Origin of the sequence: Nocardia sp. NPDC051981 (assembly GCF_040680715.1) — a bacterium.
Lineage (GTDB): Bacteria > Actinomycetota > Actinomycetes > Mycobacteriales > Mycobacteriaceae > Nocardia.
Genome location: NZ_JBFAXK010000005.1, coordinates 338,706 through 392,757, shown reverse-complemented (window position 1 = coordinate 392,757; position 54,052 = coordinate 338,706). Strand labels below are relative to the sequence as shown.

The 54,052-nt window shown below is 67.4% G+C and carries 61 protein-coding genes and 4 pseudogenes (1 of these 65 running past the window's edge); 32 read left to right on the top strand and 33 right to left on the bottom strand.

Annotation, left to right across the window (positions count from 1 at the left end; all coding sequences use genetic code 11):
* Positions 1 to 348: 348 nt before the first annotated feature.
* From AB0L60_RS13265 to AB0L60_RS13240, 6 genes and pseudogenes are all read right to left on the bottom strand, one after another.
* Complete coding sequence (locus AB0L60_RS13265) at positions 349 to 792, bottom strand: SRPBCC domain-containing protein (RefSeq protein WP_364612002.1); 444 nt, start codon at positions 790 to 792, stop codon at positions 349 to 351.
* Between the two features lie 34 nt (positions 793 to 826).
* Positions 827 to 1,327 carry a pyridoxamine 5'-phosphate oxidase family protein gene (locus AB0L60_RS13260; RefSeq protein WP_364611999.1) on the bottom strand — a complete coding sequence of 167 codons (501 nt, stop codon included), beginning with the start codon at positions 1,325 to 1,327 and terminating at the stop codon, positions 827 to 829.
* Positions 1,324 to 1,659 carry a metalloregulator ArsR/SmtB family transcription factor gene (locus AB0L60_RS13255; RefSeq protein ID WP_364611996.1) on the bottom strand — a complete coding sequence of 112 codons (336 nt, stop codon included), beginning with the start codon at positions 1,657 to 1,659 and terminating at the stop codon, positions 1,324 to 1,326. The genes AB0L60_RS13260 and AB0L60_RS13255 overlap by 4 nt, the downstream gene beginning before the upstream one ends.
* Positions 1,660 to 2,603: 944 nt before the next feature.
* On the bottom strand, positions 2,604 to 2,834 hold the full coding sequence (locus AB0L60_RS13250) for a hypothetical protein (protein WP_364611993.1): 231 nt from the start codon (positions 2,832 to 2,834) through the stop codon (positions 2,604 to 2,606).
* Between the two features lie 220 nt (positions 2,835 to 3,054).
* Positions 3,055 to 3,501: a YrhB domain-containing protein gene (locus AB0L60_RS13245; protein WP_364612038.1), complete on the bottom strand. Its 447-nt coding sequence runs from the start codon at positions 3,499 to 3,501 to the stop codon at positions 3,055 to 3,057.
* Positions 3,426 to 3,805: pseudogene (locus tag AB0L60_RS13240) on the bottom strand (alpha/beta hydrolase fold domain-containing protein). Before AB0L60_RS13240 ends, AB0L60_RS13245 begins: the two are co-directional and overlap by 76 nt.
* A 16-nt stretch (positions 3,806 to 3,821) precedes the next feature.
* On the opposite strand from AB0L60_RS13240, the gene AB0L60_RS13235 reads away from it, so the two are divergent.
* From AB0L60_RS13235 to AB0L60_RS13220, 4 genes are all read left to right on the top strand, one after another.
* Positions 3,822 to 4,067 carry a MarR family winged helix-turn-helix transcriptional regulator gene (locus tag AB0L60_RS13235; RefSeq protein WP_364611990.1) on the top strand — a complete coding sequence of 82 codons (246 nt, stop codon included), beginning with the start codon at positions 3,822 to 3,824 and terminating at the stop codon, positions 4,065 to 4,067.
* A gap of 601 nt (positions 4,068 to 4,668) precedes the next feature.
* Positions 4,669 to 4,887: a ferredoxin gene (locus AB0L60_RS13230; RefSeq protein ID WP_364611987.1), complete on the top strand. Its 219-nt coding sequence runs from the start codon at positions 4,669 to 4,671 to the stop codon at positions 4,885 to 4,887.
* Complete coding sequence (locus AB0L60_RS13225) at positions 4,884 to 6,275, top strand: FAD-dependent oxidoreductase (protein ID WP_364611984.1); 1,392 nt, start codon at positions 4,884 to 4,886, stop codon at positions 6,273 to 6,275. The genes AB0L60_RS13230 and AB0L60_RS13225 overlap by 4 nt, the downstream gene beginning before the upstream one ends.
* A 14-nt stretch (positions 6,276 to 6,289) precedes the next feature.
* On the top strand, positions 6,290 to 7,561 hold the full coding sequence (locus AB0L60_RS13220) for a cytochrome P450 (protein ID WP_364611981.1): 1,272 nt from the start codon (positions 6,290 to 6,292) through the stop codon (positions 7,559 to 7,561).
* A gap of 261 nt (positions 7,562 to 7,822) precedes the next feature.
* Here AB0L60_RS13220 and AB0L60_RS13215 read toward each other — a convergent pair.
* A pseudogene (locus tag AB0L60_RS13215) lies at positions 7,823 to 8,461 on the bottom strand (alpha/beta hydrolase); the annotation flags it as partial.
* Positions 8,462 to 8,519: 58 nt separating this feature from the next.
* Entirely contained in the window at positions 8,520 to 9,008 is a 489-nt protein-coding gene (locus tag AB0L60_RS13210; RefSeq protein WP_364611978.1) for a DUF6223 family protein, read from the bottom strand.
* Between the two features lie 216 nt (positions 9,009 to 9,224).
* Between AB0L60_RS13210 and AB0L60_RS13205 the strand changes: the two genes are divergently transcribed.
* From AB0L60_RS13205 to AB0L60_RS13195, 3 genes are all read left to right on the top strand, one after another.
* Positions 9,225 to 10,340, top strand: a complete 1,116-nt coding sequence (locus AB0L60_RS13205; protein WP_364611975.1) for a histidine kinase — start codon at positions 9,225 to 9,227, stop codon at positions 10,338 to 10,340.
* Complete coding sequence (locus AB0L60_RS13200) at positions 10,337 to 10,999, top strand: response regulator transcription factor (RefSeq protein ID WP_364611972.1); 663 nt, start codon at positions 10,337 to 10,339, stop codon at positions 10,997 to 10,999. The genes AB0L60_RS13205 and AB0L60_RS13200 overlap by 4 nt, the downstream gene beginning before the upstream one ends.
* Before the next feature lie 238 nt (positions 11,000 to 11,237).
* Complete coding sequence (locus tag AB0L60_RS13195; protein WP_364611969.1) at positions 11,238 to 11,639, top strand: hypothetical protein; 402 nt, start codon at positions 11,238 to 11,240, stop codon at positions 11,637 to 11,639.
* Positions 11,640 to 12,014: 375 nt separating this feature from the next.
* Here AB0L60_RS13195 and AB0L60_RS13190 read toward each other — a convergent pair whose 3' ends face one another.
* Positions 12,015 to 12,917 carry a LysR family transcriptional regulator gene (locus tag AB0L60_RS13190; protein ID WP_354845576.1) on the bottom strand — a complete coding sequence of 301 codons (903 nt, stop codon included), beginning with the start codon at positions 12,915 to 12,917 and terminating at the stop codon, positions 12,015 to 12,017.
* A gap of 79 nt (positions 12,918 to 12,996) precedes the next feature.
* Between AB0L60_RS13190 and AB0L60_RS13185 the strand changes: the two genes are divergently transcribed.
* Both AB0L60_RS13185 and AB0L60_RS13180 read left to right on the top strand, forming a co-directional pair.
* On the top strand, positions 12,997 to 13,653 hold the full coding sequence (locus AB0L60_RS13185; RefSeq protein ID WP_364611965.1) for an SDR family oxidoreductase: 657 nt from the start codon (positions 12,997 to 12,999) through the stop codon (positions 13,651 to 13,653).
* Positions 13,650 to 14,207 carry an ester cyclase gene (locus AB0L60_RS13180; RefSeq protein WP_364611962.1) on the top strand — a complete coding sequence of 186 codons (558 nt, stop codon included), beginning with the start codon at positions 13,650 to 13,652 and terminating at the stop codon, positions 14,205 to 14,207. The genes AB0L60_RS13185 and AB0L60_RS13180 overlap by 4 nt, the downstream gene beginning before the upstream one ends.
* Before the next feature lie 291 nt (positions 14,208 to 14,498).
* Here AB0L60_RS13180 and AB0L60_RS13175 read toward each other — a convergent pair whose 3' ends face one another.
* The 4 genes from AB0L60_RS13175 to AB0L60_RS13160 form a co-directional block, all read right to left on the bottom strand.
* Positions 14,499 to 15,092, bottom strand: a complete 594-nt coding sequence (locus tag AB0L60_RS13175) for a hypothetical protein (protein ID WP_364611959.1) — start codon at positions 15,090 to 15,092, stop codon at positions 14,499 to 14,501.
* 206 nt (positions 15,093 to 15,298) lie between these two features.
* Positions 15,299 to 15,439 (bottom strand): hypothetical protein, encoded by a 141-nt coding sequence (locus AB0L60_RS13170; protein ID WP_364611956.1) that lies wholly within the window; start codon positions 15,437 to 15,439, stop codon positions 15,299 to 15,301.
* A 51-nt stretch (positions 15,440 to 15,490) separates the two neighbouring features.
* A complete protein-coding gene (locus tag AB0L60_RS13165; RefSeq protein ID WP_364611953.1) occupies positions 15,491 to 15,787 on the bottom strand; it encodes a hypothetical protein in 297 nt (98 codons plus the stop codon).
* Positions 15,788 to 16,226: 439 nt separating this feature from the next.
* Entirely contained in the window at positions 16,227 to 17,453 is a 1,227-nt protein-coding gene (locus AB0L60_RS13160) for an alginate lyase family protein (RefSeq protein WP_364611950.1), read from the bottom strand.
* Positions 17,454 to 17,693: 240 nt separating this feature from the next.
* On the opposite strand from AB0L60_RS13160, the gene AB0L60_RS13155 reads away from it, so the two are divergent.
* From AB0L60_RS13155 to AB0L60_RS13145, 3 genes are all read left to right on the top strand, one after another.
* Positions 17,694 to 18,536 carry an acyl-CoA thioesterase domain-containing protein gene (locus AB0L60_RS13155; RefSeq protein WP_364611947.1) on the top strand — a complete coding sequence of 281 codons (843 nt, stop codon included), beginning with the start codon at positions 17,694 to 17,696 and terminating at the stop codon, positions 18,534 to 18,536.
* Between the two features lie 83 nt (positions 18,537 to 18,619).
* On the top strand, positions 18,620 to 19,492 hold the full coding sequence (locus AB0L60_RS13150) for an AraC family transcriptional regulator (protein ID WP_364611944.1): 873 nt from the start codon (positions 18,620 to 18,622) through the stop codon (positions 19,490 to 19,492).
* 38 nt (positions 19,493 to 19,530) lie between these two features.
* Positions 19,531 to 20,640 carry a serine hydrolase domain-containing protein gene (locus AB0L60_RS13145; protein ID WP_364611941.1) on the top strand — a complete coding sequence of 370 codons (1,110 nt, stop codon included), beginning with the start codon at positions 19,531 to 19,533 and terminating at the stop codon, positions 20,638 to 20,640.
* Between the two features lie 306 nt (positions 20,641 to 20,946).
* Here the strand turns inward: AB0L60_RS13145 and AB0L60_RS13140 are convergent, their stop codons facing one another.
* The 4 genes and pseudogenes from AB0L60_RS13140 to AB0L60_RS13125 all read right to left on the bottom strand — a co-directional run.
* On the bottom strand, positions 20,947 to 21,093 hold the full coding sequence (locus AB0L60_RS13140; RefSeq protein WP_364611938.1) for a DUF1059 domain-containing protein: 147 nt from the start codon (positions 21,091 to 21,093) through the stop codon (positions 20,947 to 20,949).
* A 97-nt stretch (positions 21,094 to 21,190) separates the two neighbouring features.
* On the bottom strand, positions 21,191 to 22,435 hold the full coding sequence (locus tag AB0L60_RS13135) for a cytochrome P450 (RefSeq protein ID WP_364611935.1): 1,245 nt from the start codon (positions 22,433 to 22,435) through the stop codon (positions 21,191 to 21,193).
* Between the two features lie 44 nt (positions 22,436 to 22,479).
* Entirely contained in the window at positions 22,480 to 23,832 is a 1,353-nt protein-coding gene (locus tag AB0L60_RS13130) for a cytochrome P450 (protein ID WP_364611932.1), read from the bottom strand.
* A 159-nt stretch (positions 23,833 to 23,991) separates the two neighbouring features.
* Positions 23,992 to 24,423, bottom strand: a pseudogene (locus AB0L60_RS13125) (TetR/AcrR family transcriptional regulator); the annotation flags it as partial.
* Between the two features lie 47 nt (positions 24,424 to 24,470).
* Between AB0L60_RS13125 and AB0L60_RS13120 the strand changes: the two are divergent.
* On the top strand, positions 24,471 to 24,992 hold the full coding sequence (locus AB0L60_RS13120) for an alpha/beta hydrolase fold domain-containing protein (RefSeq protein WP_364611929.1): 522 nt from the start codon (positions 24,471 to 24,473) through the stop codon (positions 24,990 to 24,992).
* Between the two features lie 41 nt (positions 24,993 to 25,033).
* Here AB0L60_RS13120 and AB0L60_RS13115 read toward each other — a convergent pair whose 3' ends face one another.
* From AB0L60_RS13115 to AB0L60_RS13095, 5 genes are all read right to left on the bottom strand, one after another.
* A complete protein-coding gene (locus tag AB0L60_RS13115; protein ID WP_364611926.1) occupies positions 25,034 to 25,195 on the bottom strand; it encodes a hypothetical protein in 162 nt (53 codons plus the stop codon).
* A gap of 18 nt (positions 25,196 to 25,213) precedes the next feature.
* The gene (locus AB0L60_RS13110) at positions 25,214 to 25,609 is read right to left on the bottom strand and encodes a carboxymuconolactone decarboxylase family protein (protein ID WP_364611923.1); all 396 of its coding nucleotides are present in this window, start codon (positions 25,607 to 25,609) and stop codon (positions 25,214 to 25,216) included.
* A gap of 193 nt (positions 25,610 to 25,802) precedes the next feature.
* Positions 25,803 to 26,105: a hypothetical protein gene (locus AB0L60_RS13105; protein WP_364611920.1), complete on the bottom strand. Its 303-nt coding sequence runs from the start codon at positions 26,103 to 26,105 to the stop codon at positions 25,803 to 25,805.
* A 62-nt stretch (positions 26,106 to 26,167) separates the two neighbouring features.
* Positions 26,168 to 27,883, bottom strand: a complete 1,716-nt coding sequence (locus AB0L60_RS13100; RefSeq protein ID WP_364611917.1) for a GAF domain-containing protein — start codon at positions 27,881 to 27,883, stop codon at positions 26,168 to 26,170.
* Between the two features lie 114 nt (positions 27,884 to 27,997).
* The gene (locus AB0L60_RS13095; RefSeq protein WP_364611914.1) at positions 27,998 to 28,876 is read right to left on the bottom strand and encodes a DUF302 domain-containing protein; all 879 of its coding nucleotides are present in this window, start codon (positions 28,874 to 28,876) and stop codon (positions 27,998 to 28,000) included.
* A 216-nt stretch (positions 28,877 to 29,092) separates the two neighbouring features.
* Between AB0L60_RS13095 and AB0L60_RS13090 the strand changes: the two genes are divergently transcribed.
* The 3 genes from AB0L60_RS13090 (at position 29,093) to AB0L60_RS13080 (ending at position 30,883) form a co-directional block, all read left to right on the top strand.
* Positions 29,093 to 29,575, top strand: coding sequence for a pyridoxamine 5'-phosphate oxidase family protein (locus tag AB0L60_RS13090; protein WP_364612035.1), 483 nt, complete (start codon positions 29,093 to 29,095; stop codon positions 29,573 to 29,575).
* Between the two features lie 96 nt (positions 29,576 to 29,671).
* Complete coding sequence (locus tag AB0L60_RS13085) at positions 29,672 to 29,803, top strand: hypothetical protein (RefSeq protein WP_364611911.1); 132 nt, start codon at positions 29,672 to 29,674, stop codon at positions 29,801 to 29,803.
* 156 nt (positions 29,804 to 29,959) lie between these two features.
* Positions 29,960 to 30,883, top strand: a complete 924-nt coding sequence (locus AB0L60_RS13080; protein ID WP_364611908.1) for a universal stress protein — start codon at positions 29,960 to 29,962, stop codon at positions 30,881 to 30,883.
* An 89-nt stretch (positions 30,884 to 30,972) separates the two neighbouring features.
* On the opposite strand, the gene AB0L60_RS13075 is transcribed toward AB0L60_RS13080, so the two are convergent.
* The gene (locus tag AB0L60_RS13075) at positions 30,973 to 31,452 is read right to left on the bottom strand and encodes a nuclear transport factor 2 family protein (RefSeq protein ID WP_364611905.1); all 480 of its coding nucleotides are present in this window, start codon (positions 31,450 to 31,452) and stop codon (positions 30,973 to 30,975) included.
* A gap of 183 nt (positions 31,453 to 31,635) precedes the next feature.
* On the opposite strand from AB0L60_RS13075, the gene AB0L60_RS13070 reads away from it, so the two are divergent.
* From AB0L60_RS13070 to AB0L60_RS13060, 3 genes are all read left to right on the top strand, one after another.
* Positions 31,636 to 32,121: a hypothetical protein gene (locus tag AB0L60_RS13070; RefSeq protein ID WP_364611902.1), complete on the top strand. Its 486-nt coding sequence runs from the start codon at positions 31,636 to 31,638 to the stop codon at positions 32,119 to 32,121.
* Between the two features lie 94 nt (positions 32,122 to 32,215).
* Complete coding sequence (locus tag AB0L60_RS13065) at positions 32,216 to 32,494, top strand: metalloregulator ArsR/SmtB family transcription factor (protein WP_364612032.1); 279 nt, start codon at positions 32,216 to 32,218, stop codon at positions 32,492 to 32,494.
* 5 nt (positions 32,495 to 32,499) lie between these two features.
* On the top strand, positions 32,500 to 32,889 hold the full coding sequence (locus AB0L60_RS13060; RefSeq protein ID WP_364611899.1) for a VOC family protein: 390 nt from the start codon (positions 32,500 to 32,502) through the stop codon (positions 32,887 to 32,889).
* 9 nt (positions 32,890 to 32,898) lie between these two features.
* Here AB0L60_RS13060 and AB0L60_RS13055 read toward each other — a convergent pair whose 3' ends face one another.
* A complete protein-coding gene (locus AB0L60_RS13055; RefSeq protein ID WP_364611896.1) occupies positions 32,899 to 33,858 on the bottom strand; it encodes an acyl-ACP desaturase in 960 nt (319 codons plus the stop codon).
* A gap of 244 nt (positions 33,859 to 34,102) precedes the next feature.
* Between AB0L60_RS13055 and AB0L60_RS13050 the strand changes: the two genes are divergently transcribed.
* Both AB0L60_RS13050 and AB0L60_RS13045 read left to right on the top strand, forming a co-directional pair.
* On the top strand, positions 34,103 to 34,867 hold the full coding sequence (locus tag AB0L60_RS13050; protein ID WP_364611892.1) for a sigma 54 modulation/S30EA ribosomal C-terminal domain-containing protein: 765 nt from the start codon (positions 34,103 to 34,105) through the stop codon (positions 34,865 to 34,867).
* A 121-nt stretch (positions 34,868 to 34,988) separates the two neighbouring features.
* Positions 34,989 to 35,501, top strand: a complete 513-nt coding sequence (locus tag AB0L60_RS13045; protein ID WP_364611889.1) for a DUF2231 domain-containing protein — start codon at positions 34,989 to 34,991, stop codon at positions 35,499 to 35,501.
* 19 nt (positions 35,502 to 35,520) lie between these two features.
* Here the strand turns inward: AB0L60_RS13045 and AB0L60_RS13040 are convergent, their stop codons facing one another.
* A complete protein-coding gene (locus AB0L60_RS13040) occupies positions 35,521 to 35,826 on the bottom strand; it encodes a hypothetical protein (protein ID WP_364611886.1) in 306 nt (101 codons plus the stop codon).
* Between the two features lie 143 nt (positions 35,827 to 35,969).
* Here AB0L60_RS13040 and AB0L60_RS13035 point away from each other — a divergent pair.
* Positions 35,970 to 36,092, top strand: a pseudogene (locus AB0L60_RS13035) (DNA-binding response regulator); the annotation flags it as partial.
* 17 nt (positions 36,093 to 36,109) lie between these two features.
* Positions 36,110 to 36,292 carry a winged helix-turn-helix domain-containing protein gene (locus AB0L60_RS13030; RefSeq protein WP_364612029.1) on the top strand — a complete coding sequence of 61 codons (183 nt, stop codon included), beginning with the start codon at positions 36,110 to 36,112 and terminating at the stop codon, positions 36,290 to 36,292.
* Here the strand turns inward: AB0L60_RS13030 and AB0L60_RS13025 are convergent.
* Positions 36,262 to 37,290: a hypothetical protein gene (locus AB0L60_RS13025; RefSeq protein WP_364611882.1), complete on the bottom strand. Its 1,029-nt coding sequence runs from the start codon at positions 37,288 to 37,290 to the stop codon at positions 36,262 to 36,264. The genes AB0L60_RS13030 and AB0L60_RS13025 overlap by 31 nt on opposite strands.
* A gap of 1,042 nt (positions 37,291 to 38,332) precedes the next feature.
* On the opposite strand from AB0L60_RS13025, the gene AB0L60_RS13020 reads away from it, so the two are divergent.
* The 7 genes from AB0L60_RS13020 to AB0L60_RS12990 all read left to right on the top strand — a co-directional run bounded on the left by AB0L60_RS13020 (position 38,333) and on the right by AB0L60_RS12990 (position 44,169).
* The gene (locus AB0L60_RS13020; RefSeq protein ID WP_364611879.1) at positions 38,333 to 39,313 is read left to right on the top strand and encodes a helix-turn-helix domain-containing protein; all 981 of its coding nucleotides are present in this window, start codon (positions 38,333 to 38,335) and stop codon (positions 39,311 to 39,313) included.
* A 434-nt stretch (positions 39,314 to 39,747) separates the two neighbouring features.
* Positions 39,748 to 40,209 (top strand): 2-phosphosulfolactate phosphatase, encoded by a 462-nt coding sequence (locus AB0L60_RS13015; protein WP_364611876.1) that lies wholly within the window; start codon positions 39,748 to 39,750, stop codon positions 40,207 to 40,209.
* Positions 40,206 to 40,517 (top strand): 2-phosphosulfolactate phosphatase, encoded by a 312-nt coding sequence (locus AB0L60_RS13010; protein WP_364611873.1) that lies wholly within the window; start codon positions 40,206 to 40,208, stop codon positions 40,515 to 40,517. Before AB0L60_RS13015 ends, AB0L60_RS13010 begins: the two co-directional genes overlap by 4 nt.
* 208 nt (positions 40,518 to 40,725) lie before the next feature.
* Complete coding sequence (locus tag AB0L60_RS13005) at positions 40,726 to 40,941, top strand: hypothetical protein (protein ID WP_364611870.1); 216 nt, start codon at positions 40,726 to 40,728, stop codon at positions 40,939 to 40,941.
* A 260-nt stretch (positions 40,942 to 41,201) separates the two neighbouring features.
* Positions 41,202 to 41,861: an arsenate reductase ArsC gene (locus AB0L60_RS13000; protein WP_364611867.1), complete on the top strand. Its 660-nt coding sequence runs from the start codon at positions 41,202 to 41,204 to the stop codon at positions 41,859 to 41,861.
* Positions 41,862 to 41,909: 48 nt separating this feature from the next.
* Positions 41,910 to 42,869 (top strand): LysR family transcriptional regulator, encoded by a 960-nt coding sequence (locus tag AB0L60_RS12995; protein WP_364611864.1) that lies wholly within the window; start codon positions 41,910 to 41,912, stop codon positions 42,867 to 42,869.
* A gap of 181 nt (positions 42,870 to 43,050) precedes the next feature.
* Entirely contained in the window at positions 43,051 to 44,169 is a 1,119-nt protein-coding gene (locus AB0L60_RS12990) for a PLP-dependent cysteine synthase family protein (protein WP_364611861.1), read from the top strand.
* A gap of 27 nt (positions 44,170 to 44,196) precedes the next feature.
* On the opposite strand, the gene AB0L60_RS12985 is transcribed toward AB0L60_RS12990, so the two are convergent.
* Entirely contained in the window at positions 44,197 to 45,396 is a 1,200-nt protein-coding gene (locus AB0L60_RS12985; RefSeq protein ID WP_364611858.1) for an erythromycin esterase family protein, read from the bottom strand.
* Between the two features lie 112 nt (positions 45,397 to 45,508).
* Here AB0L60_RS12985 and AB0L60_RS12980 point away from each other — a divergent pair, with 112 nt between their 5' ends.
* On the top strand, positions 45,509 to 46,228 hold the full coding sequence (locus AB0L60_RS12980) for a MerR family transcriptional regulator (RefSeq protein ID WP_364612026.1): 720 nt from the start codon (positions 45,509 to 45,511) through the stop codon (positions 46,226 to 46,228).
* A gap of 399 nt (positions 46,229 to 46,627) precedes the next feature.
* Here AB0L60_RS12980 and AB0L60_RS12975 read toward each other — a convergent pair whose 3' ends face one another.
* Positions 46,628 to 47,029, bottom strand: a complete 402-nt coding sequence (locus AB0L60_RS12975; protein WP_364611855.1) for a nuclear transport factor 2 family protein — start codon at positions 47,027 to 47,029, stop codon at positions 46,628 to 46,630.
* A gap of 50 nt (positions 47,030 to 47,079) precedes the next feature.
* Positions 47,080 to 47,658, bottom strand: coding sequence for a TetR/AcrR family transcriptional regulator (locus AB0L60_RS12970; RefSeq protein WP_364611852.1), 579 nt, complete (start codon positions 47,656 to 47,658; stop codon positions 47,080 to 47,082).
* 42 nt (positions 47,659 to 47,700) lie between these two features.
* On the opposite strand from AB0L60_RS12970, the gene AB0L60_RS12965 reads away from it, so the two are divergent.
* A complete protein-coding gene (locus tag AB0L60_RS12965; protein ID WP_364611849.1) occupies positions 47,701 to 48,558 on the top strand; it encodes a phytanoyl-CoA dioxygenase family protein in 858 nt (285 codons plus the stop codon).
* Positions 48,559 to 48,561: 3 nt separating this feature from the next.
* Here the strand turns inward: AB0L60_RS12965 and AB0L60_RS12960 are convergent, their stop codons facing one another.
* The 4 genes from AB0L60_RS12960 to AB0L60_RS12945 all read right to left on the bottom strand — a co-directional run.
* Complete coding sequence (locus tag AB0L60_RS12960; protein ID WP_364611846.1) at positions 48,562 to 48,726, bottom strand: hypothetical protein; 165 nt, start codon at positions 48,724 to 48,726, stop codon at positions 48,562 to 48,564.
* Positions 48,727 to 48,936: 210 nt separating this feature from the next.
* On the bottom strand, positions 48,937 to 50,580 hold the full coding sequence (locus AB0L60_RS12955; RefSeq protein ID WP_364611843.1) for a DEAD/DEAH box helicase: 1,644 nt from the start codon (positions 50,578 to 50,580) through the stop codon (positions 48,937 to 48,939).
* A 127-nt stretch (positions 50,581 to 50,707) separates the two neighbouring features.
* Complete coding sequence (locus tag AB0L60_RS12950) at positions 50,708 to 52,063, bottom strand: M1 family metallopeptidase (protein WP_364611840.1); 1,356 nt, start codon at positions 52,061 to 52,063, stop codon at positions 50,708 to 50,710.
* Positions 52,063 to 54,052, bottom strand: the 3' portion of a protein-coding gene (locus AB0L60_RS12945; protein WP_364611837.1) for a Pls/PosA family non-ribosomal peptide synthetase. Its footprint extends 1,910 nt past the window's final position; the window shows 1,990 of its 3,900 coding nt (coding positions 1,911-3,900); its start codon lies off the right edge, out of view; the stop codon is at positions 52,063 to 52,065. The genes AB0L60_RS12950 and AB0L60_RS12945 overlap by 1 nt, the downstream gene beginning before the upstream one ends.

The window sequence follows — 54,052 nt, the reverse complement described above, 5'->3', positions numbered from 1 at the left end:
AAATCCAGTGACGCCCTGTGCTGCCCGAGCGGCGGCCCCAGCGTGGTGACCTTCACACTCTCGGGTGGCAAGGTAGTGGCGAAGGGGCAATTCCCGCCGACCAATTGAGTGTCAGGCCGATGCTCAGGGCAGGCGGACCGCGTCCGTGCGATGACGCCGGCGGGTTCACGTAGCCACTGGTGGCACTGTCCGGGCTCGAGGTCGGCAGGCATGAGAGCGAACAGTCGGCTACGCAGTTGTGGAGTCACATTGGCCAGATAGATGTCGGTGAGTGCGGTTCGCAGGTTCGACCAGATTTCGTTCTGCCGATTGCGATATCGGGTCCCGTCTCCCGGACCACAGCCGCTGTCAAAGGATATGCGCGAGGCGGTCCAAGCTTTGGCCCCAGCCGTAGGCCGCGCTGTCGTCCGAGGACAACGGGCCGGGAGCCAGCAGGTGGAAGTTCATGGCGGTCTTGCCATCTCCGGCATCGGCGAAGGTGACCGTGATGACGGAGTCCCGCTCGGGGCCGCCATCGCCAGTGGGGTCACCCCAGGTGAACACCAACCGTTCGGGTTCGACGATCTCCCGGAATCTTCCGACGTTGCGGTATTCGGTGCCGTCGGTGTCGGAGACCATGATCGATTCGTAGCGGCCGCCGGGGACTGGTTCGGCGACGATGCTGTCGCGGCGGGTGGTGAAGCCGTGGGGGCCGGCCCATTCGGCGATCTGGTCGGGTTCGATCCAGGCCCGGAAGACCAGGTCCCGGGGCGCGTCGAAGACACGGACAAGGGTGAATTCGCGGTTGCTCATGAGGCGTTGGTTCTCTTGGATTCTCGCGAGGGGTTCAGGCGGGCTGCTGACCGGTCATCCAGTCGGGTACGCCGCTGGGGAAGCGGGTACGGAAGTCCATCACCGCAGCCCAGGTGGGTCGCACGGCGATGCGCTCCATACGGGGCGCCATCCCGGCCACAAACTGCAGATACTCCTCCACCGCGGGGTCGCCGCCCTTGCGCATGGCCGCCGCGTATTCAGGTAGAAGGCCGTCGGATTCGGTGATCTCAGCACGGCCACGCAGCAGCAGCACCTGCGGCGGAGCGTCGTTGGTGTCGATGGTGAGGGCGACATCGGGCCGAGCGCGCAACGCACGGTTCTTCTGCGAGGGCGCGAATCCGGTCATCACCACCTCCTCGCCATTCCACCAGAAGTTGATCGGGACAACGCGTGGGGTGCCGTCGGCGGCGGTGAAGGCCAGCCGCGCAGGCAGATTCGCCACCAGCAGTTCGCGCGCGATAGTGGTATCCAGCAGCCGCAGGTCCCCCTGTGGCAGGTCCAGGTGTTCGGTCACGGTAGCTCCTTATGTTGAATGCGTTGCAGATGTTCGTCGAGGCGATCGAGGCGATCGCCCCAGAAGTTTCGGTAGCGCTCCAGCCAGTCGGTCGCCGCTGCTAGCGGGGCGGGCTCGAGTCGACAAGGACGCCACTGTGCGTCGCGGCTTCGGGTGATCAGCCCGGCGCGCTCGAGCACCTTCAGGTGTTTGGAGACGGCGGGCAAGCTCATCGCGAACGGTTCGGCCAGCTCGCCGACTGTCGCTTCCCCTTCCGCGAGCCGGGCGAGTATCGCCCGCCGGGTCGCATCGGACAGAGCGGCGAAGACGGAGTCGAGTTGATCCTCGGACATGACGTTTATTACACCATTCGGTTAATTAACCAAGTGGTTAAATGATGCGCTGCCCGAGGCGGGTTGTCAAGATCTGCAGTCAAGCGGCAGCGGCGCGGGCGCCGCTACCCGTGAACGCACGGAGGGATCACTCGTGCACAGTATGAGCCGGTCGATGATGTCGTCGGCAGCCCGGTCGCAGACTGCTTGCCATCTTCGGGATGACCCACGACCGAAATCAGCTGTCCTGAGCTCGATTCCAGCCAGGTCATAGTCCGCGAACTCGAATGCACGAGCGATCCGAGCAGCCGAAGCGAATGGGATCCCATCGCCCCCCGGCTTCTCGCAGCAACTGGCTTCAGGCCCGAAAAGTACTGCGGTCGAACCGGTTTGCCGCCAGCCGGCCAATCTCTATCCCGCGCAAATAGGTTCGGTCAGCTACTGCCGAACAAGCCGCCACCCAAAACTGCGCTACCCCAATCACCCCAATCACCACTGCCCCAATCACCACTACCCCAACCATCGACCAAGCCACCGGCACCCCAGTCGTCAGTGCCCCAACCGCCGCCGGCCCGCGGGTAAGCGTCCTGCACCACACTGGGCACAGGCATCGGCACAGCCACGGCAGGAACCGCCGCCGTCATTGGAACCAGCATCGCGGCTCCAACGAGGGCAGCCCTCGCGAGCGGCTGGCATGTGGCAGTTCGGCGCGTCTTGTTAGCCATCGTCATTACCTTCTTCCGGCGAGTTCGTCGCAGGGACCCGGCCCACCGATTGTCGAGTCCATTGACATTCCCCGACACGTCTGATGATAAGCCCGCACCGTGCTCCACCGACGTCTCTCGTCGCCGAATTTGCCCCTATGGTCTCGAGGGGCGGCCCTATAAGGAAACAGGGAGAAGAACAGTCAGTGGATGGTCAGACCCGCGCGGGATACGGCATGTCAGTGCGTTGGATTTCGTCGGCTATTCCGGTCCGCCCAGCACGATCGGCCTGTAGGCCAATGCCTTGTCCACGATCTGCTCAGGAGTCAGCGGAGGATCGGAGAAGTCCCAGAAAATGTGGTCGGAGATCTGCGGGTCCGCCACTGAATCTTGTAACTGAGTGAGCCATTCATTCAGCTGCTCGTCGCTACCTTCGGCGCTCGCGAGTCGCGCGACTAGTTCGATGAGTTGCTCACGATCGAGCTTGGCCATACCGACTCCTGCCTCCGTGGTGACTGCCCGTCCATGATCGCAGCGGATGCCGGAGGACCAGCACGCACGGTGCTCGGTCATCGGCAGTCGCGGATGTTCCGCGGGCCTCGGATCGGCACGGCCAGTTGATTTTTCCGATGCCCGGCGCCGGCCGGTTCGGTCAGCGTGGTATGCGGCAGAAGAGGTTGTGCCTGATGGGTCGGACGCTTTGTCTCCGGGCTCATCTTCCGCGGTCACTCGGTCGGATTACCAGGGCTATGTCTGCCCATCCGGACAGGTTCAATGGTGGTGCATCTACCCTGACTTCCAGCTCCTCGGTCCGGAACTCGATCCTCATCCCCTTGAGTTCGAGAAATGCATCAAGACAATCATTTTCGAACTTCTCAAGATCGTCGTACCTGCAACTATCTATCGCGAACGATGCACCCGCCAACGGCTCGCCGTCGATATGAAACACCAGCACATCGCGATGGATGATGCCTGCTTGCTTCCGCCGCCATCGCTTCATTTCCTCATCTGGTTCGGCACTCCCGAGGACGAATACTTCACTGCCGTTCTTGGGTATCACAATCGGGCCAACTACCAACGACTTCATCCAGTTACCAGTCGCCACGTAGTCCACGCTGTCCCAGGCGAAGGACCAGCAATCTCCAAGGTCATCGTAGATGGCATATCCGGCCGGATCGAGGAAGAAATCAACCCTGGTCCGATCGCGGCGAGCAGGGTGGCGAGAACAAGCCCGCCACCTGCGGATTCACCGGCGAAGGCGATGCGCTCGGGTGGTACTCCGCTGTCGAGCAGAGCGCCGTAGGCGGCGAGGGCGTCATCGGTGGCGGCGGGGTGGGGGTGTTCGGGAGCCAGTATTCCACCGCGATGGCGCGGGCGTGTGCGCGCCGCGCGATATCCGAGGCCAAACCCGCACCGCCGAAGGCGGATCCGGCGGCGTAGCCACCGCCGTGGAAATACAGCACGACATCGTCGGTCTCGATGCCCGCGATGTCGATCTGGAATCTGGCCGATGCGCGGCCTCGAGAGGAGTTGGGTATCTCGATCGGGGTGTACGACACGCTGCGCGTGATCGCGGCGACGGATCCGGCCCGGGTCCAGGATCTGGCTGACCGGCTGCTGGTCACCGTCGGCGGCATGAGCAAGGCAGTGGACCGGCTCGCGGCGCAGGTTTGTGTGCCCGTCGGGCCAATCCGGGTGATCGGCGCTCGTCGATCATCGAGTTGACTCCCACGGGGAAAGAGCTACTCGCGCAGGCGAACACGGTACTGGACCGCGCATTCGCCGACGCCGTCGGATCTGTGCTTTCTCCGGCTGAAGCGACCGAACTGCAGCGTAGCCTCGCGAAACTCCGTGGCGTGGCTGTTTCGACACCGCCTTCGGCACGGCGCTAACGGCTCACGGGGCTGTCGGTCTCGCCGTCGGCCGCACCACGCAGCCGGTTCGGTCAGCGCGGCATGCGGCACTTGCGGACGTTCCGTCGACGCCAACGGACCGAGATCATCTCGGCGCCGTTGATCTTCGAGTCGCCGGCGGTTGGCGGCTTTGAACCGCGCGGGAAGCGGTGCCAGAAGCGGACGTTTCGGCTGGTATGAGCGTGCACCGCTTGCGAATGACTGGATCGTCGACGTCAGGCCTACGAATCCTTTGTATCGGGTGCTACGAATCCTTTGTGAGGTGCCCGCCGGGTGCCGGTGCTTCGGGGCGTGATCGCTTTCCGAGAGTTCACGTCGGCCTTGCGGGCATGCGCGCGTTTCCGGCCCGCAGCGGTTTCGCGCGGGGGGGGGGTGACCACATCGGGACATGGTTCGGATGAGGAGCTGAAGGAATGCGCATCGTGGTTGATCTGAATCGGTGTCAGGGGTATGCGCAGTGCGTTCCGCTGGCACCGGATGTGCTCGAAATGCTGGGTGAGGAGGCGCTGGCGTATGACCCCAACCCTGATGACGCGCAGCGCCAGCGCGTGTTGCGGGCGGCGGCGGCGTGCCCGGTCCAGGCGATCGTGGTGGAGACCTTTACCCCGGACGGGCCGGAGCCTGTGGAATGAGCACCGCGTCGTTGGCCGCTGACCTGGTCAGGATGTTTCGGGCCGAGGGCCGGATCGTGATCGTGGGGGCGTCGCTGGCCGGGCTTCGTGCCGCGGAAGCTTTGCGGGACAAGGGCTTCTGTGGGCCTTTGACCCTCATCGGTGACGAGACGCACGAACCGTACGACCGCCCGCCGTTGTCCAAGCAGGTCCTCGAGGGCTGGGTTCGCGCCGATCACACCAAGCTTCCCCGCATGCGGGACATCGACGCACAGTGGCGTCTAGGTGTGGCCGCGACCGGTTTGGACCGGGTGAACAAACAGGTTTTGCTGGCCACCGGGGACACGGTGCCCTACGACCGGATGCTCATCGCCACCGGCGTTCGGGCACGGCCGTGGTTCAACCCGGCCGAGGGCGCCCTGCAGGGGGTGTTCACGGTGCGCACCTGCGATGACGCGGCCCGGCTGCAGGCGGCGCTGCGGGCAGGCCCGAAGCGGGTTCTCGTCGTCGGCTCGGGTTTTGTCGGCTCCGAGATGGCTTCGGTGTGCTGCGAGCTGGGGTTGCCGGTGACCGTCGCCGAGCGCGGCGGCGGGCCGCTGGTGGGACCGCTGGGCGGAGTGATCGGCGACATCGCCGCCCGGATGCAGCGCGGCGCCGGAGTCGACCTGCGCACCGGCGTGTCGGTGGAAGGCCTCGACGGCGATGCCGGCGGGCATGTGCGCCGGGCCCGGCTCTCGGATGGGACCACGCTCGATGTCGATGTGGTGGTGGCGTCGTTGGGATCGATCCGCAACGTCGAGTGGCTGCACGGTGCCGGGCTGGCCGCCGGTTTCTGGGGAGTGGGTTGCGATGCGGGCTGTCGCGCGTTCGACATCAACGGGGTGGTGACCGACAACATTTTCGTGGCCGGGGATGTCGCGCGTCAGCCACACGTGCTGTACGGGTATCAGTTCATTTCGATGGAGCACTGGGACAACGCGGTGTTCGGGGCGCAGGTCGCTGCGAACAACATGATCAACCTGGAGACCCAGCGGCGACCGCACTTGCCGCTGCCCTCGTTCTGGTCGGGCCAATTCGGGGTGAACATCAAGGGTGTGGGGGTGTGCTCGTTCGGTGATGAGATCGTGTTCACCCAGGGGTCTCCCGGGGACTATCGCTTCGCCGCGGCTTACGGCCACCGCGGCCGCATCGTCGGAGCGGTGACGTTCAATCATGGCAAGTGGCTGCCGTACTACGCGGCGATGATCGAGCGCTCGGCGCCGTTCCCGCCACCGCCGCCAGGCTATGACCAAGCGACTGACTCGGCACCGATGCCGGCGCGCTTCCCCGATCCACGAGTGCCGACCGAGATTCCCGATGTGGTGCTGACCGGTCACGATCCGACCTCGAGGGGCGCCGAGTTCCACTGACCAAGGGAGCCAGCATGACTGCAGCGAGCGCCTGGGCGGAGGCGATGAAATACGAACACCGCGCCGACCCGTACCCGTTCTTCGACCAACTCCGCCAGACCCCCGTGGCACGAGTTGCCGACGACCTGTACGTGGTGACCGGCTATCAGGAACTACTGACATTGGCGCACGACCCCCGGGTCAGCTCCGATATCAGCCGCAGCCCGCTGGGAGCCACCCTGACGTCGGGCGCCGGCTCAGAGCCCGGCGCCGAGGATATGCAGGCCTACGGTCGCCGGCCGAGCATCATCGTCTCCGATCCCCCCGAGCACGATCGGGCGCGCCGGCAGGTGATGCGCCACTTCATCTCACCGCATTCACCCGATGTCATCCCCGGCATGGAGCCCGACATCGTGCGGTTGTGCAACCAGCTGCTCGACGGTATCGAGGCCAGCGGCAGGACCAGGCTGGATGTGGTCGACGATTACGCCTACCCGGTGCCGGTGATGGTGATCTGCAAGATCCTCGGGGTCCCGCTCGCAGACGAACCCATGTTCCATGCCTGGATCCGCGACATGCTGACCGGCATGGATCTGGGCCCCGATGCGACCACCGAGCAGGGTAAGGCCCGCGCCGAGAAGTCCCGCGCAAGCCGTGACGCACTGATGCGCTATCTGGCCGGCTTGATCGAGCAACTCCAGCGCGAGCCCGGGCAGGGCTTGTTGTCCAAACTGATTCACGACCACGGCCCCGATGGTCCGATGCCAGCCGAACAGGTGTTGTCCAATGCGGTGCTGCTGCTGGTCGCCGGTCATGACTCGACGGTCAACACCATCACCAACTGTGTGATGACGCTGCTGCGCAACCCCGGTTCCTACGACCAGGTCCGCAGCCGACCGGAGCTGATCCCGCGCGCGATCGAAGAGGTCCAGCGGCTGCAGGCGGCGGTGCAGTTCTTCCCCAGCCGCAGCGCCACCGCCGATATCGACATCGCCGGCACCGTCATCCCGAAAGGGGCCGCGGTGCACCTGGTCTACGCCGCCGCCAACCGCGACCCGAGCCGCTTTGCCAACCCGGACCGCTTCGACGTCCACCGCCCCGACAACGAACATTTCGGCTGGGGCAGCGGCATCCACACCTGCCTGGGCGGCCCGCTCGCACGATTGGAAGTCAACCTGGCGCTGGAAACCTTCCTACGCCGCGTCTCCTCACCCCGCCTGGTCGTCGACCCGCCACCGTATCGGCGAAGCCAAATCTTCCGCGGCCCCCAACACCTGCTCATCGACTTCGACCACATCACCGACTGAGCAGCCAAATGACCGCATCACGTTCAGGCGATGCCATCGACGGCGTCCGAATGTTTGCATCAAAGCTTGCGGGTCGGCCGACACCAGATCAGCCCCGCTGAACCAGAACTGCGGATCTGACCAAAGGTACGCGACATTCGGCAGTGGCGGAACTTCCTGCGCCGCAGCCCCTCTCGTCACCAGCCGCCCCGAGTTGACCGGTTCGCTCAGCGCGGCATGCGGCAAAATAGTGCGTTCGGTCGGTAGCCCTGGCTGCCGACCTCAACTGGCAGCGTCAACAACTGGTTCTGTTGCTGTGCGGCGGATTTCGGCAGCCACTCTGCCGGGAGCCTCGAGCATCGGTACGTGCCCCACATCGGGCAGCATGACCATCCGACGGCTGGCTGAGGGCGTGACCAGTTGCGCACCGAAGCGAGAGGGCGGGACCACGCGGTCACGCGCGCTGAAGACGATTGTGGTCGGTGTGGTGATCTGGTCGAGCATCTCCAGCGCGGTGTCGGTCGGCCAGATTGCGTTGATCTCGCGCGCGGTGCAGTATCCAGTCGATTGCAGGGCAATCGCAGCCAGCTCGGGCGCGACGAGCCCTGGCCGGTGGCAGAGCACGCGCGTCGTGGTGGCTTTACCGATAGCGGCCAGTGTCGGATTCGCGAAACCGCGCGACAGCGGAGCGAGGTATGCGCTGAGCTGGAACTTCCGCCGGAGCCGGTCGGCGTGGCGGCTGCCGCGCTGCCACAGTCCCGCCGAAGCGATGGCAGTCACGCTGCGCGCGCGGCCACGCCTGGCGAGCTCGAGTGCCATCCACCCGCCCAGAGAATTTCCGGCGATGTGTGCTGTCTCCCAGCCGGTCTCGTTCATCAGTGCTTCGAGATGATCGGCTCCTGCGGCCACGGTCAGTGCCGGTCGCCGACGGGGCCTCCCCCGTGGAACGGCAGGGTCGGCATCGCCCTGTCATCGGCTATTACCGTGCGTTCGGCCGGCCGCGGCTCGGTCGGTCCGAAGCGACCCGTGAGCGGCATGTGAGCGCGTTACTGTTGACCGTACGGCTCGGCTTATATCCGCCGATTACGAGCCCGCCGAGAATCAGGCCGATTGTGCCCAGCCCCATGGCCGCCCAAGACGCGACGATCCCGTTGCCGGTGCCTGGACCGCCGGCGGCAGTGGCTGCGAGCAGGCTGCCCAGTGCAAGGCTGATCAGACCCGAGACCAGGGTCGCTGTTGCCCCGCGTCGGGGGTTCCCGGTGCGTTTGCGGGCGACGCGGGTCAGGGTCGAGCCACCGATGGCCACGCTGAAGAGACCCACCAGTGCGGTCAGGCTGGGGCCGATTCGGCCGGAGGTCATGCCGGTGACCGCGGCGGTCTGTTGGACCGCGGCCGCCGCGGGTGCGGCAAACGCGATGCCCGCGGCGAGGATGGTGGTGATGACGGTGGGCAGATGGCGGGCGGCCATGGGGTGCTCCTTTGTCGAACGACGACTGCCCCTTCATCTTGTGCGCCATGTGTGCGGCAGATCATCCTGTGGGCGTAGACAATTCGTGCTGCGGTCGCCGCCGTATCCGGGCTGCCGTGCATGCGGTACAGCCTGTGGAACTACCGCGTCCGCAGTAGTCGATGGATCCTGCGCAGGCAGGAGTTCTGGCTGCGAGATTCCGGCTAGGGTGCTGTGATGAGCAGGGCACGAATCTACTTCGGAGACTGGGGGATCGCCGCCGCGGTGACGGTCATTCTGTTGCTGGCCGGCGTGTCCGGGCAGCACGCGGTCACCGGGCTGGGTGTGTTGGGTTATGTGGTGCTGCTGTCGGGTGGCGTCGTGCTCGGTGTGGCTCGCAGTGCGCCGGTCGTCGTGCTCATCGTGTCCGGGTTGTGTGTATTGGGTTATCAGGCACTCGGTTTCGGGGTGCCTGCCGTCGCGTTCCTGGTTGCGGTGTATGTGGCGGTGCGCGCTGGGCATCGGCTGGTCACGGCCGCTGGCTCGGTGATCATGGTGGCTACGCTCCCGTTCGTGATGCTGGTCGCGCATCATGATTGGCCGGTGGGTGAGGCATTCGCCCGGGGCCGGGATGCGCTGCAACTGGCGTGGTTGATCGCGGCAGCTGCGGCCGGGGAGGCGCTGCGTCAGGCGGAGCGGCGCGCGGACGAGGCCGAACGCACGCGTGAGGAGGTCGCGCTGCGTCGCGCGGACGAGGAGCGGCTGCACATCGCGCGGGAGTTGCATGATTCGCTCACCCACCAGATTTCGGTGATCAAGGTGCAGTCCGAGGCTGCCGTGCACCTGGCCCAGAAGCGGGGTGAACCGGTGCCGCAGGCACTGCTGGCGATCCGGCAGGCCGGACGTGAAGCGGCCCGGGAACTACGGGCGACGCTGGAGGCGCTGCGCGAGGACGAGATCGGCGCGCGGCCAGGGCTCGAGCAGGTCCCGGAGCTGGTGGAACGGGCCCGCGCAACAGGATTGGACGCGTCACTGACGATCGACGGACCATGCCGGGAAGTCCCTGCGGCAGTGGACCGCACTATCTACCGGATCGTTCAGGAGTCGCTGACCAACATCGCCCGCCACGCCGCCGCCGCGACCGCCTCGATCCGTATCGACTACCGACCCGAAACCCTGGTCATCCGAGTCGATGACGACGGCAATGCCAGACCCGACAGCCCACCCACCGACGGTGTGGGGCTGCTCGGGATGCGCGAACGAGTCACCGCGCTCGGTGGCCGTCTGCGGGCGGCACCACGCAGCGAGGGCGGCTTCAGTGTGCGAGCTGAACTGCCTGTCGAGCCATCATGATCCGGGTCCTGCTGGTCGACGATCAGCCACTGATCCGCGGCGGTTTTCGTGTGCTGCTCGACCTCGAGGACGACATCGAGGTGGTCGCCGAGGCCGCCGACGGCAGCGAAGCCGTCGCGATGGCGAAGCAATGCCTGCCGGATATCGCGCTCATCGATATTCAAATGCCCGGCGTCGACGGCATCGAAGCGACCCGGCGCATCGCCGCGGACCCGGCCCTCGCGGGCGTACATGTCGTGATTCTGACCAACTACGGGCTCGACGAGTACGTCTTTCACGCGTTGCGGGCAGGTGCGGCCGGATTCCTCGTCAAAGACATTCTGCCGGAGGACTTCCTGCATTCGGTTCGCGTCGCCGCGCGCGGGGAGGCCCTGCTCGCACCCTCGATCACCCGCCGACTGATCAACCGATACGTCGCCACACCGCTGCACACCGACACCAGCACGAGGTTGAAAGAACTGACCACCCGCGAACGCGAAGCCGTTACCCTGGTCGCCCGCGGCCTGTCCAACGACGAGATCGCCGACCACATGGTCATCAGCCCACTGACCGCGAAAACCCACATCAACCGGGCCATGACCAAGCTCCACGCCCGCGACCGCGCCCAATTGGTCATCCTCGCTTACGAATCCGGTCTGATCACTGTGCACCGATCCTGACGGCCCTGCGAAACAACGCCGTGCCGGGGCGGCTCGCTGTCAGGTGCTGGACAGATGACTGAATCGCCCCGGCTTTGATGCAAGCACCAAACCCGGGGCGATCCACTCCCTACGGCGCGTTCGGTCAAGCATCTTGCCGTTGACAAGCCATATCCCACTGTGGAATATATTGGAAGCAGCTGGCGGCCCGGCGCCGCCCTCCTGATCGAAAGAGTGGCCTATGCCCACGCTTCCTTGGATGACAATCGGCACGCCCACCACGCCGGAGGCCCAATGCATGGCCTCGCGCCTCGAGGTCAAGTCGCTGCGCAGCGCCCCCGGCTTCCTGATCGCCTCACTGGCACTGTGGTGGCAGGCCCGCCGCTCGCCGGGAGTGCTCGGTGTGGCCCTGAAGGCAGAGATGTTGAAGGGCACATTCTGGACCTACTCGGCTTGGGACAATAAGGCAGCCATCTCCGCCTACGCGGGCGCCGAGCCGCATAAATCGACTGTCGAGCGCAAGCGAAAGGTCATGCGGGACGCGACCTTCGTGTTCTTCAACGCACCGGTGGATGAGTTGCCCCTGTCGTGGGGCGAGATCCGCCATCGGATCGCCAAGGAGCGCGACTCGGCGCAATCAGGCCACAAGCCCGCGCAGTGACCTGTTTCGACGTGCTCCAGTATCTCGCTCGTGCGCAGGCAGGCACCCCAGCTCCGACCGCGTAAGGTCGACCAGACACGGACCCGCACATCGGCAATAGCGTGCACTGCTGGCGGCCGTATGGCGCTTTGCCCGTTGATCTTCCGATGCCCCGCGCTGGCCGGTTCGGTCAGCGCGGTATGCGGCATGTGCGGACGTTGCCCGGACCGATTCATACGGGCGTTGTCCACGCGGATGCCCTCCTTGGCGGGTCGATCTGCCTATGAGGCAGGGCAACCCCGGGCACAGTCCCGACCGAACCCCGACATCGGCCGGCGGCTCGCGGCATGGATGCCCGACGAGTTCGCGGGGGATGTGCGGAATGGTGTCCGGGGGTCAGGTGAGTTTTGTTCTGACTGAAGGGTTCATGGGTACTCCGCGCTCGACGATGTCGGAAACGAAGTGGCGGAGCAGTGGGTCGGCGGGGGTGCCGATGAGGCAGATGAGATCGCGGGACACGATGGGGTGCAGGTGTTTCAGGGTGGCCGGTAGGCCGGGGCCGAGCGCTGTGGCGGGGACCAGTGCGATCCCGAGTCCGGCCGCAGCGAGTTGCGCTGCGGTGGTTGCCTGCCGGGTGCGCATGACGGGGCTGAGTGTGACGCCGTGACCGGCGGCTTGGGCGTCGAGCCAGCCGGCAAGGCCGTTATCGGGGTGGTAGTGCACCAGTGGTTGATCGTGTAGGTCCTCGAAACTCAGCCGATCACGCTGGGACAAGGGGTGATCGGCGGGGAGGACGGCCACGATCTCCTCGGTGCCGATGAGTTCGGACGCGCCGGTCCAGCGGGTCGGTCGGGGACCGAGGGCCAGGTCGGCCGTTCCGGATTCGATGTGGTGGACGAGGTCGTCGGCGCTCGTGGCTTCGGTGAGCACCATCTGCACGCCGGGCTTGCGGCGGAACCAGGTACGAAGCACCGGCGCCAGGAGACTCGCGGTCAGGCTTTCCGCGCACGCCAGCCGCAACTGGCCGCCTTCGCCTCTGGCCACGGCTCGACCGCCATCGACGACGCGGGCAGCCGCAGTCAACGCTGCACGGGCGTCGGCCTCGACGGCGCGGCCGATGACGGTGGCGCGCACCCCGCGCGGCAGTCGTTCGAGGACCGGTGCGCCGATCTCGCGTTCGAGCGCCGCGAGTTGATGCGACAGTGCCGGTTGAGACATGTGCAGCACCGCGGCGGCGTCGGTGATCGACCCGGCGTCCAGGACGGCGATCAGGCATTCCAGGGCCCGCAGCGTTGGCATTCGAGAATCCTATGGCATTGATCGAAAACATTCAGTTCGCGAAGGGATTATTCGTTTCCGACGGGATGCTGAACCGGGCATGACAACACTGCAAGACAAAACAATGATCGTCGTCGGCGCCGGATCGGGCATCGGTCGCCGCATCGCCGACGACGCGAGAGCCCAAGGCGCTCGAGTTATTTCGGTAGCACGCCCCGAGATCGACCTGGCCGATGAGGGGACCGTGCGCGCCTTGGCCGAGCGCGTCGGCGAGCTGGACTATCTGGTGTCGCTGGCCGCCGACCACGCCAACGGCGCGATCACCGAATTGGACCACGACGCCGTGCGCCGCGCCTTCGACGCCAAGGTGATCGGACCGATCCTGCTCGCCAAGCACTTCGCTCCTCGATTCCGAACGGGTGGTGCGATCCTGCTGTTCTCCGGCGTCGCGGCCTGGCGGCCGACACCGGGTCGGGCGGTGATGGCCACCACCAACGCCGCTGCCGCCGCTCTGGCCGAGGCCCTCGCGGTCGAGCTGGCGCCGGTGCGCGTCAACGCGATCTCACCTGGCATTGTCGACTCGGGTGTATGGGATGGTCCCGGCAAGGAGGCGTTCTTCCAGACCGTCGCCGATCGCAATCCGGCACGCCGGGTCGGGACACCGGCCGACATCTCCTCCGCGGCACTGCTGGCGCTGACCAACCCGTTCCTCACCGGCGCCACCCTGCATGTCGACGGCGGCGGGAGACTGGCGTGAAGATCGCTCTTTTCGTTTGTGCCACACTGCTTCTCGCTGCCTGCTCGACACAGGCGCCGCGCCCGGTCGACCCCGTCGACCGTTCCGGCGACCTGGTCGTACCGCGGGCGGTGCACATCGATGACGGACTCGGCGCCGATCAGGCCGCACAGGAAATCCACGTGGCGCAGGTGCTCTACACGTTCTGGAATACCGGGAACGTCGACTACCTGGTCCGGGCGATTGCACCGTCATTCCGGGACAACACCCTGCCGCCCGGCCGACCGCAGGGACCGACCGGCCCCGCAGTGGCATCGAATGCCTTCCGCACCGCTGTCCCCGACCTCACATGCGAGCTGTCCGATCTGTACGTCACCGGGGACACGCTCACCGCGCGGCTGGTCTTCCGCGGCCACTTCACGGGCGTCTTCAACGGTGCTCGAGGTTCTGGCCAGCCTGTCGAATTCAACGCCATCGACTTGCAACATCTCGGCGGCGACCACACCCTGATCACCGAGGACTGGCACATCGAGGACAACCTCACCTTCCTGCATCAGATCGGGCAAGCGCCATAACCCTCCTGCGATGCTTCGACGTTCACATGTCAAGAATCGAGCTCGACAGTCCGGACGGGTCGCGATCAGAAGGCGCGCAACTCGGCAATCGCGGACGTTCCGCCGGCCTCGGATCGGCTCGGCCCGTTGATCTTCCGATGTCCCGCGCTGGCCGGTTCGGTCAGCGCGGGACATCGGCAGTTGAAGTGCGTTCGGGTGGCAGGCGCACGGCGGCCTGTACCGCGAAAATGGTCTCGGTACCGAGTTCGATAGTCACCACGCTGCGCTCAGCTGATTGTCGGAAGCCTCGGTTCAGAACTTGCCGGTGTGGTGTTCGATTCGGTGCCCGAGTCGGCCGGCGAATTCGATGATGAAGTCCTCGGTGAGGGGCGGCCACCCCCAGAAGTCGAAGGCGAGGTTGCCCAGAGCGAAGTTGTCTGCCCATTGCCAGGTGGTGATGGGGCTCGGTGTGGTGCAGGAGGGGCAGATCGCCGCGCCGGTGCCTGTTTGTTTCCAAGCGTTGATGGCGTCCGAGAACGGCTGCCATACAGTGGGATCGGCTTCCCATTGTTGCGGGTAGTCGATGATCACGGTGGTGTCCTGGCAGTGTGGGCATACCGAGGAGGCCGGTTCGATGCCGCCCTGTCCGGCGTAATGGTCGTGGCGTCCGACGATGACGGCAACGGGGCCGGGGATCCAGTCGGCGCCCCATTCCTGGGTGATCTGCGGCCAGTCGGGGCCTGGCACATAGCCTTCGTCGACCTGGAGGCTGTACATCGCGGCGCGCGAAGTCTCCCGAAGCAGCCATCGCCGCGACACCATCCAGTCCACCATGTGCTCGGCCAACGTGCTCGCGTCCGCCGAGGTCACATCGAGGTCGACGATTCGTTCGAAATAGTCACCCACACCCGCATCCTGTCACCAGGGACCGACACCCATACCCGAGCCAGTCGGCGGTGGAGGCACACTGGTCGGTCCATGAGTGCCTGCGACACCATGAACGCCGCCAGCATCGACAAGGCCCGCGCCGCCGGGTGGCCCGAGCGCGGCCATCTACCAGGTACGGGGTGCAGACCAGGATGGCCGGCGACACGCCCGAATTGGTAGATGTTTCAGCCCACCTGCGGTGCCGTGAGATGGACACGGATGCGGTCGAGCAGTTCACCGGTTCCGAGCGGTTTAAGCAGGTAGTCACACGCACCCGCCACGTAGGCGTCACCGATGGCGTCGGGATTGCCATCAAGGGACGACACTCGGCGCGTGAGATCTTCGGAGGCTGCGGACGACCCTTCGGATTGGCTGTTTCAGCCGGTGGCGAATGGGAATTCGACGAACTCGACCGGACCGAACTCGTCGGAGGCTTGCTCGCGCGCCCCGGCGACACTGTGGTGGCAGGTGTCGGTGATGACGTTCCACTCCCCGTCGCAATAGAACAAGTACACCTCGGGGCTCGCGTCGTACTGCGCTATCGCCAGTCCTGCGAAGTCATTGACGACGAGACCGTCCACCTCGTGCCTCGTGCGCCCAGATGGTGTCGCACCGCGGATGTCTGCTGTGCCCAGCACTCGTGCGCCATCGAGGAATCTCGGTACGTCCGTCACGAACCGAATTGTGCACCCCGCCGACCGCTCGCGCTTGTCGCACTCGTGTCGAAGACGTGCACTGAAATCAGTAGTGGATGTTCTGCACCGCACCAGGTTCCGGCCGCCGGCGCCTCGCGCTGGCCGGTTCAGCCAGCGCGCTATGCGGCAGATGGGTGCGTTGTAGGTCATCGCCGCGCACTATGTGCTCGTTTCAGCGGGATGCTGAGCGACGACCGTCGTCGTGACGCTGCGCCGCCACGAGCAGCCGCTCGAGGGCGGTCACCGTATCCCGCTTGCCGAGATGCCGGAAAGTGACTCGCAGCCAACGCACTTCGGTACGGGTCGTCTTCATCGACTCTCGCGAAACCAGATCCACCATGTGCGGTGGGGAGATCCAGGTCGGCCACCGTCAATTGCGGCCGTTGCCCCTCGAGAAGGCGGGTTCAGGAGCCGAATTTCAGCCCGGATTGTCGGCGTGGGTGAGGGTTTCCCACATGGAGAACATGTCCAGCCCGGCTGGGCGTTGCTTGTCGGTGAGGCGCTCGGTGTCGGGGAGGTCCAGGTGCATTCGGTTGTGCAGGGCGTTGTAGGCGACTTCGGTGACGGGGCCGAGTTCGCGTTGCAACTGGCCTCCGCAGAGCCAGGTCGGCATCGGTTGGCCGAGTTGGTATTTCGAATGTAGTTCGAGGGCCGCACGGAGGCGGTCGGCTACTTGGGGGTAGAGGTCGTGTTGTTGGATGCGGCTGGTTTCGGCGATGTGGGCGATCGCTGACAGGCCGTATCCGGTGTGCGCGAAGTCGCGGCAGGTTTCCTGTGCGACGCCGTCGACGAGCGTCGATTGGCCCCACCAGTATTTGGTGATCTGATCCGGGGTGGAGGCGTGGGTGCGGACCGAGATCCGCGGTTGTGGACCGTCCGAGGTGAGGTAGATATAGGCGGGGACGCGATCGAGGTACATCGTGGCCGCTGTGTCGTAGGCGTGGCGATCTTCGAGGAAGACGCCGATGTCCTGGGTGGCCTCGATCATCGACAATTCCCAATTGCCGTTCGACGTGGAGCCGGTGATTACCTTGGGCAGGTATACCTTTCGCAGCAGGTCCTGGAATCGAGCCAGATCCGGCCAGCTGCCGGCATAGGTGTAGCGGACGATCTCGGCCGCGCGGGTCCATACCGAGGCCGCCCATCCACTCTGTAGCGGGGCGTTGCTGCCGGTGTGATCGGTGAGCGTCGCCGACCACGCATCCATGACCTGAATCGACTTCCGCGCATAGCGCTCGTCACCGGTCAGATACCAGGCCAGCGCACTGGTGTAGGCGGCGTCGGCGTCGCGCCGCTCATCACTGCACCCGTTGTCGGGGTGGTCGTAGGGTCCGCAATCAACTACTGCCCGCGGCTTCGCCACGTACCCGAGGCCCGCGTACTGGCTCGCCATCATCGCGTCGAAGGCCGCCTTCCACGGCTGCGCCTGCGCCCGCAGCTGCTGCCGCACGAAATCCAGCTGCCCCCGCGAGTCCATCACTCCCGGATGCACGAATCCCGCGGCGTCGGCGACGACGCTCGGCGTCGGCGCCGGATGTGATGTCCCCGAGGGCGATCCGCATCCGATGAGCGAGCCGGCGATCACAACGAGCGTCAGCGCCAGCCGGAGGGTCCGGACCTGACGATTGACCCGAGACGACCTCACCTCATCCCCAATCAGGGTAGTGTTCAACACAATTCGGCCGTTCGGGTCCCGGTGGGCACGCCTGGATCGACCACGAAGACAGTACACCCGGTCGCCTTCGGCCCATGGTGAATGACTGAGCCCGGCCCCCTACCCCGCGGGTGACCCTCGGTCGGGATCGCCACCGGCTCGGATACTTCACCATGCCGCTCATCGGGAATCGCCGATCGCGCGCTTTCGGGCGTGTGCAAATATTTCGCAATGGCTGGTGGAACGCATATGTGGCCGGTGGTCGACCTGGCCGATCTGCTCGATGTCCTCGATCTGACCGAGGTCGGGGCGGGTCGGTTCCGCGCTCGCAATGTCACCTCGACGCTGCCGACGACGCTCGGGAGCCAGACGCTCGCGCAGGCCGTGGTTGCCGCGGAGCGGACGGTGCCGCACATGGCCGTGCAGTCGCTGCACGGTGTCTTTCCGCGCGGTGGGTATGCCGACCGGGACGTCGATGTGGCGGTCGAGGTGGTGCAGTCGGGGCGGGCGCTGGCGACGGTCCAGGTGTCGTTCTCCCAGGAGGGACGCGAGCACGCGCGGGTGCTGACGATGCTCAGCGCGGAGGAGCCGGACTTCCTCAGCCACGGTGCGCACCTGCCTGCGGGGGTGCCAGGGCCGGAGGAGTGCGACGAGCTGCCGTGTGCGCTGTTGCCCTGGGAGGTACGCACACTCGGCGGAGCGGACGCGCTCGCGGCCGAACTGTCGGGACCGCCGGCCCTGGATGTGTGGATGCGCTGTGACAAGGCGCCGGAGCTGCCCGGCCTCGGTCGCGCATTGCTGGCCCACGGCAGCGAAGGCTTCCTGGGCCCGGTCGCGTTACGCCCGTACCCGGAATCCGAGATCGCGCGCCGCGGCGGCCGCGGCGCGTCCGCGATGCTCACCCAGACTGTCACCTTCCATCGGCCGTTCACGATGCATGACTGGCTGCTACTGCACTGCGAGAGCCCGTTCGCCGGTGGCAGCCGGATGTACGGCCGCATCCAGATCTTCACCCAGGCCGGTGATCTGGTGGCATCGGTCTCCGCCCAGGGCTTGATGCGCCGGGCCGGCTGACCGGCCGCGTCGAGCCTCCCGCCCTGACCGGGACCCAGCCTGTGTCATCGAGGTGAGGCCGTCGGGTTTGTAGCCTGGACGGGGTGGATGCTGTGGACTTCGGTGACGAGCCCGGTGCGGGGTGGGATTTCGCGGGTCCGGACGATGCCGGATGGCCGGGCACCGCGATGATCGGTTATCGCGATATCGGCAGGGCCGGACTGGACCTCCGGGTTGCCGGGACGACGGCGGTCACCGTGGTGATCGGCTTCGGTGCCGGCGCGGTGCTGGTCGACGATGTCGCCGGCCGGCGAACCCTCGACGGGTTCGCCGCAGGGCTTGCCCTCTCGGCCATGCGCGTACGCAGCGAACGAGCCGCGTGTATCGAGATTCGCCTGTCGCCGATACAGGCGTACTCCCTGTTGGGTGTTCCCCCAATCGATCTGGGCTGCGGCGCTGTCGCGCTGGAGGATCTCTGGGGACCGCGGATTCGGGTACTGCGCGAGCAGCTCGCCTCGGCCCCGGCGTGGGGCGAGCGTTTCGCCCTGACGAAGTCGTTTCTGGCACAGCGCGACACCCCGAATCGGTCACCGGACCCGGAGGTGCTGGAGGCCTGGTTTCGAATCGAGTCCGCGCACGGCCGATTGCGGATCGGCGAACTCGCCCGATCGCTCGGCTGGAGTCATAAGCGGCTGGGGTCGCGGTTCGAGTCCCAGATCGGACTCACTCCCAAGCGGGCGGCGATGCTGGCCCGATTCCGCTATGCCGTCGACAAACTGGTGGCGGGCCGGCCCGCCGCCGACGTTGCGGCGGAGTGCGGGTACACCGATCAGCCTCACCTGTGCCGGGATGTATCGATCTTCGCGAACGACACCCCGGGGGCTCTCACCGCACACTATCTGCCCGCCATCGCCCGGCACCGGTACCGGGCCTGGGGAGAATTCTTCCAATACCGCGCCGGGTGGCCCGGCCGATAGTGGTGGTCACCGACATCGACAACGAGAGGACACGTGTCGTGACCACCACCCTCGATTCCACGCTGCTGCAGGCCGCCCTGGATGCCGTCCACCGTGCGGGCATGCCGGGAATCTTCGCGGAAGTCCGCGCCGGTGACCAGATCTGGTGTGGCGCAGCGGGAGTCGCCGACGTCGCAACCGGCCGACCCGTCGCCAGCGACATGCGCCACCGAGTCGGCAGCATCACCAAGACGTTCACCGCCGCCGCCGTACTACGGCAGGTCGACAACGGTGCGATCGAGCTCGACGCACCGATCGGCCGCTATCTGCCCCGCCTGGTTCCCGGAGATCGGGGTACAACGATCACGGTACGGATGTTGCTCAACCACACCAGCGGCCTCGCCGACTACCTGCCCCATGCCTACCCGTCGCTCGCGGCCTTTCCGGACCTGGCGAGGACGACGCCGGACAGCCTGGACGACAACCGATTCACCCGCTTCCACCCGACCGAGCTGATCGAGATGGGTGTCTCGGCGCCCGCCACCGGGGCCCCGGGCAGCACCCCCGGCATCTACTCGAACACCAATTACCTTCTGCTGTGCGAACTTCTGGAGTCGGTCACCGGCGCCTCGGCCGAGAAGTGCATCACCGGCGACATCATCGAGCGCGCCGGGCTGCGCGAGACCGAACTCCCGGCCGGACCGCAGATCGACGGTCCCCACTCCCTGCACTACGAGTCGTGGTTCGGCATGATCGAACCGCCGCGTGACTACAGCGTTTTCGACATGTCGTGGGTCGGACCGGCGGCGTCACTGATCTCCACCGTCACGGACCTGAACCGCTTCTTCGGCCTCCTGCTGGCCGGCGAAATCATCAGCCGCCCAGCCCTGGCGGAGATGCAGCGCACCGTTCCGGTCATCTCGTTCGAGGGAAAAACCCTCGACTACGGTCTCGGCCTGCAAACGCTGCCGGCCCCCGGCCCCGCCACCTTCTGGGGCCACGACGGCTCCGTCTGGGGCGGCGGCGCAATCTCGATGACCAGCGTCGACGGCACGCGCCAACTCTCCGCCGCCGTGAACCTCCAGCGCTGGAACCGTCCCGCCATCGCGCCGCAGCCCCATCCCATCGACGCTGCCCTGCAAGCCTTTATCCACCAGGCGCTCGCGTAGCAGCGTGTCCCGCGGCGACAGCATCGCAGAACGCCGCCATCTGCAGCAGCCTGTCCCTCGCCGACGAGTATCTGACCGCGCCGCAACAGAATTCGGATGTCCTGGCGCGGCTACTGACCACACTGGGCACCCTCGAGATGATCGTCCAGAACAACAAGGTGCAGGTGGCTCAGGCGCTGCGGGATCTGGCGGAGGGGAGCCCGGCTCATTCGGAGCCGGGCCGACCTCTCTGCAGGATCTCGGCGAAGGCGAGTGACACCCGGTCACGATCCCAGGCCCTGAAGACCTGCTTCCCCGAATGCGCGATCAGTAGGCGAGGAAGAGGATCTCGTCGCGGGAATAGTTGTGATCGGGGTGCCGCTCGGCAAGGTGGGCCTGGGTCTTCTCGACCAGGTCGTCCTCGTTCTCGCCGCGAATGTATTCGCCGCAGGGGCAGCTCAGTCGGGTCTTCATCATCTACTCCCAATGTGATTGCGGGGGACGGCTTCTCGTCCGATCCGCGCCGATCGAGTATGCACCGGGCGATCTCCCCGGTGATACGGCGGCCCGGCTACTCGTACCGGACCTGCCAGTGCTTGATGCCGTTGATCCACCCCGACCGCAGCCGCTGAGGCTCGGCGACCTCGGACAGGTCCGGCATCGCGTCGGCGATGGCATTGAACATGAGATCGATCTCCAGCCGGGCGAGGTTCGCGCCGACGCAGTAGTGCGCGCCGGTGCCGCCGAAGGCCAGATGCGGATTGGGGTCGCGGAGAATGTCGAACCGGAACGGGTCGTCGAAGGCGTCCTCGTCGAAATTGGCGGAGCTGTAGAACAATCCGAGTCGCTGGCCCCGCCGGATCGGCTGCCCGGCCAGTTCGGTGTCGGCGGTGGCGGTGCGCTGGAACGCGGTCACCGGCGTCGCCCAGCGCACGATCTCGTCGGGTGCGGTGCGTGGGCGCTGCCGCCGGTAGAGCTCCCATTGCTCGGGGTGGTCGATGAACGCCTTCATCCCGTGGGTGATGGCATTGCGGGTGGTCTCGTTGCCCGCCACCGCCAGAAGAATGACGAAGAAACCGAATTCGTCCGAGCCCAGGGCTTCGCCGTCGAGATCGGCGTGCACGAGCCGGCCGACGATATCGTCGAGCGGATCGGCGCGACGCTGCTCGGCCATGGTCCAGGCGTAGCCGAGGATCTCCATCGACGCCGCGGTCGACGAGGTCGTGCTGGTGTTGTCTCCGTATTCCGGGTCGTCGTAGTTGAGCATCTGATTGGACCAGTCGAACAGTTTGCGCCGATCCTCCTGTGGCACGCCCAGCAATTCGGCGATCGCCTGCAACGGCAGCTCGCACGCCACCTGCTCGACGAAGTCGCCGCCGCCGGTCTCCCGCGCCGCGCGCACGATCGCGGCCGCACGATCGGCCAGCGCGCCGCGCAATCCCTCGATCGCGCGCGGGCTGAAGCCCTTCGAGATGATGCGCCGGATCTTGGTGTGCTTGGGCGGATCCATGTTCAGCAACAGCGCGCCGGTGAGCTCGATCTGCTCGGGCGTGATCTCGCCGGGCAAGCGGATCACCGCGCCCTTGGACCGGGCCGAGAACAGCTCCGCGTTGCGCGAGATCTCCTTGATGTCCTCGTGTTTGGTGACCACCCAGTAGCCGCCGTCGCGGAATCCGCCGGACTGGGCATCGGTCTGCGGGTTCCACCACACCGGGGCGGTGCGGCGCAGCCGGGCGAATTCTGCGACGGGGTTTCGGGTCTCCCAGAGCGCCGGATCGGTGAAATCGAATCCGGGGGGAATGGACGGCGCGGACACAGCTGCCTCCTGACGGGCCGACATCATTGTGGACCGGGACGGACTCACCGATGGCGGCGCCGGTAGCGGACGCGGCACGGCTGCTGCAACTGCACCACCATCTTGGAGTGGTCGTTGCGATAGGTCTCCGACGGCTGGGCCAGCTCGAATTCCCAGTCCCGCAACAGGATCGAGAAGATCGCCTTGAGCTGCATGAGCGCGAACGGCGCGCCCACACAGCGGTGGCGGCCCGCACCGAAGGGGATCCAGGTCCAGCGATTGACCAGATCCTCCTGCCGCGGATCCAGATAGCGGCCCGGGTCGAAGGTGTCGGGGTCCGGGAAGTCCTCCGGGATCCGGTTGGAGATGGCGGGCGTGGCGGCCACCATGTCGCCCGCCTCGATCCGATGCCCACACACCTCGAACCGGGCACGGGCGATACGCATGAGGATGATCAGCGGCGGGTGCAGGCGCAGCGCCTCCTTGAGCGCGGCCTCCAGATTCGGAATCTGGCGCAGCGCATGGTGACTGACCTCCGCGCCGTCGGCGTACAGCTCGTCGAGCTCGATGACCACCGTGGCCAGCGTGTCCGGGTGGCGCAGCAGTTCGATGATGGTCCAGGCCGCCGTGCCGGAGGTGGTGTGGTGCCCGGCGAACATCATGGAGATGAAGATGCCGGTGATCTCGCTGGCCGAGAAACGCGGCACGCCGTGCTCGTCCTTCACCGAGATCAGGACGTCGAGCATGTCGCGATCGTCCTTACCGGTCGGCGGATTCGCCTCGCGCTGATCCATGATCGCCTGCACCAGCTCGACCAGTGCGGCGCGGGCCTCGTCGCGGCGGCGGAAGCTCTCGATCGGCGCGTAGGGATCGACGTAGGCCAGCGCGTCGGTGCCCTGCTCGAGTTCGTGGTAGAGATGCGCGAACCGGGAGTCCAGCTGCTCGCGGAACTTGGGGCCGATCAGGCAGGCCGAGGATGTGTAGATGGTCAGCTCGGCGAAGAATTCGAGCAGATCGATCTCGCCCTCGTCGGTCCAGCGGGCGAGCATGCGATCCACCTCGCGGGCAATGGTGGCCGCGTGCCCGCGCATGTGGTCGGCGCGCAGCGCCTGGTTGTGCAGCATCTCCTTGCGGCGTTCGGGCGGCGCGTCGAAGACCACGCCCTCGCCGAAGATCGGCTTCATGAACGGGTAGGCCGCACCCTGATCGAGGTCCTCGTCGCTGGCGCGGAAGAAGAACTCGTTGGCCTCGGCGCCCGACAGCAGGATCACATCGCGTCCCGCGAGTTCGAAGGCTCCGACATCGCCGCATTCGGCGCGCACCCGCCGCATCAGCGCGATGGGATCGGTGCGGAACTCCTCCAGGTGTCCGTGCTCATCCGCGCCCCCGGACACTCGCTGCGGCTTGACCAGCGTCATTGGAAATCCCTTCACGAACAATCTTGTCCAGACACGTGATGGACATGTGTCTGGACGGTACTATGGTCGGTGGCGTGCGACAAGGTCCGCGGCCGGTTTCGGACGTTGAATCGGATCGCCGGCCGCATGCTGTGCAGGCCTGTGTTCGGTGTCCGTCGATCACTCGGCCGCGGGATCCGCCAGCAGTCGGCGCGCGGACCGTTCCAGCAGGCCGGCGACCTGCTCGTAGGAGAGCAGGCCCATCCCGGCCTGGAGCAGCGCGCCCGCGTAGACCAGCTCTAGCATCGAAACCCGTTCTGGGTCATCGGATCCCAATGCCTCGGCGAGCCGGCCGCGAATCTCCAGGCCGATGCGCACCCGCAGATGCCGGACATCGGGATCGTCGCCCCGCAGTGTGTTGCTGACCGCTCCGGCGAGAGCCGGGTCATTGGCCACGAGCAGGGATACCTGGCGCAAGACGGCGACCACCCGGGTGGCCGGGTCCCCGGTGCCGGTGTCCAGTTTCGGGGCCGCGACCAGTCGCCGCCAGAACACCTCCGAGATCAGGTGCTCCTTGGACGAGAAGTACGTGTAGGCGGTGGCGGTGCCGACGGGTCGAGGAGTTCGGAATCGATCGCGGCGACGGAACGCGGCTGCGCGTGGTCGTCTATTCGCCGTCGGCACCCACCACCGCCGTGGCCGGACTGCTCTGGCTGCACGGGGGCGGATACTTCCTCGGGCGACCGGAACAGGACATGCGGATCTACCGGCGATTGGCCGAGCGGACCGGATGCGTGGTGGTCGCGCCCGACTATCGGCTCAGCGTCGCCCACCTGTATCCCGCGGCCCTCGACGACTGCTACACCGCCTTGATCTGGATGCGCGACAATGTGATTCGACTCGGCATCCGCGAGGCTCAGCTAGCGGTCGCGGGGGAGAGCGCGGGCGGGGGACTGACCGCCGCGCTCACCCTGCTGGCGCGGGACCGGGGCGAGGTGAACATCGCCTTCCAGATGCCGATCTATCCCATGCTCGACGACCGGCAGTCCACCGAATTGTCGCCCGAGGTCGCCGTAGGGGACGTGCACCGGATGACGTACTTCGGTGATCGCCTGACGTTCCGCGGCGGGTGTGATGGACGCCTGCTGCGAGCATCTCGGCGGTCGAAGCTTCAAATTTGAAGCATTTGGAAGTGGCTTTACTACAAGGTTGAAGTAACTGATCAACGGGCGAGGATTCGCCGGATCCAGCTGTCGCGGGCGGCATCCTGATGACCCGGGCACCACTGGTCGGCCGGTACGGCCGCGCGGACCTGGGTGACGTGGGCGCCGCAGCCGGACCAGGTGGTCTTGCCGCAGGTCCGGCATCGGGCGGGATGACACATGTCTGTTTTCTCCGTGGGTCAGGCGGGGGATTCGCCGGATTCGATGGCGTCGGCGAATTCGCAGAACGCCTCGTAGGCGCGGGCGCCGTGGATAGTGGCGGGGCCGCCGTGCATGAGGAAGGTGACGCCGATGGCCTCGGCGGCCTCCTGCCTGGTCGCACCGGCGCGTGCCGCGGCCTGACCGTGCGAAGCGATGCAGCCGTCGCAGCCCTCGACCACCCCGATGGCCAGCGCGATCAGCTCCTTGGTCTTGCGATCCAGCGCGCCCGGCGCGAACGCCGCCTTGCTGAGCTCGCCGAAACCCTTGTACACCTCGGGAATTGCCCGCCGCAGCTCCCGGTGCAGCGGGGACAGCTCGTTCAGGACGGCCTTGCCGTGCGGCGAGGCGTGGGCGACGTCGGTCGGTGCGGACATGGCTACTCCTTCGGTTGCTTCGGCGAAGCGCGGCATCGTCCGATCGGCCGCGTCGCGGATACCCCATAGGGTATGAAACCAAGGTAGCATACCCCCAGGGGTATGTGCGGCGACGTGCCTCACATCTGCTGTCCCGAACGAGGTGCCCTGAGTTGCCCGGCTCGGGACCGGTTCCGAAGCCGGGCGCTGACAGTCAGTTCAACCCGAGGACCACAGCGTTGCCGTCGTGATCACCGGTGGAGGCGGTGTTGTAGGTGTTACCCAGCGGCACCGTTACGCCGTCGAGACGCTCGTCCCCGTCACCGGCGGCGTCCCCGTCGAACTCTGGGATGTTCCGGTGGGCAGATCGGACGAGCCGGTCGGCAGCGCGGCGGCTCCCGGCGCCATCACGACAAACGCCGCCGCAGCCACCGCCAACGAGATCGACCGAACCCGAATGGCAGAGCGAGACAACATATGCACCTTTCACCGACGATCCACAGGTCTTAGCAGACAAAGGCCGACCACAGGACCGTTACGCCCGAGGAAGCCTCGGGCCGACGGATTCCGAGGCGGCGGTCAGTCGAGCGGGGCCGACCAGCGGAGGCGGGTGCCGGTGTCGTCGGGGTTGGGGAGGATGGTGAAGGTGCCGCCCAGTTCCTGGGCTCTGCGGGCGAGGTTGGAAAGGCCGCTGGGGGTGATGTTGTCGGGGATGCCGATGCCGTCGTCGGAGACGGTGATGGTGAGATCGTCGGCCACGTCGAGGGTGACGGCGAGGGAGTGGGCGTTGGCATGGCGGACGGCGTTGGAAACCGCTTCTCGGACAACGGCTTCGGAGTGGTCGGCCAGGACAGGGGCCACGACGGAGAGGGGGCCGGAGGTCCGCAGGGAGGTGCGCAGGTCGATGTCGGCGGTGTGCTGGGCGATGACCTGTTCGAGGCGTTGACGCAGGCCCGGGGATTGGCCGTTGGCGCCGTGCAGGTCGAAGATCGAGGTGCGGATCTCCTGCACCACGTCCTGGAGGTCGTTGACCACATCCGACAGGCGCTGCCGGATTTCGGGGGCTCGGGTGCGGGCGATGGTGCCCTGCAGGCTCAGGCCCGCGGCGAACAGGCGCTGGATCACGTGGTCGTGCAGGTCGCGCGCGATGCGGTCGCGGTCGCTGAGGATGTCGAGTTCGCGCACCCGCTGCTGGGCCTCGGCCAGCTGGATGGCCAGCGCCGCCTGCTCGGTGAAGGCCGTTGCCAATTCCAGGGTTTCGGCCGAGAACGGGGGAGCGGAGATCGGCCGGACGATGACCAGCACGCCGAAGGTGGCGCCCTGGGCGTGCAGTGGGAGGATCAGCGTCGGGCCGGGGTCTGCGATCGGCTTGCCCAGATCGATATCTCCCGCGTCGTCGAAGCTCAGCGGCGTGCCCTCGGTGATCGCCCGTCCGATCGCGGTGCCGGTGGTCCGGACGACCTGGCTGCTGGGCTCGGTGCCGGGCCCGGCCCAGCGCGCGATCCGTAACTCCCGCGTCTCCTCCGCCGGTATATCCGGATCATGCTCGATCGCCAGGAACGCGCGTTCGGCCTGGGTCAGCGTGCGGACATGCTCGACCACGTGCGCGAGCACCTCGTCGGCGGCGGTTCCGGCGAGGAACGCGGTGGCGGTGTCGCGGGTGGCCTCGATCCACGCCTGCCGGGCGCGGGCCGATTCATACAGCCGCGCATTGTCGATGGCGATGCCGGCCGCCGCAGCCAGCGCCTGGACGATCACCTCGTCGTCCTCGTTGAACGGCAGCCCGTTCTTCTTCTCGGTCAGATACAGGTTGCCGAAAATCTCGTCCCGGATCCGCACCGGCACCCCGAGGAAGGTGTGCATGGGCGGGTGGTTGGTCGGAAACCCTACCGACGCATGATGACTGGCGATGTCGTCGAGCCGGATCAGCTCGGGCTGATGGAACAGCACCCCCAGCACACCGCGCCCGGCCGGGAGGTCGCCGATGGCATCAGCGGTGTCGTCATCGATGCCCTCGTGCACGAACTGGGTGAGGTTCGCATCCACGCCGCGCACGCCGAGTGCGCCGTAGCGGGCGTCGACCAGGCTGATGGCGGTGCGCACGATGGTGCGCAGTGTATGGTCCAGATCCAGCCCGGCGGTCACCGACAGCATGGCCTCGACGAGTCCGTCCATCCGGTCGCGCGCGTCGATGATCTGATCGACCCGATCCTTGACCTCGGTCAGCAGTTCACGCAGTCGCAACTGCGACAACGTGCTTCGCACCGAGTGCTCGGCATCGGAGAGGGAAGTCATCTGAAGGCATCCTGGGGCTGTCGAGGGCGAATCCGAGCTATCGCTCGCCCACAGTGTATTGGCGCTGCGCCGGACACCGCCTCCGGAGCCGCAGGCTCCGGCACCCGGATCAACTCACCCGGCCACCGCGGCCGGGTGGTGCAGCGCGGCCAGCGCCGCACCGAGCAGCCGGTGTGCTTCGGCGGCAATATCGTTGAGCGCGGGTTGTGCGAGCGTGCGTACCTGAACTTCGGGATCGGCCGCCTCGATCAGCACTCCGGTCTCGTCCTCGCGCAGCACGATCCGACTGGGCAGCAGCAGACCGGCCCGCTGGTCGACCTCCAGCGCTCGCGCGGCCAGCCGCGGATGGCACACCTCGAGAATCAGATGGTCCCCGATGTGCTCACCTGCCTTCTCCCGCAGTATCGCCTGCATGTCGATCTCGGCGACGACGCCGAACCCCTGCCGGTGCAATGCTTCTCGGGTCCGCGTCGCGGCGTCGGTGAGGTTGCCGTCGAGATGCACGGCGATCGCGGGTGCGGGTGCGACCGGGAGCCGGATTTCGGTGATCAACTGCCGCGGATCGCTGACCTCGTCGGGACCGACCAGATATGCCTCGGTCGGCGGCCCGATCGGTGTGCACCCCGCCTCCCGCACCCACTCGCCCAGCGCGCGATAGGCGGCGTCCAATCCGCCGTAGCCGCCGCGGTGGCAGGTGCGTGCGACCAGTGTCGGCGGCAGCACCATCAGTTGCGCCCCGGACGCGGGCCCGAGATTGGGCGCGGGCTCGATGGGCAATCCGAAATCGACCTTGATGGAATCCCCGGCAGGCGACTCGTGATGAAACGTAATGGTGGGTGCGCCGGAAGCCGTCAGACCGGCACGGCTGGCCACCTCCGCCATGCGCTCGACGCCCGCGACAATGGCGTCGCTGAGTCGATCGGGCGGAATCTCGAGGGGAATCTGCACCACGGTCTGTGGCGCCGTCTCGCACAGACCGATTCGATAGTTCATCACGTGCCTCCTGTTCGACGGGTGTCTCTTCAGACTCCGACGCGGGGCCGGGTCCGCCACAGAGGCGAATGTCAACGCGCCCGAGGCAGAAACGCAGTGCCGCTCGAGGACAGGACGGTCATCGAGGACCTTAGGCCCTGCCGGGCAGGAGAATTCAATGGTCCCATGGAGATCGAATACCCATCGAATCGATGAACCATGACGGGAGACGACGGCATGAACCGTTTCCGGGGCGAGGAGGCCGCGCGGAGCATGGCCGAGGAGGCCGCGCGCAGCGTGGTGGACCTTTCCCGGGACGAGTCGATGCGCCTGCTGGCCAGTGTCCCGTTCGGCCGGGTGGTGTTCACCCGAGACGCGTTGCCGGCCGTCCGGCCCGTGAATCACATCGTCGACGGAGAGACCGTCATCGTGCGGACCAGGCTGACGTCGCGACTGACCTCGACCGTGCGGGCCGATTCCGCTGTGGTGGTCGCCTACGAGGCCGACGATATCGATCGGGTGACACGATTGGGCTGGTCGGTCGTGGTGATCGGTCTCGCGCGGACCATCACCGCCCCGGAACTGGTGGCCCGCTACGATGCGCTGGTACGGCCGTGGGTGGACGGGGTCATGGACACCATCGTGGCCATCGAGCCGACACTGGTGACCGGTATCCGGTTGGTCGAGCGGGAATCGATCGGGGCCGAGCCGCTCCGGTGAGCGACGCTACGGCTACCATCCACGCTGCCGCGTCTCGGATGGTGTGCCGATCCGACGACGCCGTCCGACCCGACCGATCCCGAGAGGACCACCATCATGTGTCAACCGACCCCTTGCGACTGCGGCAAGATCACCTGGGCCGGCTGCGGCGAGCACATCGACCAGGTCAAGGTCAGCGTCCCCGTCGAGCAGTGGTGCGACGGCGAGCACGAGACCGCGGGCAAGTAGCCGCCGATCGCCTCCCGCGACCATCGGCCCACGGCCGGGCGGTCTTTGGGCCCCTGGTCCCATGACCATCGGCCGCAGTGCCGGCACCCCGGTGATTCATACCGTGAGGGTGGGCGGCGATCCGCCGCCCGGTAACCGCACCGCCGGGAGATGGCAATGGCTGAGCAGGAATACGACGATCCGCACCGACTGGTCTCCGCAGGAGTGGTCGTCGGCGTGGACGGGTCGTCGGGATCGGACATCGCGCTGCAGTGGGCAGCCGATCTGGCGGCGCGCCGGGGACGCACGCTGCAGGTCGTCCACGGGCTGGACCTGGTGGGCACCAGTGCCGTGATGGGCCCGTACGCGGTGGTGACACCTGAGGTGATCGACGCTGCACAGGCCAAGGGCCGGGACGTGGTTCGGCATGCGGTCGAGACGGCGCGGGCCGCTCACCCCGATCTGCAGGTGACGGCGCACCTGTTCAACGACTCCGCCGCGGGATTGCTGATCGACTTCAGCGCCCGCGCCTATGCTGTGGTGCTCGGCGCCACCGGGACCACCGGAACCTTCGCGCATCTGGGCTCGACGCTGCTGTCGGTCACCTCGCACGCGGCGGGCACTGTGTTCGTGGTGCGCCCGGATCACCAGGCGGACAACATCGTTCGTGATTCCGGTCCGGTGGTGGTCGGTATCGATTGCGGCCCGGTCAGCGAGCCCGCCATCGCCGCCGCGTTCGCCGAGGCGTCGGAGCGGGGCGCGGACCTGGTGGCGGTGCACGTCTGGAGTGACTGGAGCGCGGGGGTGTTCGCCGGCGATCATCCGACCCCGGTGCTCGACGACGTCGAAGCCGTCGAGGAGTCGGTCCTGGCCGAGCGGCTCGCCGGGTGGCAGGAGAAGTACCCCGACGTGACCGTGATCCGCCGCGTCCACTTCTCCGCTCCGGCGGCGCACCTGCAGGATTGGTCCAAGCACGCGCAGCTGGTCGTGGTCGGCAATCGCGGCCGCGGGGGATTCCTGGGCCTGCTGCTCGGGTCGACCGCGCACTCGCTGGTGCAGCACGCCCACTGCCCGGTGATGGTCGTCCACGCGGCCGACTGACGCCCGCACCGCCCGATCACCCTCGGCCCGGCCCGCACCCTCGTGAAACCCGTTCGGCCACCGTCATTCCGCGGTACCGATCCCCGCCGTCAGCGGGTTTCGATCATGTTCCCGAAGTGTCCCGTACGCCAGATGATGCGGTTCCGTACTTCGGTCATACGCCACCCATCGGGGGTGCGGGCCAGATCCGCGGTAACGACGCCGCCTGCCGTGAACGACCGTTCGAGCATGCTCGACTCGACGGGCATGCCCTTCCACAGATGTATCGCAACAAGATTGGCCCGCACGTCGGCCGTGTCGCCGTCGATCGCGACATCATGACCGCTGAGCAGATGCTGAGTGGCGTCGAAGCGAGCGAAGCTCACCGCATGACTGCCCGCGATACTCGCAGGACCTGCCACCGCCGCCCCGTTCGGCCGCACGATTCGCCCATCGCTGGCAAAGATCTGCTCGAAACATGTTACGTCGAAGCACATCTCGTCCAGAGAGCGAAAATAGCTGTTGAATACCTTGGTGATCCGCGCAGCGTCGACCCAGTACCCAACTTCGTCCTGATCGATTTTCGGCACAAGCTCCTCCTTCTGGCAGTCGCCCCCGACGCTAGATCCTGACCCGACGTCAGTTTCAAGTCCGCACCGACGCATCCAAGTCCGCAGCAACTGTGTGAGCCGTCTGTGCCGACCGTGAGAATTTGGCCTGAAACGCTGCGGCGCACTGCGTTTCGGCGAGGCAGGTTTGTAGCGTCGGCGACTTTGAAGCGTCTCGTGATTGCCATGGTGACCGTTGTGACGGCCCTCGGGGTGGCCGCCTGTGGTAGTGGCGATAAGAATGTGTCCAAGCCTGCCAAGCCGTCCACGTCGAAAACTGCTCCGGTGCAGTCGAATTATCCGCCTGTGCTGACCGCGGCCGATCTCGATGCGGAATTGCAGAAACTGGTGAACCCCGATATTCCCAACGATCAGAAGCTGGACATGTTGCAAGGGGTTGCCGCCGATCCCGGCCTGCCGCAACGTTTTGTCGATTTCTACAAGCAGAGCAACGCCACCATCACCGTCACCGGCGTCAACGATCTTGGCAACGGCACGCTGACCGCTGACGCCGAGGCCTCGATCAGCGGTGGTCAGCCGCAGCGGGCGGTCGTTCCGCTCGTCGCCGAGGACGGCAAGTGGAAGGTGCAGAAGGAGTGGCTGTGCAACATGCTGTCGCTGGGTAATCAGACCTCGCCGGCGTGTGGTTGATCCGGGCGCGTTCGGCTTTCTTGCTGGTCGGGCCGAATCGCGGGTCGGCGGGGAGTTCTTGACAGGCAAGTGGTCACTTGCCTATGGTCGGGTGGTGGGCGATATTTTCAAGGCCCTCGCCGATCCCACGCGGCGGATCATTCTCGATGAATTGGCCGAGCGGGATGGGCAGACGCTGTTCGAGATTTGTGCCCGGCTCAGTGGGCGGCATCAAGTGAGTTTGACGCGGCAGGCCGTGTCGCAGCATTTGGCCGTGCTGGAGGAGGCCGGGCTGGTCGAGACGCGGAAGCAGGGCAGATACAAGTTCCACCACCTCGATACGACTCCGCTGGCCGCCATTCAGGAACGGTGGCCGGTGCACAGGAAAGGGTAAGGGCCGTGCGGATTTACATCACCAGCGTGTTCGTGGACGACCAGCAGAAGGCGCTCGACTTCTACACCGGGGTACTGGGCTTCACCAAGAAGCATGATGTGCCGCTGGGCCCGGGGGCCCGCTGGCTGACCGTGGTGTCACCGGAGGACCCGGAGGGCGCGGAATTGCTGCTCGAACCGGATGGGCATCCGGCGGTCAAGCCGTACAAGGACGCGCTCGTCGATGACGGCATTCCGGCAGCCTCGTTCCAGGTGCCGGATGTGCAGGCCGAATTCGAGCGGCTGAGCGGTCTCGGGGTGACGTTCACGCAGCAGCCGCTGGCGGCGGGACCCGTCACCACCGCCGTATTCGACGACACCTGCGGGAATCTGATCCAGATCGTCACCCCGGCCTGACCCGTCCGCTCAGACGCGGGCGCGCTCACGGGCGAGGGAGCGGTCGCGCTGCTCCTCGAAACGTGGAATCTGCACCTGGTGGAGATTGTCGAGGTAGCGCGCCAGCCGCTCCCGCGCCTGTTCGCCCTGGGGCCCGAAGTCGGTGCGGCCGAAGATATTCCAGTGCCGCAGCACCGGCATCAGCACGTCCTCGTAGTGCTGGCGCAGATCGTAGATCCCGTGCTTGGCCATGAGGACGCCGTGGCGGCGGAAGTTGGGCATTCCGGTGCCGGGCATGCGGAAGTTCTCGACGATCAGGTCGATGGCCGCCATGGCCTGGTCGGGCACGAGGTCCAGGGCCGCGCCGCACAGGGTGCGGTAGAAGATCATGTGCAGGTTCTCGTCCAGGGCCAGCCGCTGCATGATGCGGTCGGCGACCGGGTCCGCGCAGACCTCGGCGGTATTGCGGTGGCTGATCCGGGTGGCCAGCTCCTGGAAGCTGACATAGGCCACCGAGTAGAGGAATCCGGCATGCGCGGCCGCGGTGCCGGGATCGACGGGCGCGGCGAAACCATTGGTCATATGGGTCATCCGGTCGTTCTCCAGCGCGACCGGATCGACGCCGCGGGTGACCACCAGATAGTCGCGCAGGACCACGCTGTGCCGGTTCTCCTCCGCGGTCCAGCGGCCCACCCACGTACCCCACGCCCCGTCGCGGGAGAAGTTCTCGGCGATCTCGCGGTGATAGGAGGGCAGATTGTCCTCGGTGAGCAGATTGGTGATGAGCGCGGCCTTCGCCACCTCGGAGAGCCTGGATTGGTCCGGATCCCAATCGATTCCACCGAGCTGCGCGAAATTTCGACCGTCGTCCCAGGGCACGTAATCGTGCGGATGCCAATCCTTGAACACCGACAGATGCCGGTCCAGCGCCTGCCCGGCGACCGGCTCCAGTTCCACGAGAATCTCCCGCTGCGTCAGCTCACGCGCCACGAGTACTGTCCGCCTTCCTGTCCGATGAGTGGGGGCCGTACGGCCACCGCCCACCGTTCCGCGCCGCGCCCGGCGGCGACAGAGCCGAAGGTCCTCACCGGACCGGGACTTGGATCGTGAAATCGGTGAAAGGTGCGGCTCGCCACCTGATCCCGGGACCTTCGGCCCTGTTTGCGCCGCCGTGACCGGTGCTGACATGGACGCGTCGACATCAAGGTCGATCACCACCAGGAGGTCGTGCAGCGTGTACGCGGACGAGGTCGCCACCATGCCGGAATCGTTCGTCGAGGTGATCGTGGACGGCACGGCCTCCACACAGGAGATGGACCGGGCTCGCGCAGAGCTCACGGAGGTACTGCGCCGCCATGGCCTGGCCGGCAGCGCCCGCCTGCGGCTCACCCACGACGCCCGCATCGACGGCACGTCCGTCGCGCAGGTCAACCTGTGCGTCGCCGGGACTCCGGTGCGCTGCCAGATCGACGGCCCCGGCACGCTCGTCCTCCGCGTCGTCGCAGAACGCCTCGACCGCTCGCTCAATCGCCAACTGGCGCAAGCACCCCCGCGCTGGGCGCCCGACCCGGAGCGCGCGTCACTGGTCACCGTCGGCGAGGAGCGCCCCATCGTCCGCCGCAAGCACTGCGTGCCACACCGGTGCGACCCGGCGGCCGCCGTTGCGACCATGGACGCCCTGGACTACGACGCCCACCTCTTCACCGACCTCGACACCGGCGAGGACGCCATCGTGTATTGGGCCGGGCCCCTGGGCGTCCGGATGGCGCGCCAGCGCCGGGCATGCCCGCCTCGCGATTTCGAGCATCTCCCGCTGACCATGAACCCCCACCCGACCCGCGTCCTCACCGAGTCGGCCGCCGCCCTCCGCCTGTGCGGCTACGGCCTGCCCTTCCTCTTCTTCACCGACGCCGAGGACGGCCGCGGCCGCCTGCTCTATCGCCGCTACGACGGCGACCTCGGCCTGGTGGTCGCGACGTCGGCTCTCCCGGTCTCGTAGCGGCGGCCCGCACCGGGTCGGGCCATCGATCACAGCGTCCTCTCAGCGACGTTCCGCTAAAACCTCGAGCACAGCCTCGTAGGCTCACCGCCGACGTCACGACAGGAGAGTGCGGATCATCATGGGACCCACCACCATCAATGGGCTGCCGGCCCACGTTCTGTTCGTTCACGCTGTGGTCGTGCTGGTGCCGGTGACCGCGCTACTCGTCGCGGCCGCGGTGCTGTGGCCCTCGGCGCGGCGCCGGATCGGCGTGCTGTTGCCGGTGGTCGCCTTCCTCACCCTGGTGTTCGTGCCGCTGACCACCCACTCCGGTGAATGGCTCGAACACCGCACGCCACGAGATCCGCTGTTGCGCGCGCACACTCACCTCGGTGACGATCTGCTCGTCTGGTCGGCGGCGACGTTCGTGTTCGCCGCCGTGTGGTGGGCGATGCACAGTGAGCGCGCGCGGGACCTCCTGCGGCGTCGGGTGCCGCGGATCGACGCGGTCTCCGGTCGCCGGGCGATCGCGGCCATGGTCGCGGTGGCTGCCCTCGCCGTGTCCGTCGGATCCATCGTGCAGGTCTACCGCATCGGGGACAGCGGAGCGAAGGCCGCCTGGCACGATCGAACCGTCTCCCAAGCCAGGTGATTTCCGATGGCCCGGCATGTCAGGGGGCGACGCGGCCGAAGAGGACGGACTCCATAAGGCGGATCACCCACTGGCGCGGGTAGATTCGCTCGTCGCCGAAGACGCGGCCGTAGTCGACGACCAGCCCGAGGGCGGCGTGCACGAGGGTCTGCCCTTCGGCGCGACCGAGCTCGGGGCGGACCCGGGCCAGCAGGGTCGCCCATTCGGCGACGACGAGGCGTTGCACGACCCGCAGTGTCGCGCGTTCATCGTCGGGGACGTGGCCGAATTCGGCGAAGTAGACGAAGATCAGCTCCCGTTCGTCGAGCGCTCCGGCCACGTACATGTCGACGAGTTTGGCCAGAGCTTCTGCCGGACAGGAGGATTCGGCCAGGGTCGGGCCGATGAGGCCGAATTCAGCTGCATGCGATCCTGCGCCGGACCCGGTCCGGCGACGAGGACGGACCCGGCCGGCTGCGCTTCGCGGACGTGGAACTCGACGCCGGCACCCATCTGGTGTTCCGCGCCGGTGAACAGATCTGGCTGTCCGCCACCGAATTCAAGCTGCTGCACTACCTGACGCTCAATGCGGGCAAGGTGGTGAGCAAGCGCCAGATCCTCGATCGCGTGTGGCAGGCCGAGGCGGGCCGCGCCGACCGGGTGGTGGAGACTTCGTCAGCCAGCTGCGCCGCAAGATCGACACCGGCCACCCGCCGCTCATCCACACCGTGCGCGGCGTCGGCTACACCCTCCGCGAATCCCCTAGCGCGGACTCCGGCGATCACACCCGATCGAGGAAACCGTTGCCGTAGTCGATGTTCCGGGCATCACGCAGGTCCACGTCCGGTGTGAATCGCACCGTGTCGGTGCGATCCCACAGTTCCATTCCGGCTATGGCGGACTGGCAGTCGCGAATGCAGCGGCGGACGCCATTGCGAATTCTCGGCGGCAGCTGCAGCGCATCCATTTCTGCCGTAATTGCCTGGGCCGCGGCCTGATTGTCGGCGATCCGGACGTCTATCGAACGGCGGATTTCCGTGACCGCCTGCGGCAGTTCCATTCCCAGATGATGCTGCAGAGTCGTCACCAGATTGATGGTGTCCTCGGAATCGGCTTCGATAGCCAGCGAATGCAGATCATTGATCAGGCACATGATATCGGCGGTGGTCGCGATTATCTCCTGATACGCGGGCCCGTAATACAGGGCGTCGGGAATTTCGGTGTGCTCGATCACCTCCGCCAAATCCACCGTCGGCAATACCGTGCACGCGTCCCGGCGTAGTCGCGGATATTCTTCCGGACTCGGCGACTTGCCCGCCTGACGAAATGCGTTCTCGCGCGCGTGACCGACCAGCCACAATTCCAGATTCAATGCGAATCGGCGCGCCCAGGCCTCGGAATTGCGCGGGAAGGTACGGGTGCAGAGATTGGAAAGAGCTGCGATGACGGGTGGCATCGGACCCGTGACCCCGCGCTCGTGCACCACCTGCAATGCGGTGTGCCGGAGGCGGTCGTAGTCGTCGAGCCGGCCCGTGGTGATGGCCAGATCCTGCAGATCGTCGAAGACGAAGAATACGGTGATCCATTCGGCGACCAGGAGCATGTCGGCGAAAGACGAGGTGGGGCACCAATACGCCGAGAATCGCGCGTAGCCGAGCGATTCGAACTTGCGGGCCGCCGCCTCGTCCTGGAGCAATCCGAAACGCTGTGCCCAGATCTGAACTCTTTCCTGCGCGCGGTCGCTCATCGAATGCCGCTGCGGCAGAAACGGAAGCGGGATCTCCAGGTGCCGCAAGTCGTGTTCGTTCATCGGTCGCACCTGGGTTCACTCGGGTGGAGGCGGGATGCCTCCGGCGGTCAGCGTAACCGATATTTCGGGCAGATAACGCGGATTCGCAAGATCCGCAGAGCGGCAACCAATTCGCCGGGACTGCGGACGACCGCGCTACAGCTGCCGGAGGTACGGTGAAGAGGTTCCCGTCTGGTCGGCAAACCCCTGCAAGTCATCGTGTACGAGGAATCCACCGCCGCGGTCGGCAAGCACGCCCTGATGTCGTTGTGGCAGTTGATCAGGGTCGTCGACGAGGACCCCGACGGCATGATCCAGTGGCTCGCCCTACGCTACGGCCGGAGTGGTCGGATGGCTGTGGCGAACACCCGAGTGCTGCCCGCGTTCGCTGGCGCGGCTCGGGCTGAATGCGGTGGCTCGCAACCAGAACGGCGACGGCAGCTGGGTGAGTCCGCAGGCCCATGACGGCGCGGTCGCGTGCTCGCCGGTGCTGACCGCGACGGCCCTCGGGTGGCGCGGCGCCGAATTCGCCGGAGCCGAGCGGTATCTCCGCCGCGAAGGCTTCCGCCGGCCGGACCTGTGGCGGGTGCTCGCGCCCGCGGTCAATGTCGAACGGGTGACGGCGGCAGCGCTTTCGCGCTCCCCGGCTTCCCCTGCTGCCCGGATTCACCGCATCGTTGACCACCTCGCTGCGGGCGTCCCTCCGCGTGGAGGGCATGGCGTTCGCCCCCGGCCCGCCCCCGAGACGGCGTGCGCGGTACACGCGCTGTGCGCCAGTGCGAACCCGTCGCCCGAGCGTTCGGTGGCTTGTGCATTGCGCCGGTCTCACATTTTCTCGCCGATCGCTATGACGCCGGGACGGCCGATTCGACGCGAACCCCATTGTGGCACTGCAAAGATCTCGGATCGCCGCTTAGAATCGAGCGTCTGTATACATTGACCGCCCTGCTCATGAGCGGTTCACCGCTGCGGTGAGCCATGGTGGGGACCTTGGTCACCGACCACGGACGGAACTCGTTCGAAACGTGGTTGCTGAGCGATATGTGGTGGGAAGATTACCGACGTGGAGCAAGCCGTTTTCGGCGCTGTCGAGATCTCGTCGTCCTCGACCCTTTCGCCACGTCAGGCGTTCGAGCAGTGGGAAGCCCTGATGGCGGATGCGGTCGCACCGTCGGTGATCGAGCCATTGCGCACAGGTCACTGGCACGGACAAGTCGCCACGACTCAATTCGACGGATTCGCGGTGTCGCGCATGAAGGCCAGCGCGCAACGGGCATTGCGGACAAAAAAGATGGTGGCGCAGTCGACCGGTGAGTTCTTACTGGTGAATATCGTGCTCGAAGGAACGAATTGGACCGAGCAGCGCGGCCAGACGGCCGAATGCACGCCCGGCACCATCTCGTTCTTCGACAGCGGTGTGCCGCTGGAGAGCCGCACCACCGACAATTGCCTGTCGACGCTGGTACGCGCCCCGCTGCAGCTGGTGCTCGAGCACTCCGGCCTCACCCGCGACCAGCTACCCACCGCCACCGCCGTCCCCGCCACGGGGGCGCTGGGCGTGGTCGCCGGCTTCTTCCGCAATCTGGCCGAGCTACCGCCCGACGACATCGCGCGTGCGGTCACCGTCTTCGGCAGCGACGCCGCCGGCATGATGGCGTCGGCGTTGCTGCTGGCGAACGGCGAAAGTTCGCCCGGCCCATCGGATTCGCTCTACACGCGGCAGCAGGTGCTGGCCTACATCCGAAAGAACTTCACAAACCCGGACCTCACGGTCGACGAGATCGCGCATGCCTGCCTGATCTCACGCCGCACGCTGTACCGCGTCTGCGAGGGCTTCGGCGAGCCGGGCGCGATCGTCCGTCGCACCCGGATCGCCCACTCCCGCCGGCTCATCCGCGCCGACCCCTCCCGATCCCTGGCCGCCGTCGCCGCCGCATCCGGTTTCGCGACAGACCGCCACTTCTATCGGGCGTTCCGCGAGGAAACCGGGCTCACCCCGGGCCAATTTCGCGACCAGCTCGGGCCCCGCAACCGCATGCGCTGAGCCACAGCAAGATTCGGGAGCCGTCACCACCTGTGCTCGAATGCGCACCAGGTCCTGCGCCGGGGCGGACCGACACCGTCGTATGCCGCGACACCACCGCCTCCCGCACCGCGTCCGCGCCATACTGCAGATGTCACCCCGCGCACTACAAGAGCCTCCGAATCCGTTGGCTTCCGCCATAATTCGGCTGCGCCGATCTCGCCCTCGGAGCGCAACGCCACCGTGTCAGCCGCCCCCACCGCGGCCCCGGCTGTCGCCGTGAACAACCCGCGCCGGCTGACTCCCCGGACCGCTGCTCTCCTCTGCCATGCCCCGCAAGCTAATCGCGCCTCGAACGCCCCGCCATGCGAGAATGCCCACTCCTACTGGCCGGAGATCGTGGTTGATGCACAGCGAAAACCAGGTGGACGGCATAAACGGAGAGGGGAATCGGAATGTCGGAGCTGCCCGCATGGTCGAGGCAGGACGGGTACGGGGTGCGGTTCGATTGGGGGCTGACCGGTGCGCGGGCACTCGGGCCGGGCTGTGCGGTGCTCGTGGTGATCGATGTGCTGTCGTTCACGACCGCGGTGTCGGTCGCCGCCGAGGCCGGGACACGGGTGTTCCCGTATCCCGCACGCGATTCCACGGCAGCGGATTTCGCGGTGTCCCGGGATGCCCGGCTGGCCGTCGGCCGCAGTGCGATGAGCGCCGCGAATCCGTGGTCGCTGTCCCCGGCCGCACTGCGCCGGGCGCTCGCGCCGGAACGGCTGGTGCTGCCGTCGCCGAATGGGTCGGCCATTTCCGCTGCCGTCGAGGGAATTCCGGTGGTGGCGGCCTGCCTGCGGAACGCGTCGGCGGTGGGCCGGTGGATCATGAAGCAGGGCTGGGGCACTGTGGATCGGCCGGTCGGGTGATCGCCGCCGGTGAGCACTGGCCGGGGCGGGAGGTGCTGCGCCCGGCGATCGAGGACTGGCTCGGCGCCGGTGCGGTCATCGCGGCACTGTCGGAGCACGGGGCCGGACCCTTGTCGCCGGAGTCGATGGCCGCGCACGCCGGCTACGCGGGCATCCCGGACGTGCCCACGCTGATCGGTGACTGCGCCTCCGGGCGGGAGCTGGCCGCCATCGGATTCGGCGACGATGTGGCGATCGCGGTCGAGATCGACAGCAGCGCAGCGGTTCCGGTGCTGAGTGGCGACAGCTTCGCCGACGCCGTGGCCTGACCCTTACCCGCCGTGGTGAGATTCCGTGCGGCCGAGGAGCGGCCTCCGTCGGGCGAGGTGACGCGCAGGTGGCTGCTGACACTGTCGCGCCCGACCTGGGTGGCGGTGACATCACGCGCTCTTCGCGCGCCTGGCGTGGCCCGGCTACCGCGTCACTCTCGACGGCCACGACATCGGTTTCCACACGGTCACGAATACCTTTGTGGCCGTGGATATCCCGCCGGGCACCCGGGATGCCGACCTGGTGGTCGCCTGGCGTCCGCCGGGCTGGAAGATCGGCATCGCCACCGCACTGGCCGGATTCCTGGGGCTGGCCCTGCTGCATTGGCTCTACCGCCGTGAGCGCCGAGACGGCCTCGAAACTGGGCTGCCCGCTGACGATTTCGATCTGCTCACCGAGCCGCGGACACCGGTCCTGGTCTGATCGGCGGAGAAGTGGCATGCGTGGCGGGTGCTCGGGTGTGACCAGTTTCTCCTCGATGTCCGGTGCATGGCCGTGATCACACTTGTCCGTTGTGCCCGAATGTTCGCTGTGCGCGAAGCCGTTCGACGGGCGGTGCCGGGACGGGGTTTGATGGTTGCGTACCGGTAGCGGTTGCCTATCACCGCGAGCTGGCGGCGTTTCGGGGCCCAGCGGCGACCAGAGGACGGGGATAGGCTGACCAACGTGCAGAGGGAGCGATCGTGAACGAGACATTCGGCGCCGCCCTGCCTTCCACCGTTGCTGATGCGGACCGGATGATCCCGGACGAGGTCTCGGAACGGCTGACGGAGGAATTCGGCGCGGCGGTGGACTCCGCCACGGTCGAGCGCATCCTCGACAGCTCCTACGCGCACCTCGACGCCATCGGCATCGACCGTGCCCGGCTGGCCGGGGTCGCCGAGCGGTTCGCACGAGAACGGTTGACGGCCTTGGCCCGCGCCGAGGGACGCGCCATCCGCACCGGTCCGGCCGTGCTGTTCGTGTGCACGCACAATGCGGGACGTTCACAGATGGCGCTCGGATTCTTCAACCTGCTGGCCGGGGACCGGGCGTCGGGGTGGTCGTGTGGTTCGGCGCCGAACACGGTGGTCAATCCGCTCGTCGTCGCCGCCATGGCCGAGCGCGGGGTCGACATCGCCGACGAATTCCCGAAGCCGTGGGCCGATGAGCTGATGCGGGCCGCCGATGTGGTCGTCGACATGGGCTGCGGTGACACCGATCCGATCATCGCCGGGCACCGCTTCGAGCAGTGGCCGCTGCCCGACCCGGCGGGCGGGGGCATCGAGGAGATCCGCGGCATTCGCGACGCGATCGAACTCCGGGTTCGCCGCCTGGTGGCCAATCTCGGTCTGGTGGCCTGACCTGCGCCTTTCCCGGCCCCACGACCTGGTGTGCCTAGGATGGGGACCATGCTGGAGATCAGGCAGCTGAAGATCTTCAGGGCGGTCGCGCGGACCGGGTCCTACTCCGCCGCCGCCCGCCAGCTCGGCTACACCCAGCCGGCGATCAGCCAGCAGATCAAGGCCATGGAACGCGTGCTCGGCACCCCGCTGGTGACCCGGTCGGGTCATCAGCTGCAGCTCACCGAGGCCGGTGCGGCACTGGCCCGGCACGCCGCGACCGTGCTCGGCAGTCTCGACGCGGCCGAGGCCGAGATCAGGGCGCTCACCGAACTGCGGGCCGGGACGGTCCGGCTGGCGGCGTTTCCGAGCGCGTGCAATCTGCTGGTGCCCAAGACCATTGCGCGCATCCAGGCCGCGGAACCGCGGCTGAAGGTCGCCCTGATCGAGGCCGAGCCGCCGGAATCGGTGGCCATGCTGCGGGCGGGGGAGTGCGAGATCGCGATCGTCTTCGACTATCCGCACGGCAAGGTGCCGGACAGCGAAAGCTCCTGTGACGCAGCCAGCCCCGACCTCTCCGAGCTGAATGCGCACACCCTGCTCACCGATCGGCTGCGGGCACTGCTGCCGGTGGGGCACCGCCTGGCGGGGACCGCGCGCACCACCCCGATGCAGCTGTCGGAACTGGCGAAGGAGACCTGGATCGCGGGCTGCCCGCAGTGCCGCGGACACCTCGTCGACGCCTGCGCGGACGCGGGATTCCATCCGGACATCGCCTATGCCACCGAGAATCCGGGCGCGGTAGCCGGATTGGTCGCCGAGGGACTGGGTGTCGCGCTGGCCACCGAACTCGCGCTGTCCGGTGTGCCGGCGCCGGGGGCGGTGCGCTCGCTGCCGGTGGAACCCGCCATGGAGCGGCGGGTGCTGGCGGTCACCCTGCCCAAACTCGAGGCGGTTCCGGCGGTGCGCGCGGTCATCGGCGGACTGCGGGAGTCCGCGCGGCTGGTGGAGGCCGCCGTCTCGCACTAGCCCGATGATGGCCTGGGCGTACCGGTCACCGCACCGGGCCATTAGCGGAGCTTTCACCCCCTATTACAGATGCTTGGGAAATATCGCCCCAGGTCACACTGGGAAGCCCTGATTCCCGGCTAGCGTCGAAGCTGCCCTGCTCCGCTTCGCGGGCCTGAACCGGAAGGACACCGAGATCGCTGTGATCCAGGACGACACGCTCGTCGACGAGACCGACATCGACCGCTCCGACCCGGAGTACCGGAGCTGGCTGCGCGAGGCCGTACGCAAGGTGCAGGCCGATGGCAACCGCTCCGCCGACACCCACCTGCTCACCATCCCGCTACCGCCGGAATGGGGCATCGACCTCTACCTCAAGGACGAATCCACCCATCCCACCGGCAGTCTCAAGCATCGGCTGGCGCGGTCCCTGTTCCTGTACGCGCTGTGCAACGGCTGGCTGCGGCCCGGTCGCCCGGTGGTGGAGGCGTCCAGTGGATCCACCGCGGTGTCGGAGGCGTACTTCGCCAAGCTGATCGGCGTGCCGTTCATCGCCGTCATGGCGCGCTCCACCGTGCGGTCCAAGATCGACCTGATCGAATTCCACGGCGGCGCCTGCCATCTCGTCGACGACCCCAGCGAGGTGTACGAGGTCGCGGCCCGGCTCGCCCGGGAACAGGGCGGCCATTACATGGACCAGTTCACCTATGCCGAGCGCGCCACCGACTGGCGGGGCAACAACAATATCGCCGAATCGATCTTCCGTCAGCTCGAACAGGAGCGTTACCCCGAACCGAGCTGGATCGTCGCCACCGCGGGTACCGGCGGCACCTCCGCCACCCTGGCCCGCTACGTCCACTACACCCAGCGCGACACCGGCATCTGCGTCGCCGACCCCGAAAACTCGGCGTTCCTGGAAGGCTGGCGCACCCTCGACCGAAACACCACCTCCGCCAAGGGATCCCGCATCGAGGGCATCGGCCGCCAGCGCATCGAACCCAGCTTCCTCCCGCACGCCGTCGACCGCATGATCCGCGTCCCCGATGCCGCCTCGGTCGCCACCGTCCACCTCCTGCAACGCCTGCTCGGCCGCCGCTGCGGCGCCTCCACCGGCACCGGGGTCTGGGCCGCCTGCGCCGTCATCTCCGGCATGCTCGCCCGAGGCGACCGGGGCAGCGTCGTCACGCTCCTCTGCGACCCGGGCGAACGCTATCTCGACAAGTACTACAGCGAGGCCTGGCTCGCGGGACAGGGCATCGATCCGGCGCCGTATTCTGCTCGGCTGGAACATTTTCTGCTCACGGGCGAGCTCTCCCGTTGATGCATCGGTTCGTTGCCGACGGCTCCGCTACCAATACTGATGGCGCTTTCCGTCGGTGTCGGCGATGAAGACGACCGCGGCCGCGCCGGACAGGTCGGCGGGGGTGAGTGGGATGTGGCCGGGCACAATCGGTGTGCTCGTGCCGGTGGACGGGGAGAGTGCGGCGCGCAGGGGAGGCGCCGGGAAGAGGCTGCGGTGGGGTGTGGCTGCCGCCAGTGAGTGCTGGAGCGTGTTCGGGTCGGGGGCGGGGCTGGCGTCGGTCGCCACGAACAGGTAGCGGTCCGCCAGCGTCATGTGGACGAGCGCACCGGCATTCCCCCAGCTCTTGGCGTCATCGTGGGCGGGACTCAGGTGGGCGTTGTGGGCGAAGACCAGGGATGGGCCCCGGTGTTGCTCCTGGGCGACTATGGCGAGCAGGTTGTCGGCCATCATTTCGGCGCGGACGCTGAGGACGGTGTCGATGCGGTCGGGAGTGTCGGTGGCCATGGCGGCGTGAAAGCGGAGCAGGCCCTGGGCGGTGCGGGCGTAGGACACGGCTCGGTCGTAGGCGGCGGGGTCGGCGGGGCGCAATCCGGGGGAGGCGCGGTGCAGTGCGCCGGCGAGATCGTCGGCGAGGAGGCGGAGGGCGTGTGCTCGGGGGGAGTTGCCGATGGAAGCCGCCGGGTCGTACATGGCGGCCGGATTCGTCCAGTCGGCGTCCTCACCGGCCAATTCGTCGAGTTTGCCGACTGATTCGGGACGCAGGGCGTCGGGCAGGCAGTCGGCGGCCCGGGCGAGAGCATGGCGTGGGCCGGGGGCGCCGGCGTATTCCACCGGGGCATCGAAGCCGTGGAAATGCACCCGATCCTCCGACGCCCGGGCGGCATTGTGCGCGCGGAGCCATTCGACGAGTTCGCGATTGCCAGGCACCGCGCCGAAACCGTGGCTGAACCCGGTGGCGAGCACGGTGTCGATCTCGGTGGACGCGCCGCACACGTAGTCGTCGACAATGGACGCGGCGAAGTAGTCGGTCTCCAAAACGATTGACCGGTAACCCCGTTCGACGAGGTGACCGAGAACGTCGTTGCGCAGCAGCGGGAATGCGGCGATGCCATGTGTCGGCTCGCCGAGCGCGAACAGGGCGGGCGGTTCGGTGTGGGTGGCGAGCAGGTCGTCGAGGGCGCGGCCCAGGTTTTCCGGGTTGTCGATCGGGCGGCCGATGGCCTGTATTGCGGTGGCAGTGGACATGGAGACCCCTTCCAGAAGGAACTGCCTTTGACACTATCGTTGAAGGTTCGAGTGAAACTTGACCGAGTATGACCACGTATCGGGTGTTCGAACCCTCAAACGGAGGTGCGATCTGCGACCCATCGATCTCGCGCGCGAACATGGATTGTCCGCACAGGCCATCCGCAACTACGACGAGGCAGGCATCCTCCCGCCCACCGAACGCAGCGACACGGGCTACCGGCTCTACACACCCCTGCATGCCCAGGCCCTGCGCGCCTTCCTGGCGTTACGCCGTGGCCACGGCCATCAGCCGGCCACCGACATCATGCGCGCAATCAACCGCCGCGACACCGAAGCCGCCTACCGGCTCATCGACGCCACTCACCTCGCCCTGCACACCGAACGCGCCACCCGAGCCGACGTCGCGAGGGCCCTGCACAGCCTGTCCGCCCCGATCCCGCCGGATACCCCGCGCAGGCCGCTGACCGTGGGCGAACTCGCCCGCCGCCTCGACCTGCACCCGGCGACCCTGCGCACCTGGGAAACCGAGGGCATCCTGCATCCCGACCGCGATCGCGCCACCGGCTACCGCCACTACGGCCCGGACTGCGTTCGCGACGCCGAAATCGCCCGCCAACTGCGCCGCGGCAACTACCAGCTGTCCCAGATCTGTCAATTCCTCGACGCACTCCGAACCGCAGGCGGCACAGCAGCTCTGACCGTCTTCCTCGACGCCTGGCAAGAACGCCTGACCACCCGCGGCCGCGACCTCCTCACCGGCGCAGCCCAAATCGACGCCTACCTCACGCTGCTCGATCAGCGCGGCCCCGAGGCGATCCGGGATCGGTGATGGCCATGTTCCCGGGGGACAGGGACTTTCGGCCGTAATGGAATCCCGCGGCACGCGGCATGCTCGACGGCAGCGATCGGAGCAAGGGCACATCGTCCGGAGTAGAGCGGGAAGGAGGTGGTCGATCGGACGGATCCACAGCGGTGACCCCACGCCCCCGTTGCATCTTCGGTGTTATCAGACGTTCGTTCAACGGGGGCATCCGCGCGTCCGCGGTGGGTCAGGGCAGGGGCGCGGTCCAATGGACCCGGGTGCCGCCGGATCCGCCCGCCTCGATACCGAAACTGCCGCAGCGGTTTCGGCTCCTCGATGAACAGGCACCCCGTACTCGTGCGGCCGATCGCCGATGAGCACCCGGGTGGCGGTTCGGGGAGCGAGCGCCTCGGGTTTGCCAGAGCGTCAGGGATGGAGGGGCTGCCGGCGCGGGACGACGCGGCGATGGCTTATGCGCCAGCCGGAAGCGGTGCGGACGACGATGTCCGTGTAGGTGACACTGGCGGTGGTGCCGTCGGTCGCGACCGCGAGGCCCTTCGACAGGGCCTGCACGGTATCGGAATTGGTCGGCGACACCACGATATTGGTGACGTGATGCCCCAGCGGGTTGCCGTCGCCCAGCTGGAGTGCCATGTCGCGCAGGGCGTCCCGGCCGGCGACCACGCCCGCGCCGTAGGCGGTCAGGTCGTAGGCGATGTCCTCGGTGAAGACCTCCCCGAAGCGGTCGAAGGCGCCGGCATCGCTGAGATGTCCGTGCAGGGCGAGCAATTCGTGAATGGCCAGCCGGTCGGCCGTGGAGATCGACATAGCACGCAGTGATACGCGGCCGCGGGCGCGATCGCCAGTTCTTTTGCGGATCAGGGCAGGGACAGCGACGCGGCGGTGAAGCCCCAAAGGCGTTCGGCGGCAAGGTCGACGGGCGGACGGGGGTGCACGCGCAGCTGCTGGGCGATGCCGTGACGCAGGCCGCCGATGACATACGCGCCCGCGCTGTCGGGGTCGAGATCAGCGGGGATCTCGCCGGTGGCCTGCCCGCGGCGGATATTCGTGGCGGCCGCGTCGCCGAGATTGCGGATGTAGACGGCCTCGATCTCGGTGAGGCCCGGATCGGGCGCCGCGCGGTTGAGCAGCAGCGCCGCAAGCGGGTGCTCGAAGTGGAAGGCCACGAAACAGTGGGTGCGGTCGCGCTCGCGGGTGGCCCAGTCGCCGTCGGCCGGGAGCCGGTCATCGGCGATGGCCCGGCTCAGGCCGTCGTAGAAGTCGTCCCAGATGGCCGCCAGCAGACCGACTTTGGAGCCGAAGTGGTGGTAGAGCGCGCCGGTGCTCAGGCCGGTGCGGCGGGTCAGCGCGCTCAGCTCCAGGGTGCCGTTGGCATGGACCAGTTCGTCGCGGGCGGCGTCGAGTAGTTGTTGACGTCCTATCGGTGCTCGTGCCACAGTCGAACAATAACAGAACTCAGTTATGTAAAGGATGGCGGGATGGGCGCGAAGGTGACATCGCTACGCGATCTGGACGGCGATCTGGCCGGAACCTACCGGCGCACCGAGAGCAGCGGCGCGAGCGTGGACCCGGCGGTGGCCGAGGCCGATCTGGCCGCCGTCGAGCGGGACGGCTATGTGATCCTGCACGACATGCTGACTCCGGCCGAGCTCGACCGGATCCGGGAAAGTGTTGTGCCACTGCTGGATCGGATCGGCCGGAACAATTTCGAGGGGCACTCGACACAGCGCATCTACAGCGTGCTGAACAAGACTCGCGCCTGCGACCGCATCGCCGACCACCCGCGGGTGCTGGCCCTGCTGGACCGGCTGTTCCTGCCGAACTACCTGCTGTCCATGCTGCAGGTGATCAACATCCTGCCCGGCGAGCAGGCGCAGATGCTGCACACCGACGATGGCTTCTACCCGCTGCCGCGGCCGCGAAAGGGGTTGGGGGCGGCCACCATCTGGGCCATCGACGACTTCACCGCCGAGAACGGCGCGACCGACATCATTCCGGGCAGCCACCTGTGGGGCGACCGCCTGCCCGGGGAATCCGACCGTCGCGAACCGGTGGTGATGCCGGCGGGTAGCTGCGTATTCTTCGTCGGCACCCTGTGGCACGGTGGCGGCGCGAATCGCTCCCCGAATCCCCGCCTCGCGCTCACCGCCCAATACTGCGAACCGTGGCTGCGCCCCCAGGAAGCGTTCACGCTCTCCATGACCCGCGATACGGTCCGCGCGGTGTCCGAGGATATTCGCCGAATGCTCGGCTACAGCATTCATCCGCCGTTCATCGGACAGGTCGACGGTATGCACCCCAAGCGGCTCCTGGAACCCGGCGCACCCGCTCTGTAGTGCTCAGCTGGCCAGTTCCCGGGCCAGCTGCACGGCCGCTTTCATATCCGGCGCGTACCCCACCCGCCACTGCAGCCGATCGACCGGCGTCACCGAGACCCGATAGCGATTCTCGACCCGTTCGAACTTGACGATGACCCGCTCACTCAATGGGGCGTCGGTCTTCATGACTTGTCTCCTGACCCCTGTAAGAGCGTCCGGGACGATAGATGAGAATTCACGAGGTAAGAGCGGGTAGCTGCTCGCTATCTAGTAACTGTAGAAAAAAACCGCGCCCGCTAGACACGGGCAAATGTCACATTCTGGACGCACTCTCCCGAGCGCCGCCGCGCCGCGAGCGCACCAGCGAGGTGGCCGCGGCGGCGGTCGTCGGGGGCGTCAGTTGCCGCGACGACGGCGAGGGGCGCCGTCGGTGCGCTGGGATGCGGTCCGGCCGGAGGTGCCGCGGGTACGCGGTTCGGCGGGGGCACCCTGCCGCGCATTGGCCGTGCCGCGGCGCTCGGTCCGGGTGCGGGAGCCCTGGTTCTCGTCGCGGCTGACGCCGGTGCGCGGGTTGCGGCCGTTCGAGGTGCTCGTGGCCGAGGCGCGAGGCTTGCCGCCGGCGCGGCCTGCCGCGCGGCGCGCGGGCCGGCCGTCGGTGGCGGTGTCGGGCTTCCGGGCCGCGGGGCGGTCGGGGGTGCGCGCATCGTCGGTGTTCTGGGAGCCCTGCCTGCGGCGGTTCCGAGGTGCGTTCTGCTTGGCATCGGTCGCGGCCGGGCGGGTCCGCTTCTTGGCCTGGCGGGCTCCCCGCGTGGGCGAGGCGGCCGACGTGTCCACGCGGTGCGGTGCGGCGGCCGCGGGGAGGGCGACCAGCGGGGCCACCTCACCGATCAGCTGCGTGACCGCCGGGGAGTCGGCGGTGACCGGCTGCGGGGTGGCGGTGATCTTGGCCTTGCGCATCAGGGCGGCGAGGTCGGTGCGCTGGTCGGGCAGGACCAGGGTGATGACGTCGCCGTGGTTGCCGGCGCGGGCGGTGCGGCCGGAGCGGTGCAGGTAGGCCTTGTGCTCGGCGGGCGGATCCACGTGGACCACGAGTTCGACGCCGTCGACGTGGACGCCGCGGGCCGCGACATCGGTGGCGACCAGGACCTTGGCGGTGCCGGCGGCGAATGCGGCGAGGTTGCGATCGCGGGCCGGCTGGGTGAGATTGCCGTGCAGATCGACGGCGGGGATGCCGGCGGTGGTGAGCTGGCGGGCCAGCTTGCGGGCCTGATGCTTGGTGCGGGTGAACAGGATTCGGCGTTCGGACCCGGAGGCCAGGCGGTGCACGACCGCGCGCTTGGCCTCCGTGGTCGGCACCTCGAACACGTGGTGGGTCATGGCGGCGACCGGCGAATTCGCTTCGTCCACAGCGTGTTTCACGGCCCCGGGGAGGAACCGCTGGACCAGCTTATTGACGCCGTTGTCCAGGGTGGCCGAGAACAGCAGGCGCTGACCGTCTTCGGGCGTCGCGGCCAGGATGCGGGTGACGCCCGGCAGGAAGCCCAGATCGGCCATGTGGTCGGCCTCGTCGATGATGGTGATCTCGACCGAGTCCAGGCTGATCAGGTCCTGCCGCATCAGATCCTCGAGCCGGCCCGGGCAGGCGATGACGATGTCCACGCCCCGCTTCAGCGCCTGCACCTGCCGATGTTGGGAGACGCCGCCGAAGATGGTGGTCACCGACATGCGGTAGGCGGCCGCGAGCGGTTCCAGGGTGGCCGCGATCTGGGTCGCCAGTTCCCGGGTCGGCGCGAGCACGAGCCCGGCCGGGTGATTCGGCGCACACCGCCCGCCGCGCGCGCCCAGCCGATCCACCATCGGGATCGAGAAGGCGAGGGTCTTCCCGCTGCCGGTCCGCCCGCGGCCGAGCACGTCCCGCCCGGCCAGCGAATCGGGCAGGGTGTCGGCCTGGATCGGGAACGGCTCGGTGATACCGGCGGCATCGAGCGCGCGGACGAGCGGTTCACGCACGCCGAGCGCGGCGAAGGAGGACGAATTCATAGGTGTGGCAGTGCCTTCGAAAAGTGCTGGTCGCGCAGCGGAATCACTGCTAGCGAGGAGTTAGCGAAGTCTGGCGCACGATGTGACCGTGCCACATCCATGATCAACTTCTGGGTTCGCCCGAAGTCTACCCGGTAGGCGTTTCCGCCCCGTATGCGGGGAGGGGCGGCAATGCGGGCAGCGGCCGCGCCGACAGCCAGGCGTCCCAGAGCGGCCGCAGCGAGGCCGCGCTGTAATGCCCTGTCAGGTCGGTGAATTCCTCGGTGGTGATCGAGGCGTGGCGATACCGCGCGGTCCACTCGCGCAGCAGATCGAAGAAGACGGAATCACCGAGTGTGAGCCGCAACGCATGCAGTGTGAGCGCACCGCGCTTGTACACCCGGTCGTCGAACATGTGGTCCGGTCCGGGGTCGGCGAGCAGGAGGTCCTGCGGCAGCCGCGCCAGATTCCGGTGTGCGGTGCGCGCCAGCTGGTCCGCGCTCGGCCCGCCGGCCGCCTCCGACCAGATCCATTCCGCGTAACAGGCGAAGCCTTCGTGCAGCCAGATGTCGCGCCACCGCGCGATGGTCAGGCTGTTGCCGAACCACTGGTGGGCCAGCTCGTGCGCGACCAGCCGCTCGTAGCCGCGCCGCCCGTCGCAGTGGTTCGCCCCGAAGACCGAAATGCCCTGCGCCTCAATGGGAATCTCGAGTTCGTCATCGGTGACCACCACCGTGTACGCCTCGAACGGGTACGGCCCGAACTTCTCGGCGAAGACCTCCATCATGCGCGGCTGCCGCGCGAAGTCGTGCTCGAAGGCGGTGCGCAGCCGCGGCGGCAGCACCGCCTGCATGGGCACCGCGCCGCGCGGCGAGTCGACCCGCTGCTTGCGGTAGTGGCCGATCTGGATGGTGGCGAGGTAGGTGGACATCGGCTCGGGCTGCTCGTACACCCAGGTGGTCTGGCTGGCCTTGGTCTGCTTGCGCACCAGGGTGCCGTTGGCCTGCGCGTAGTACGGCGAGTCGGTGGTGATCGAAATCCGATAGCTGGCCTTGGAACTCGGGTGGTCGTCACACGGGAACCAGGAGGCCGCGCCATTGGGCTGGCTGGCCACCAGCACGCCGTCGGTGAGTTCCTCCCACCCGACCTCGCCCCACGGGCCGCGCAGCGGCCGAGGCGGGCCCGCGTACTGCACGGTGAGCGCCAGCACCCCGCCCGCCGGAATCCGCTGCCGCGGCGTGATCACCAATTTGCCGCGCTGATGGGTGAATTTGGCGGGCTTGGCCCCGTTCACGAACACCTTGGACACCGCCAGCGCCTGAGACAGGTCCAGCGCGAACCGATCTCGCACCCCGGTGGTGACCGCGGTGATGTCGGCCCGCCCGGCCAGCCGGTTACTGGCGACCTTGTACACCAGCTCCAGCTCGTAGCGGGAGACCCGGTAGCCGCGATTCCCGTTCTGCGGCAGGTAATCGTCGATGGGCTGGTCGAGCCGGTCGGGCATCACCGACCGCCCTCCGGCCAGGGCGCGATGGGGTTGCCCCACCAGCGCGTGGACGGCGGCACGCTGTCGCCGCGCATGACCAGCGAGGCCGGTCCGATGGTCGCGCCCGCGCCGATCACGCTGGCGGGCAGCGCGACACAGTGCGGTCCGAGAGTGGCGCCCGCACCGAGGGTGACGGTGTCCATGGCCATGATGCGGTCGTGGAACAGATGGGTCTGCACGACGCAGCCGCGTTCCACGGTCGCGCCGTCACCGAGTGTCACCAGGTCAGCCTCCGGAAGCCAATAGGATTCGCACCATACCCCGCGGCCGATGGTGGCGCCGAGTCCACGCAACCAGACATTCAGCACGGGCGTACCGGTGGCGGCGCGCGCGAACCACGGCGCGGCGACATGCTCCACGAAGGTGTCGGCGACCTCGTTCCGCCACACGAACGAACTCCACAGCGGATGTTCCTCGGTGCGAATGCGGCCCACCAGCAGCCATTTCGCCAGCACCGAGGCCGCGCCGGCCGCCGCGCCCGCCGCCAGCAGCACTACACCGCTGAGCAGTGCCGCGGCCAGTTGGCCGAGGGTCTGGGCCAGCCAGGCCAGGGCGAACAGCACACCGAGGCCGATCGCGAAGGTCACGAACACCGGGATCAACCGGCAGGTCTCCACCACCGCGCGGGCCACGCGCAGCCGGAACGGCGGATCGAAGGTGCGTGCGGTGTCACCGGATTCGGCGGCGCGGCGCAGGCGGGTCGGCGGGCTGCCCAGCCACGACGAACCGGCCTTCGCCTTGGACGGCGCGGCCGACAGCACGGCGACCAGGCCGTTCTTGGGCACCCGCCGCCCGGGCGCGGTCATGCCGGAGTTGCCGAGGAAGGCGCGCTTGCCGACCTTGGCCTCGCCGATGCGCATCCAGCCGCCGCCGAGTTCGTAACTGGCGACCATGGTGTCGTCGGCCAGGAACGCGCCGTCGGCGACCACGGTGAACTTCGGCAGCAGCAGGACCGTCGAAACCTCCACGCGCTTGCCGACCTTCGCGCCCAGCAGGCGCAGCCAGACCGGAGTCAGCAGGCTGGCGTAGAGCGGGAACAGGAAGGTGCGCGCGGAATCCAGCAGTCGTTCGGTGGCCCACGCCTGCCAGCCCTGGCGGCTGCGCACGGGGTGATGGCCCTCGGTCAGCCCGATGCCGAGCAGCCGCACGGCCACGATGGTGACCGCCGCGTACACGCCCAGCACCAGCAGCATGGCCACCGGCAGGACGGCGAAGGCGCGTTCGAATCCGGCTGCCAGCGTCCGGGTGTCGCGAATCCACCAGGCGATCAGCAGACCGCCGGTGCCCAGCGCGAAGATCGGCACCGCAGCCAGCACCATGGAGGTGATGCCGAAGATCGCCACCCAGTGCGCGGCCCGTGCGGGCGTCTCGTCGGGCCAGCGGTGCTGTGCCCGGCCGACTTTCACGGCGGGGGAGCCCGCCCACTCCTGTTCGGCCTTCACCTTGCCCGACACCGAGGAGCCGGGCGCGATCTCGGCATTGCGGCCGATCCTGGTGCCGGGCAGCAGGATCGAGCGGGCGCCGACCACCGCGCCCGGCCCGATCTCGATCGGCCCGATGTGCACGAGATCGCCGTCGATCCAGAAGCCGGACAGGTCCACCTCGGGTTCGACGCTGCAGCCGTCGCCCAGTTCCAGCATGCCGGTGACCGGCGGCAGCGTGTGCAGGTCGACGCCCCGGCCCACCCTCGCGCCCAGCGCCCGCGCGAAGGGCACCATCCACGGTGCGCCCGACAGATTCTCGGCGCCGCTGGCCTCGGACAGTCGCATGGCCGTCCACAGCCGCAGGTGGACCCGCCCGCCGCGGGGGTAGGTGCCCGCGCGCACGCCGCGCAGCAGCAGCCGGGAACCGGCCACGCACAGCGCCATCCGGCCGGGCGGGGAGATGAAGAGCAGGAACGCCACCAGCATCCACCACCACGACAGGTGCGGCAGCCACGGCAGCGAA

What these genes read in the sequence shown, in the direction of transcription:
- AB0L60_RS13040 (WP_364611886.1), bottom strand. Translation starts at nt 35,826, where the DNA reads ATGTACGTGGCCGGAGCGCTCGACGAACGGGAGCTGATCTTCGTCTAC.
- AB0L60_RS13080 (WP_364611908.1), top strand. Translation starts at nt 29,960, where the DNA reads ATGGCTGAGCAGGAATACGACGATCCGCACCGACTGGTCTCCGCAGGA.
- AB0L60_RS13115 (WP_364611926.1), bottom strand. Translation starts at nt 25,195, where the DNA reads ATGTGTCATCCCGCCCGATGCCGGACCTGCGGCAAGACCACCTGGTCC.
- AB0L60_RS13025 (WP_364611882.1), bottom strand. Translation starts at nt 37,290, where the DNA reads ATGAACGAACACGACTTGCGGCACCTGGAGATCCCGCTTCCGTTTCTG.
- AB0L60_RS13230 (WP_364611987.1), top strand. Translation starts at nt 4,669, where the DNA reads ATGCGCATCGTGGTTGATCTGAATCGGTGTCAGGGGTATGCGCAGTGC.
- AB0L60_RS13110 (WP_364611923.1), bottom strand. Translation starts at nt 25,609, where the DNA reads ATGTCCGCACCGACCGACGTCGCCCACGCCTCGCCGCACGGCAAGGCC.
- AB0L60_RS13130 (WP_364611932.1), bottom strand. Translation starts at nt 23,832, where the DNA reads ATGACGCTGGTCAAGCCGCAGCGAGTGTCCGGGGGCGCGGATGAGCAC.
- AB0L60_RS13205 (WP_364611975.1), top strand. Translation starts at nt 9,225, where the DNA reads ATGAGCAGGGCACGAATCTACTTCGGAGACTGGGGGATCGCCGCCGCG.
- AB0L60_RS13235 (WP_364611990.1), top strand. Translation starts at nt 3,822, where the DNA reads ATGCCCGCGATGTCGATCTGGAATCTGGCCGATGCGCGGCCTCGAGAG.
- AB0L60_RS13250 (WP_364611993.1), bottom strand. Translation starts at nt 2,834, where the DNA reads ATGGCCAAGCTCGATCGTGAGCAACTCATCGAACTAGTCGCGCGACTC.
- AB0L60_RS13140 (WP_364611938.1), bottom strand. Translation starts at nt 21,093, where the DNA reads ATGAAGACCCGACTGAGCTGCCCCTGCGGCGAATACATTCGCGGCGAG.
- AB0L60_RS12985 (WP_364611858.1), bottom strand. Translation starts at nt 45,396, where the DNA reads ATGTCCACTGCCACCGCAATACAGGCCATCGGCCGCCCGATCGACAAC.
- AB0L60_RS12955 (WP_364611843.1), bottom strand. Translation starts at nt 50,580, where the DNA reads ATGAATTCGTCCTCCTTCGCCGCGCTCGGCGTGCGTGAACCGCTCGTC.
- AB0L60_RS13095 (WP_364611914.1), bottom strand. Translation starts at nt 28,876, where the DNA reads ATGAACTATCGAATCGGTCTGTGCGAGACGGCGCCACAGACCGTGGTG.
- AB0L60_RS12975 (WP_364611855.1), bottom strand. Translation starts at nt 47,029, where the DNA reads ATGTCGATCTCCACGGCCGACCGGCTGGCCATTCACGAATTGCTCGCC.
- AB0L60_RS13190 (WP_354845576.1), bottom strand. Translation starts at nt 12,917, where the DNA reads ATGCCAACGCTGCGGGCCCTGGAATGCCTGATCGCCGTCCTGGACGCC.
- AB0L60_RS12965 (WP_364611849.1), top strand. Translation starts at nt 47,701, where the DNA reads ATGGGCGCGAAGGTGACATCGCTACGCGATCTGGACGGCGATCTGGCC.
- AB0L60_RS13100 (WP_364611917.1), bottom strand. Translation starts at nt 27,883, where the DNA reads ATGACTTCCCTCTCCGATGCCGAGCACTCGGTGCGAAGCACGTTGTCG.
- AB0L60_RS13225 (WP_364611984.1), top strand. Translation starts at nt 4,884, where the DNA reads ATGAGCACCGCGTCGTTGGCCGCTGACCTGGTCAGGATGTTTCGGGCC.
- AB0L60_RS13220 (WP_364611981.1), top strand. Translation starts at nt 6,290, where the DNA reads ATGACTGCAGCGAGCGCCTGGGCGGAGGCGATGAAATACGAACACCGC.
- AB0L60_RS12960 (WP_364611846.1), bottom strand. Translation starts at nt 48,726, where the DNA reads ATGAAGACCGACGCCCCATTGAGTGAGCGGGTCATCGTCAAGTTCGAA.
- AB0L60_RS12995 (WP_364611864.1), top strand. Translation starts at nt 41,910, where the DNA reads ATGCTGGAGATCAGGCAGCTGAAGATCTTCAGGGCGGTCGCGCGGACC.
- AB0L60_RS13210 (WP_364611978.1), bottom strand. Translation starts at nt 9,008, where the DNA reads ATGGCCGCCCGCCATCTGCCCACCGTCATCACCACCATCCTCGCCGCG.
- AB0L60_RS13085 (WP_364611911.1), top strand. Translation starts at nt 29,672, where the DNA reads ATGTGTCAACCGACCCCTTGCGACTGCGGCAAGATCACCTGGGCCGGC.
- AB0L60_RS13045 (WP_364611889.1), top strand. Translation starts at nt 34,989, where the DNA reads ATGGGACCCACCACCATCAATGGGCTGCCGGCCCACGTTCTGTTCGTT.
- AB0L60_RS13185 (WP_364611965.1), top strand. Translation starts at nt 12,997, where the DNA reads ATGACAACACTGCAAGACAAAACAATGATCGTCGTCGGCGCCGGATCG.
- AB0L60_RS13155 (WP_364611947.1), top strand. Translation starts at nt 17,694, where the DNA reads ATGGCTGGTGGAACGCATATGTGGCCGGTGGTCGACCTGGCCGATCTG.
- AB0L60_RS13090 (WP_364612035.1), top strand. Translation starts at nt 29,093, where the DNA reads ATGAACCGTTTCCGGGGCGAGGAGGCCGCGCGGAGCATGGCCGAGGAG.
- AB0L60_RS13255 (WP_364611996.1), bottom strand. Translation starts at nt 1,659, where the DNA reads ATGTCCGAGGATCAACTCGACTCCGTCTTCGCCGCTCTGTCCGATGCG.
- AB0L60_RS13195 (WP_364611969.1), top strand. Translation starts at nt 11,238, where the DNA reads ATGACAATCGGCACGCCCACCACGCCGGAGGCCCAATGCATGGCCTCG.
- AB0L60_RS13015 (WP_364611876.1), top strand. Translation starts at nt 39,748, where the DNA reads ATGTCGGAGCTGCCCGCATGGTCGAGGCAGGACGGGTACGGGGTGCGG.
- AB0L60_RS13265 (WP_364612002.1), bottom strand. Translation starts at nt 792, where the DNA reads ATGAGCAACCGCGAATTCACCCTTGTCCGTGTCTTCGACGCGCCCCGG.
- AB0L60_RS13200 (WP_364611972.1), top strand. Translation starts at nt 10,337, where the DNA reads ATGATCCGGGTCCTGCTGGTCGACGATCAGCCACTGATCCGCGGCGGT.
- AB0L60_RS12950 (WP_364611840.1), bottom strand. Translation starts at nt 52,063, where the DNA reads ATGCCCGACCGGCTCGACCAGCCCATCGACGATTACCTGCCGCAGAAC.